Genomic DNA, 57,344 nt, shown 5'->3' on the forward strand with positions numbered 1-57,344 from the left:
TTCTTCACGTCGGTCACGCTCGCGCCCGCGCTGTCCGCGATGATGCTGAAGGCGCACGACTCCGCGCACGATGCGCCGGCGTCGACGTCGCGCACGGCCGCGCTGCTCGCGCCGCTCATGCGCGCGGTGCAGCGTTTCGCGGATGCCTTCAACCGCGTGTTCCAGCGCGTATCCGACGCCTACGGCGCGCTGGTCAGGAAGCTCGTGCGGATCGTTCCCGCGATGAGCGTGCTGTACGTCGTGCTGATCGCGGCGACCGGCTATCTGCTGGTATCGAGCCCGAAGGGCTTCATTCCCGCGCAGGATCGCGGCTACCTGGTGGTGCTGGTGCGCACGCCCGACGGCGCGACGCTCGAACGCACGAGCGCGGTCGCGCGCAAGATCGAGGACATCGCGCTGTCGGTGCCGGGCGTCGCGCGCGTGCCGGTGTTCTCCGGCGTCAACGCAGCCACCGGCACGAATTCGGCGAACAGCGCCGGCCTGTTCCCGGTGTTCAAGCCCTGGCCCGAACGCAAGGCGCAGGGCCTCACCATCGACACGATCGCGGCCGAGCTGCGCAAGCGCCTCGCGGGCATCACCGAAGCGTCGATCGTCGTCGCGATGCCGCCGCCGGTGCAGGGCCTCGGCAGCACGGGCGGCTTCGCGATGCGGCTCGAAGACCGCAACGGCCTCGGCACGGCCGCGCTCGCGAAGGCGACGCAGGATCTCGTCGACGCCGCGAACCGCACGCCCGGCATGGTCGGCGTCTACACGCCCTACTCGGCGACGAGTCCGCAGGTTCACGTCGAGCTCGATCGCGAGAAGGCGGAGATGCTCGGCGTGCCAAGCCAGGAGATCAATGACGCGGTCGAAACGTATTTCGGCTCGACCTACATCAACGACTTCAACATCGTCGGGCGCACCTATCGCGTCACCGCTCAGGCCGACCTGCCGTTCCGCGTGACGGCCTCCGACCTCGGGCGCCTGAAGGTGCGCAACCGCGACGGCGACATGGTGCCGATCGGCAGCGTCACGCGCATCGACGACACGCTCGGCGTCGATCGCGCACCGCGCTACAACCTGTATCCGGCCACCGAGATCAACGGCGATACCGCACCCGGCCTCGGTTCCGGTTTTGCGATCAAGACGATGGAGACGCTCGCGAAGCAGGTGCTGCCGCCGGGCATCTCGTTCGAATGGACCGACTTGTCGTACCAGCAGACCACGGCCGGCAACACGGGGCTGCTCGTGTTCCCGCTGTGCGTGCTGCTCGTCTATCTGGTGCTCGCCGCGCAGTACGGCAGCTGGAGCCTGCCGGTGTCGATCCTGCTGATCGTGCCGATGTGCCTGCTGGCCGCGTCGCTCGGCGTGCGCGCGCTCGGCCAGGACGTGAACATCCTCACGCAGATCGGCTTCATCGTGCTGGTCGGGCTCGCCGCGAAGAACGCGATCCTGATCGTCGAGGTCGCGCGGCAGCTCGAGGCCGACGGCAGGGAGCTGGTCGACGCGGTGGTCGACGCGTGCGTGCAGCGGCTGCGCCCGATCGTGATGACGTCGCTCGCGTTCATTCTCGGCGTGCTGCCGCTCGTGATCTCCGAAGGCGCCGGCGCGGAAATGCGCCAGGCGGTCGGCGCGGCCGTGTTCTTCGGGATGATCGGCGTGACGTTCTTCGGGCTGCTGTTCACGCCTGTGTTCTATGTGCTGGTCCGCCGGCTCGCGACGCGCAAATCCGGCGTCGCGGCGGCGGCCGCGGAGGTGGTGCAATGAAATTCATCCGACTCGTGGCCGCGCTGTCCGCGGCGGCCGTCCTGACCGCGTGCACGAGCGCGCCGGTCGCCACCGTCGCCCCGCCGCCGCTCGCCGCGACCTACGCGAACGCGGATCTCGTCGCCGCCGGCCCTGCCGCCGCGACCGACGCGTGGTGGCACGGCTTTCACGATCCGATTCTCGACCGGCTGGTCGATCGCGCGCTCGCCAACAACCTCGACCTGAAGGCGGCGGTCGCGCGCATCGACGCGGCGCGCGCGGTACGGATCGGCGCCGCGTCGCAGTGGTTCCCGTCGCTCGACCTGAATGCGGGCGCCGGCCGTCAGCGGCTGTCCGCGTCGCAGGCGTTCCCGACCGACACGCCGACGACCGGCAATGCATTCGACCTGAATGCGAGCGTCGCGTGGGAAATCGACATCTTCGGGCGCATCCGCCAGGGCGTGTCGGCCGCCGACGCCGACATCGCGTCCGCGCAGAACGACGCGGCGGCCGTGCGGATCGCGACGATCGACGAAACCGTGCGCACCTACGTGACGGTGCGCGGGCTCGAGCAGCGGCTCGCGCTGGTCGAGGCGAACGCAGAGAGTCAGCGCGGCACCGAGGCATCGACGCGGCGCCTGTTCGACGCGGGCGTCGTGCCGATCGCCGACGTCGACCGCGCCGCCGCGCAGGCGGAAACCACGCTCGCCGAGTTGCCCGCGCTGCAGTTGCAGCGGCAGGCCGCGATTCACCGCTTGTCGATCATCACCGCGGCGACGCCGCAGGACGTCTATGCGCAACTCGATCCGCCCGCGCCGGGGCCGGTGTGGACGGCAGCGGCGCCGGGCATCGGCACGCCGGCCGACCTGCTGCGCCGCCGGCCCGACGTGCGCGCCGCCGAAGCGCGGGTCGTCGCCGCGTATGCGCGCATCGGCGTGGCCGAAGCCGATCTCAAGCCGCACCTGCAGCTGATCGGCGTGATCGGCGCGGCCGTTGACGGCTTCTCCGGCGCGACGCTCGCGCGTTCGCTCGCCTGGATGGCCGGCGCCGGCGCGAGCGCGCCGCTGTTCGACGGCGGACGGCGCCGCAGCATCGTCGCGTTGCGACGCGCGCAGGCCGATCAGGCCGTCGCCACCTATCGTGCGACCGTGCTCGGCGCGGTCAGCGAGGTCGAAACGTCGCTGGCGGCAACCGCCCGCGATCACAGCCGGACCGAGCGCCTCGAACGAGCGGCGTCGAATGCGCGCGATGCTTATACGCAGATCAACCGGTCGTGGCGCAGTGGCGAATCGGCGTTCATCGACACGCTGGAGGTGCAGCGCTCGCTGCTCGCGGCCGAGGATTCGCTCGCGCAGGCGCGCACCGACGAGATGCTCGCGCAGGTCAGGCTGATGAGCGCGCTCGGGCAATAGTCGGCCCGCGCGATGCGAGTGGTGCGGTGCGTCGGTCGTATCGGTCGCGTCGGTCGCCATGAAAAAAGGGCGACGTGCCCGATATCGATCGAACACGTCGCCCTTCGCACGAGACGAGCGGCGGTTTGCGCGCCCCTTCAGTCGATATCGCCGCCTTCCTTCAGCTGTGCGCTCAAGTAGTCCAGAAAACTGACGATGCGCGACGACAGCGTCGCGTTGCGATAGTAGACCGCGTGAATCGGCTGGCGGAATTCGGTCGTGTCGTCGACCAGCACTTCGACGAGACTGCCGTCGCGGCGATGGGTGCCCGTCATGTAGTCGGCGAGGCACACGATGCCCGCGCCGTTAAGCGCGAGCGTCAGCAGCGTCTCGCCGCTCGACGCCTGCAGCGCGGGATGGATCCGGTATACGTCGCCGTCCGCGGTGCGCAGCGGCCAGTGGTTCAGCGTTTCGGGCTGCACGAAGCCGAGCAGCGTATGGTTCGCGAGATCGGCCACGCGCGTCGGCACGCCGGCCTTCTCCAGGTACGCGGGGCTCGCGAGAATGCGCAGCCGGCTGCTGCCGAGCTTGCGCGCGTGCAGCGTCGAATCGCGCAGCTCGCCGATCCGGATCGCGACGTCGGTGCGCTGTTCGAGCAAGTCGATGATTTCGTCGCTGGTATGCAGTTCGGCCGCGATCGCCGGAAACGCTTCGCGAAAGCCCGGCATCATCGGCGCGATCACGTGCTGCATGAACGGCATCGCCGCGTTGATGCGCAACCGCCCGGCCGGCTTCTCGCGCTGGCTGGCGAGCTGTTCCTCGGCGAATTCGACCGACGCGATGATCTCGCGCGCGTATTCGAGGAACAGCGTGCCCTCTTCCGTCACTTCGAGCCGGCGCGTCGTGCGGCGGATCAGCGTCGTGTCGAGCTTTTCCTCGAGACGCCGCAGGATCCGGCTCATCACCGACGTCGGCTGGTGGAGCTTGTCCGCCGCCCCCGTCAACGAGCCGGTATCGGCGATGGTCACGAATGCGAGCATCTCGTCGAGGGTGGTCTTCATGGTCGGGAATCGGTGACGGTTGCAGAATCGTCACGATAGTGCCGCAGCGCCCGTTTGATAAGCGGGAGCCGGCGCGAATCATAGTTGATTCAGATTCAAGAATGCGCGGCTAATATTGTCCGATCAATGCGATCGCTGGCCGGGGGGCGCACGCGCCCGGGTGGGTGCGTGCTGCGTGCTGCGTGCTGCGTGCTGCGTGCTGCGAAGCAATTCTGCGGCGTCAGGCCGCGATCGGCATGTCGTGGCGGATCCAGTCCTGCATCGCGCCATGCTGCGGCGCCCAGCCGAGTTCCTGCCGCGCGCGCACGGCTTTCACGCGGCTGTTCGACGCCAGCGAGAAATGCGCGCGCGAGTGGCCGAGCACCTGCTCGGCCTCGGCGATGTCCCACTCGACGACCGACGGCAAACCGAGACGCGCGGCGAGCGCCGCGCCGATGTCCGCGAACGACGCTTCGCCGTTCTCCGCGAAATACAGCGCGCCGGGCGCCGCGTGCCGCATCGCGCGCACGTAGAGATCGGCGACATCCTCGACATGCACGTTCGACCAGCGGTTCAACCCCTTGCCGATCACGCGGACCGCGCCGGCCTCGCGCGCGATCGCCGCGAGCAGCGGAAGCTGCGCGCTGTCGCGCCGGATGCCGAGCCCGTCGCCGTAGATCATGCTGTTGCAGATGACCGCCGAGCGGATGCCGAGCGTCGCCGCCGACATCACGAGCTGATCGATGGCACGGCGCTCGGGCTTGGCCGGCGCGACGACCGGCGTCGCTTCGTCGAACAGCGGCGCGTCACCGTGCGCGCCCTGTGCGTCGTCCGCGATCACGCTAGTGCCGCTCGTGTGCAGGAACGTCTTGCCCGAGCCGCTCAGCGCCGCGACGATCGTCTCGACCGATGCGCGGTGGTCGCTGCTCGCCGCGTTGATCACGCAGTCCGCGTCGCTCGCGAACGCATGCAGCAGCGCCGTGTCGTCGAGGGTGCCAATGACAGGCATGATGCCGGCTGCCGCGAGTGTCGCGGCCTTCTCGCCGTCGCGCGCCAGCCCGGTGACGACATGCCCTTCCGATACCAGCCGTGCGGCCACCGAGCCGCCGATGTAGCCGGCCGCGCCCGTCACGAATACCTTGATGCCCTTCATCCACCGCTCCGATGGCGAGGCCGCTGCGACTGCATGTGCCTCGCGGAAATGAGTCGGCCCGCGCGCACCGGTGTCGGATGGGCGCGGGCCGTCGATGCCGGCCGTGCGGCGTGTCGAACCGGCGCAACGCGGCCTGTGGCTTCAGTATCGATGCCGCGCGCGGGCAGCGAAAGAGGCCGATCGTGAAAAGAGTTTTGAACCGGGCGGGAAGATCGGCGGCACCGCCGCGTCAGTGCAGGATCCTCCAGGCTACGGCTTGCCGCCCAGCGACTCGAGCAACTGTCGGCGGCGCACGCTCGCCGACCCGTGGTCGCCGGCGCCACGCTTGGTCAGATACCGACTGATCACCCTGTTGCCCGCATCGTCGGCGACCGGCAGGAGATTGAACCGGTACGACATGGTTTCGTCGTCGCCCCACCACCAGCCGTCGCCGCTATACACGTAGGGCGCGCTACTCGGGCAGACGACCGTCCGCGTCCCGTTCCATTTCGTCAACATCAGACTGCCGTCCGCGTCCACGGCGAGCGTCGTGGTCACGCGTTGGCGTGGATCGCCAGTTTGAACTGGCGATCGTACTGTCGCGATAGGACGGCTTATCCAACGAGCGGCACCGATACCGAGATCGCCCCGGCGGCACTCGTTAATCCCGAAAAGTCAGCACCGCCCCCCTACTGCGCCAAAACCCGCTCCACCAACCTGACGAAATAACTCGCCCCCACCGGCAGCAACGCATCGTTGAAGTCATAACTGGCGTTGTGCAGCAGGCAAGGCCCGCCGCCATGCCCATGCACGCGATGATCGCCGACCCCATTCCCGAGGAACGCATAACAACCCGGCTTCTCGCGCAGCATGAACGAGAAATCCTCTGCCGCCATGGTCGGATCGACGGCCGCGTTCACATGTGCGTCGCCCACCAGCTCGCGCATCACCGTCACCGCCACCGCCGTCTGCTCGGCGTCGTTCACGGTAGCCGGATACTGGCGCTGGAAGTCCACCTCGCTCTCGCAATCGAAGGCCGCGGCTGTCGCGGCCACCACGGCGCGCATGCGCGTCTCGATCAGGTCGAGCGTCGCATCGGAGAAGGTCCGCACCGTGCCGCCGAGCCAAGCATCGGTCGGTACCACGTTCATCGCCTCGCCCGCATGCACCTGCGTGACCGACAGCACCGCGCCGTCGATCGGATTTCGGTTGCGCGTGACGATCGCCTGCAAGGCGCTCAGCACCTGTCCCGCCGCGAACACCGGATCCCGGCCCAGGTGCGGCATGGCGGCGTGGCAGCCGGCACCGCGCAGGTTGATCCGGAACAGGCTGGTCGAGGCCATCAGCGCCCCGGGCCGCACCGCGAAATCGCCGGCCGCGATGCCGGGCCAGTTGTGCAGCCCGAACACAGCATCCACCGGGAAACGCTCGAACAGGCCGTCCTCGATCATCGCGCGCGCGCCGCCGCCCGCCTCCTCGGCCGGCTGGAAGAACAACTGCACGGTGCCGTCGAACGCGGCATGCCGCGCCAGATGGCGCGCGGCCCCGAGCAGCATGGTGGTGTGCCCGTCGTGGCCGCAGGCATGCATCGCGCCGGGCACCGTCGAACGATGCGCGAAGGTGTTGGCCTCCTGCACGGGCAGCGCATCCATATCGGCGCGCAGGCCGATCGCGCGCGCACTGCTGCCGCGCTTCAAGGTGCCGACCACGCCGGTGCGGCCGACGCCGCGCGTGACGGCATAACCCCATTGCTCGAGCCGCTCGGCGACGAGTTCGGCGGTGCGGAACACGTCGTAGCCCACCTCGGGATGGGCATGGATATCGCGGCGTATCGCCGTCAGTTCGTCGGCGTGCGCGACGATAGAATCGATCAGTTTCATGCGGAGGGGAACGCTTTTGTCGGTCGTCGCGGCGCGACGGCTAGTCGGTCCATGCTGCCCGCCGCCGCGCCGCGAGGCATCAGATATGGAACAGCTGCGCCACCAGGGTCGCGCCGATGAAGGTGCCGGCATTGGCCACGAAGGACACCAGCACGATGCGCCAGCCGAGCCGGCGGAAGGCCGGGATGTCCTTGGCGATCGACAGCCCCGCGAACACCAGCATCGGCGTGGTCACTCCGAGGAAATCGTTGTGCGAGCTGAGCGCGGCGATCTGCGAAGCCCACGGGGACCACGGCGAGGTCAGGAACATCGCCACCACCGATACCCAGCAGACCGCCGGAATCCGCCGCCCCGTCACACGCGCCAGCGCATCGCCGACGATCGTCGCGCACACCATGATCGCGATTCCCGGCAGTCCCACCAGCGGTGTGGTGCCGTGGGCAATCCAGTCGCACACCAGCGCCATCGCGGCCGTCACGATCCAGGCGAGCAGCTTGCCGCCGTAGCCGAGCGCGGGCGCCTCGGTCCGCACTTCGCCCAGCGACGGGCTGGCTGCCTCCGGCTGCGCCGATGCCTTGGTGGTGCGGCCGATCAATGGCTCCAGCACGCGATAGCCCCAGACCGCGAGCGGCAGCGAGATGAACAGCGTGAAGTAGGTACCGATGGTGGTGGTGATCAGGTTGCTGGCCGCGGCGAACGCGAGCACGGATTTCGCCGTCTCCGGGTCCTGCTGCGCGGCAATCGCGCCCGAGGCGGCCGCCATCATGCTGCCCGAGCCGACGCCCGAGCCCATCGCCAGCGCGAGCGGATCGAAGATGCCGAGGCTGCTCACGAAACCCGCAAACACGGCGATGAACACTGCACCGAACACAGTGCCGGTCAGGTACTCGGCCAGCACGCCGCGGCCCTCGGCCGAATCCATCCCGTACTTCTCGCCGATGATCGCCAGGCTCGGCTCGCGGCCCACCGAGAAGGTCGCGCCGATCGCCTCGCGCTTGATGCCGAGCAGCAACGCGAGCGGCAGGCCGAGCAGGATGGTGCCAACGAAGTGGCCGAATTCCTGGAAGGCCAGCGCCCAGCCCGCCGAAGCCAGCTTGGGCAGCGCGCTGCCCACCATTAACCCGAGCTTGGAGACGAACAGCAGCAGCGCCGGCTGCAGGATCGCAGCCGCGAAGAACTGGTCGGGCACGCTCAGGCGCGCGCTGCTGTTCCAGCGCGCGCTGGCCAGCCCCACCGCGGCGCCGAGCAGCAGTGCCCAGATCATCGGCAGCAGCACGACCTTGCCCGGTCCAAGCTTGAACGTAAACGAGCCGATCCATTCGGCGACCAGCAGGATGCCGGCCGCGTAAAGCAGGACCTTGGCGGTGGCCGCTCCACCAAGCTCGCGGCGCTTGATACCCAGTGCGTGTTCCATGACGAATCTCCCCTTGAAGCCCGGCTGCCGTCGCATGCGGTCCGGTGATTACAGATAACCGAACGCGGTGGGCGGCGCTTCGGCCGTCTCGACCCACACGCTCTTGGTCTGCGTGTATTCGTACAGCGCCTCGACCCCGCTCGAGCGGCCGTAGCCGCTCATGCCGTAGCCGCCGAACGGGGAGGCCACGTTGATGGTCTTGTAGCCGTTGACCCAGAAGGTACCGGCATTCACCTGCGCGGCCACGCGATGCGCGCGCGCCACGTCGGTGGTCCAGGCCGCGCCGGCCAGGCCGAAGTCGGTGTCGTTGGCGATCGCGATCGCCTCCTCCTCGGTGTCGAACGGGATGGCGGCCACCACCGGCCCGAAGATCTCGGTGCGCGCCACCTCCATCGCGTTCGACACGCCGGCCAGCACGGTGGGCGTCACGAAGTAGCCGCCGCGGCCCTCCCCGACGGCCTCGGCCGAGCCGCAGGCGAGCGTGGCGCCCGCCGCCACGCCGCACGCAATCATCGACATCACGTGGTCGTACTGCTTGCGATTGTTGATCGGGCCCACCTCGGTCGCATCGTCGAGCGGCGCGCCGACACGGATCTTCTTCGCCCCGGCAGCCACCATCGCGACGAATTCGTCGTAGACGGCGCGCTGCACCAGCAGGCGCGAGCCGGCCACGCAGCTCTGGCCCGCGCCGGCGAAGATCGCCGCCTGGGCGGTCAGCGCAGCGCGCTTGAGGTCGGCATCGGCGAACACGATATTGGCGGACTTACCGCCCAGCTCCAGCACGCAGGGAAGCACGCGGCGCGCGGCAGCCTCGGCGATGCGCGCGCCGGTGGCCGGCGAGCCGACGAACACCACCTTGCTCACCACGCGATGCGCGATTGCGGCCTGCCCGGCAGTGTGACCGAAGCCGGCCAGCACGTTGACCAGACCGCGCGGCAGCCCGGCCCGCTCGCCGAGCCTGGCGACCGCCAGCGAGGTAAACGGCGTCAGCTCCGAGGGCTTGAGCAGCACGCCGTTGCCCATCGCCACCGCGGGCGCCACCTGCCAGGCGCAGGTGAACACCGGCGCGTTCCACGGCGTGATCTGCAACACCACGCCGGCCGGCTCGCGGCGCGTGTAGTTGAGGTGCGAGGTCGGCACCGGGATCACGCTGCCGTAGAACTTGTCGGTCCAGCCCGCGTAGTACTCGAACATCTCGGCGACCTTGGCCACCTCGCCGCGGCAGTCGCGGATCGGCTTGCCCGAGCCCAGCGCCTCCAGCCGCGCGATCGCCTCGGCCTCGGCGCGGATCGCGCGCGCCACCTCCTGCATCACGCGGCCGCGCGCGGCATGCGTGAGCGCCCACCATTCGCGCTGCGCGCGGCGCGCGCTTTCGGCGGCATGGTCGACAACGGCTGCGCCGGCGTCGCGATAGGCGAGTGTGGCTTCGCCCGTCGCCGCATCGTAAAGCTGGATCGTGTCGCCCTGGCCGGCGACGAGCTCGCCGTCGATATACGAGCCGATCGTGACGGCACCGGGGAAGAAATGCGCGAAGGCGGCGAGCAACTGGTCTGCGTGCTGGGTCATGTCAGGTTTCCGTCTATGGGGGTCAAGCGGGATCGTGGTGCGGGCTGCCTGGCCTCAGGCCGGATCGAGGAAGTCGACGATGCGGTTGAAGTCCTCGGCGTCGGCGACGGATACCTCGCTGGCAGCCCACACGCGCGCCGCCTCGCGTGCCACCGGCGCGACGCTGTCGAACTGGTCGAGCAGGCCCAGCGCGAGCCGCACGTCCTTGCGCATCAGCTTCATGGTGAAACCGGAATCGAACTTGCCGTTGAAGATCCAGGTCGGGTAGTTGGTCAGCGTCGCGCTGTTACGGCCGGAGCCGCCGTTGAGCGCTTCGACCAGCTTTTCCGGATCGACGCCGGCCGCGCGCGCGGTGCGCACCGCCTCGCTGGCGACCAGCAGGTGCACGCCGGTCAGCAGGTTGTTGAGCAGCTTGGTAACGTGGCCGGCGCCCACCGGGCCCACATGCACGCGCTTGGCGCTGATCACCGCGAGGATCGGCTCGATGGCCGCGATATCGCTGTCCGAACCGCCCAGCACCATCGTCATGGTGGCGGTGGCCGCGCCCTTCGGGCCACCGCTCACCGGGCCGTCGACGAAGCCGATGCCGCGCTCAGCCAGGGCCGCCGCCACGCGCCGCGTGCTGTCCGGATCGGCCGTGGTGGTATCGATCACGATGCTGCCCGGCCTCGCGTTCTCGAGCACGCCGCCCGCGCCCAGCACCACCGCCTCGACCACCGCCGAGGTCGGCAGCGACAGCAGCAGCACGTCGGCATCGCGCGCGATCTCGGCTACCGAATCGCGCGCCGACAACACCGCTTGCCCGGCCAGCTCGAGCGCCACGCCGGGCGCCGCGTCGTAACCGAGCACCGTGTAGTCGCCGCGCCGCAGCGAACCGGCCATGCCGCGCCCCATGTTGCCCAGACCGATCACGCCCACCGTTTTCATCCGAAGACTCCTGATAGCTGTTGGTTTGAGGCCGGCGCGCCAGCGTGCGCCCGCCTTGCATGGCCACGATGTTCGGTCCATGGACCCGTATAATCAATCAACGCCAATATTGATATTGTTCTCTTTTTTAGAACACCAGGATCATGAGCGAGACCCTTACCGACAGCCGGATCGTCTATTTCTACGAGGCCGTGCGCTGCGGCACGATCCGTGCCGCGGCCGATTGGCTCGACGTGGCGCCCTCGGCCGTGAGCCGCCAGATCGGGCTGCTGGAGAAGGAGTTGGACGCCACCCTGATGGAGCGCCACGCGCGCGGCGTGACGCCCACCGAGGCGGGACGCTGCGTGATCGAATATTTTCGCGAGCAGCTCGCGCACCGCGACGACCTGATCTCGCGCCTGCAGGAGTTGCGCGGGCTCAAGACCGGCCAGGTCAGCCTGGTGCTCGGCGAGGGTTTCGTCTCGGACCTGCTGGCCGGGCCGATGCAGCAGTTCTGCCGGCAGTTCCCCGGGATCCGCGTCAACCTCGACGTGGGTAGCACCAACGACGTGATCCGCAAGATCTCGAACGACGAGGGCGAGATCGGCCTGGTCTACAACCCTCCCGCCGAGCCCAAGCTGGTGTCGCGCGCGTCGAAGCGGCAGCCGATGATGGCGATCGTCGGCCCCGACTTCCCGCGCCGCAGCCACAAGGTGCTGACGGTGCAGCAGCTCGCCACCTACCCGTTGGCGGCCACCCACCCGTCCTACGGCACGCGGCAGATGATGGAGGCCGTGGAATACGCCGAGCGCGTTCGGCTCGGGCCGATCGTCACCACCAATTCATTCGCGATCCTGAAGGAGTTCGTGAAATCGGGGCTCGGCATCTCGGTGATGCCGGCCTTCGCGGTTGCGGCCGAGCTGCAGGCCAGGGAACTGTTCGCGATCGAGATCGCGCATCCGATCCTCGAGAACGCCGAGGCGCACATGGTCACGCGCGTGGGCCGCAAGCTCTCGGTAGCCGCCAACAAGATGCTGCAGATGATGACGGGGCAGATGCGGGCGTTCCGCTAGCGGGTCCTGCCCCGGCGCGTGCCCTGCGCAGCTCGAGCTTGTCCAGACACGGCTTGCACACACTCGCCAGGATGATCGTCAGTACGACGCAGCCAACGTCAGCATCGACGTTCGTGTAGGTAAAACCCGCGCCTAAATTCGAAAGCATTCTGAAATAATTTCGTTTCCCCTTGCCAGATCGCTCGCGTGCGAACTTTCACTTAAGACTCTTGATTATTTTCCCCGCAGTAATAGGTTCTCGCGCTCGCTCCTGAACCTCCGACGCATCCAGCAAAAAGACGCACACAACCCTTTTATATCAATCATTTACGTTGCATTTTTCACATACAGAAATGTGAGGTGTGGACTTTTTTGTACGTTTCCCTCCCATACTCCCAAGTGCGGTCTTTTTTGTCTGTCGACAGCTGCGACCGTGGCCGCGGCTGTCGATCACGATCGCACGGTAGCCGGCCGTGAGCAGCGCCGGCATCTGATTGCCCGAGTTGCCGCCGTGGCCGAGGCCGCCGTGCAGCAGCACGACCGGCGGGCCATGGCCGAACGACGCGTGCCAGATGCGCGCGCCGTCGTGGTCCAGCCATCCTTCGGCGTCGGCCGCCGGCAGCGGCGTGCCGCCTTGCGCGTCGAAGCGGACGAGGTCGTCGTCGGCGAATTCCGCGTTCATCGTTCTGCCGTCCTTGCGAGGGAGACGAGCTTGCGATTGTAATGCGCGCGACAGCGTGCCGCGACGCGTCCGCGCGCTGCGGTGCGCGACGGCGCGGCGCCGTGCCGTGCCGTGCCTTCAGGCCTGCGTCGGCACCAGCGCGCCGGACGTCGAGCCGCCCGACTTCTGGATCGCCTGCGCAAGCTGCGCGATCGCCGTCGACAACGCGGCGGAGATCGTGCTGGCTTCCGCGCCCAGCGTCTGCTGCTCGAGTGCCGCGGCCGGATCCTGCTTCGCGCGCCGCGCGGCCGCCGCCATCTGCTGCTGCAGTTGCGCAAGCTGTTTCTGCAAGCGCTCGATGAGTTGCTTCAACTGCTTTACCGCGGGATCCTCGGCCGAGGATCCCGACGCGCCCAGTGTCTGCCCTGCACCGTCCGACTGCGCGGCACCACTCGCCTGCGACGACGCGGCGGACGTCGCCGTCGACGCGGCACCGGTGCCGGACGGATCGGCGGTCGCTTACGGTATTCGTCGGATGAAACTTGAGCCCCGCCTTTCCAGCTGCCCTGAGATGCCCAGAGATGCCCGCGCCGTGCGCGTACCGCCGATCGTCGCGAAGGGGCCAGATTGGCCGGCCGTCGACGCTGGTAAAATCGCCGGCTGGCCTGCTGCCGCAGCACACCGGCTGCTTCCGGCAAGGCCTCGCGGGCTGCCCCGCGTCGGCGCCCGCCCGGTCGGGCCCGACACGCGATGCCGTCCGGCGCCGTCGCAACGCGAGCCTCGCGCCCGCATCGACATGGCGACGCGCCGACGTCGGCACGCCCCCCCCTTCATCACGCATTTCGAGGAATTCACGATGGCCCGCATCGGCGCCTTCTGCCTGACCACGTGGCTCGCGGCCGCGATTCTCTATTTCGGCCAGCATTCGGTCGCGATGATTGCGCTCAGCGGCGTGGTCGTGTTCGGCGGATTCGACTTGCTACGTCCGTAACGACGGCGGCGCGCGCGGCAGCGGCGGACGCGATTCGCCGCCGCACTGAAAAACGCCGCCGGCGGGCCGTGACGCAGCGTAAGATGCTGGTCGGAATCGTCATTCTCGCGCAGCACGAACAGGGCCCCCCCACGCAGGCCGTCCGATCATGAAACAAGGCATTTTCGTCGCCACGCCCGCCTACGGCGGCATGTGTTACCTGCCCTACGTGAACGGGCTGCTGGAGCTTCTGCATGCGTGCCTGAGCGCCGGCCTCGCGTTCGAATACTTCTACCTGAGCGGCACCGCACTGTTGCATCAGCAACGAAACGTCGCGGTCGAGCGCTTCCTGCACAGCGGCCTGTCGCACATGATGTTCATCGATGCGGACATCGGCTTTCGCGGCAGCGACGTGTCCGGATGTTCGAACAGCAGCACGACGTGATGCTCGGGCTGTATCCGTCCAAGAGCATCAACTGGGCGGCGGTCGCCGAGGCCGCGCGCTCGGATCCGTCGGCGCCGCCCGAGCGGCTCGCGTTGTTCAGCGCCGATTACAGCCAGACCGCGTATGCGGTGGACGGTGCACAGTCCCGGATCGAGCTCGATTCGGTTTCCGAAATCCACTCGGGCGGCGCCGGCCTGATGATGATCGCGCGCCCCGTGTTCGATACGATGGCGCAGGCCTATCCCGAGACGCGGGTCGAGTTTCCGCCGAGCTATCGGAACCTGTCACCGAATTCGACCTCCATGTACGAGCATTTCGAATTCCTGAGGGAACCCGACGGGCGCTCGCTGTCGGAGGATCTGTCTTTCTGCAAGAAATGGCGGATGTGCGGCGGCAAGCTGTATGCGTGTTCGTGGTTCCAGACCGTCCACGCGGGCGTTCATCTCGATGAGGGCAACCTGCCGGCGTTGCTCGGTCAATGAGCCGCGGGTGCGAACGGCTGGCGCTGCGCGACGCGTAGCGGCGCGAGCAGTTCGGCTTGCGGATGGCGGATAGCGGATGGCGGCTGACCGTCGCCGTCCTCGCGACTTCGGGCTGCGTGCGCAGCCTGGCATCCCGGACCGGCGCGACGCACGCGTCGGCCAGCCCGTCGAACGCTTCAACCCATCACCGCGGCAACGTCCGCAACGACGACGGCCCGCCCGTGAGCGCGATGCGCTTGCCCGTATCGCGCAGCTTGCCGCCCTCCACCGCATACAGCGCGAGCTGCCGCTCGACGTTGAACTGCACGATCACGTGCCGGCTGTCGGCGGTAAACACGATGCCCTGAGCGGCTTCGCCGCCCGGCACTTCACTCGTCTGCACCGCACGGCCGTTGCGGATCTCGAACAGCACCACCTTGCCGAGCTTGTGGCGGCCCGGGTTGTCGGGCGTCAGGTTCGAGCCGTCCATCGCCTGCACGGCGATCCACTTTCCGTCCGGCGAGATCGCGACGCCCTCCGGCAGTGACGGCACCGTCAGGTACTGGACCGTGCGGAACGGCGTGCGCGACACGTCGATCAGCGCGACCGAATCGGCATCGCCCGCGAGCGTGCCCGTATAGCCCGGCAACCCCGCGAGCCCGACGTTGCTGACGACGGCCCAGCGATTGTCGCTCGACACGTCGATCGTGTAGGGCGCGACGCCCGTGCTCAGCCGCGTGCCGCTGTCGGTCACCTTGCCGTCGTCGACGTTCAGCACCGCGATGCCCTGCTCGTCGCGCAGCGACACGAGCGCATGCTTGCCGTCGTGCGTGAAGCTGATCCCGGCGAGCCGCCTCTTGCCGATCTTCAGGTTGCCGTCGAGCGTCACCTGCGTTCCGTCGATCCGCAGGATCGACACGCTGCCGTCGACGTTCGCCGCCAGCGCGAGCCGGCCCGACCGGTCGATCGCGATCCCCTGCGGGTGCGTGCCGAGCTCGAGGCGCGTGATCGCCGGCGGCGACGCATCGAGGTTCACGACCTGCACAAACGTGTCGAACACGAGTTGCCTGGCCCCCTGGTCGTAGCGCGTCGGCGCGCCGACCAGCGCGAGCTTCGCGTCGGGTGCGATCGCGACGGCCTGCGGCGGCCCCTGGATGCCGTTCTCGACGTCGACCTGCAGCGCGACCTTCGGCGGAAACACGCTCGCGTCGAGCAGCGTCAGCGTGTCGGCGGGCGGCGACGCGAGATAGGTGTCGCGCCCTTCGACGCGCTGATACTTGCCGTCGTTGCCGGACACGATCCAGTCGGCCGTGTGCGCGGTGACGGCGGTGGTAGCGAGCGTCAGCGCGGCGAGCAGGCGGGCGCGACGAAGGCGAAAGCGAAAGCGATTCGAATGCATGGCGGTCGGTTCTCCGGATCGGTTGCGGATGCAAGGACTGGCACGACCCTGCTGCTCGACGGGTCGATGCCACCGCATGATGCACGAAAGCGCGCGAAACCGGCGTCTCGTGCCCGCCGCTCAGGTCGTGCGCACGCCCGCGCTGTCCCACCGGCCGACGTCGTCGAGCGGATACACGGGTCGCGCGAGCCGCTCGTAGCGGAACAGCCCGTAGTCCGATCCGGTCACGCCGCGGCTGTCGCACTCGACGAGCGCGGCCGCGATCGGCACGAATACCGGCCGGCAGTACATCCGCGACTTCAGCAGCAGGAATCGCGCGCGGCGCGGATCGATGCCGACGCTCTCGAACACGCCGAGATCCCACGGCTCCTGCGTGCGCTCGGTGACGACCAGCGTCGCGTCGCCGATATCGAGCACCGCCGCGCGGCCCATGTATGCGCGCTGGCCCGTATACGTCGGCCCGGCAATCACGTATTCGCCGTCGGTGATCGCGCGCACGATGCCCGTCGCCCGAAACGGCGCGCGCCGCGCGCCGCCGTGCGACGGCATCCGGTTGCCGACCGGCACGGTCACGGTCGCGCCGACGCCCGCGCCGATCAGCGCCGCGACTGCATCCGGGTCGCACAGCGGCCCGCTGACGATCCCGTCGAGCCCCTGCGCGAGCGCTTCCTCCAGCAGGTCCATCGTGTCGCACGGGCCGCCCGACATGCAGTTGTCGCCGTGATCGAGCATCAGCACCGGACGGTCAGCACCGCGCGCCAGCGCCGCGGCCTGCGCGACCGATTCCGCGAGCGGCGCGCTGCGGTAGACGAACGCGTCGCGTGCGTCCCAGATCTGCCGGGCGATGCGCTCGGCCACCGCGTCGGCCGCCGCGTGGTCGCCATCGGCGACCACGACGATGCTGATGCACGGCGCGGGAATGTCCGCGAGCGAGAAGCCGGGCAGCACCGATACCGCCAGCATCCCGTCGGCTTCGGCCGCGCGCGCGGCCTCCACCGCGCGCCGCATCGCGCCTTCGGCGCTCGCGCTGCGCAGCGTCGACGTCATCAGCGGCGGCTGCCGCCACGCGAGCACGGGCCGAGCGCGGCCGTGCAGCCGGTCGAGCAGCACACGCGCCGCGTGCTCGCCCGTCTCGTACATGTCGACGTGCGGATAGGTCTTGAAACTGACGATCACGTCCGCATGGTCGATCATCTTCTGCGTGACGTTCGCGTGCAGGTCGAGCGCGACCGCGATCGGCGCATCGGGCAGCGCGGCGCGCACGCGCGCGAGCAGGTCGCCCTCGCCGTCCGCGCTCTGCTCGGCGACCATCGCGCCGTGCAGGTCGAGCATCACCGCGTCGCAGCCGGGCGCGGCCGCGACGATCGCGTCGCAGATCGCCGCATACGCGTCGGCGGCGACCGGCCCGCTCGGGTTCGCGGCCGCCGACACCGGCGTGACGATCTCCGCGCCTGCGCGAGCCGCCGCATCGATGAACGCGGCCATCGCGGTACGCATCCCACGATTCGCGCGATACGCGTCGTCGCCCCAGTCGGGGCCGTTGCGGCCGAACGCGGCGAGCGGCGTCGGCACCGGCGAGAACGTATTGGTTTCGTGGTTCATCCGGGCGATCAGGATCTTCATCGCGTGGCGCCCTCCGCCACGCCCGCCGCGCCGAGCATCGCATGCAGCAGCACGTTGCAGCCCGCTTCGAGGTGGGCGGGATCGGCGTCCTCGATTTCGTTGTGGCTGATCCCGTCCTTGCACGGCACGAAGATCATCGCGGTGGGCGCGACGCGTGCGAGATACACCGCGTCGTGACCCGCGCCGCTGATCACGTTCATCGACGACAGCCCGAGCGCACCGGCGCCCGCGCGCACCCGCTCGACGAGTGCCGCGTCGAACGGCTGGGGAGCGAAATACACGACCTGCTCGACGTCGATCCGCATGTCGGCCACCGCACCCAGATCGGCGCAGGCCGTGCGCAGTTCCGCATCCATCGCCGCCAGCGTCGCATCGTCGGCCGCGCGCAAGTCGACGGTCAGCGTCACGCGGCCCGGAATCACGTTGCGCGAATTCGGATGGACGTCGACCCAGCCGACCGTGCCGCGCCCGTGCGGCGGGTGCGCACGCGCGATGCCGTTCACCGTGCGCACGAGATCGGCCGCGACCAGCAGCGCGTCGCGCCGCAGTTCCATCGGCGTGGGTCCCGCATGCGCCTCCATCCCGTGTACGGTCACGTCGTACCAGCGCTGCCCGAGCGCGCCCTCGACCACGCCGATCGTCGTGTCGTGCGCCTCCAGCACCGGCCCCTGCTCGATATGCGCTTCGAAATACGCGCCGACCGGATGCACACCGTTCGCGTCGCCCGCATAGCCGATCGCGGCCAGCGCATCGCCCACCGATGTGCCGTCGCGATCGCGTTGCGCGAGCGCGTGGTCGAGCGTGAACGCACCCGCGAACACGCCGGAGCCCATCATCACGGGCACGAAGCGCGAGCCTTCCTCGTTGGTCCACACGGCTACCTCGAGCGGCGCACGCGTACGCACGCCCGCGTCGTCGAGCGTGCGCAGCACTTCGAGGCCGGCGAGCACGCCGTAGTTGCCGTCGAACTTGCCGCCGGTCGGCTGCGTGTCGATATGGCTGCCCGTCGTCACGGGCGGCAGGTCGTCGCGTTCGCCCGCACGTCGCGCGAAAATGTTGCCGATCGCATCGATGCGTACCGTGCAGCCGATTTCCTTCGCCCACGCGACGAACAGGTCGCGCGCCTCGCGATCGAGTTCGGTGAGCGCGAGGCGGCACACGCCTCCCTTATCGGTCGCGCCGATTTGCGCGAGACGCATCAGGCTGTCCCACAGCCGCGCGCCGTCGACGCGCAGGCCGGACGCCGTGGCGCCCTGTGTCGAATCCAGAACTTGCATCGATGGAATTCCTCGCAATGAACGGGCCCGGCGCTTACGCGACGCCGACACCCAGGTAACGGTCCTTCACCTCGTGATCGGCCGCGAACGCCGCGTTGCTGCCTTCGTAGACGATCACGCCCTGTTCGATCACGAAGTGGCGGTCCGCAAGCTGCGTGCACACTTCGAGGTTCTGTTCGACGAGCAGGATCGCGACGCCGGCCGCCTTGATCTGCTTCAGCTGCGCGACGATCTCCTCGACGATCACCGGTGCGAGCCCTTCGACCGGCTCGTCGAGCATCAGGAGCCGCGGGTGGTTCATCAGCGCGCGGCCGATCGCGAGCATCTGCTGCTCGCCGCCCGACAACTGCGCGCCGCCGTTGCGGCGGCGCTCCTTCAGGCGCGGGAAGATCCGGTAGATATCGTCGAGTTGCCACGGCGAATCGCGGCGCGCGCCGAGCCGCAAGTTTTCCTCGACCGACAGCAGCCGGAAGATGCCGCGATGCTCGGGCACGAAGCACAGGCCGCATGCGGCGATCCGGTGCGCGGGCTGCCCGGACACCGGCCGGCCGGCGAACGTCACCGTCCCGCCGGTCGGCGCGACGACACCCGCGATCGCCTTGAGCGTGGTCGATTTGCCCGCGCCGTTGCGGCCGAGCAGCGTCACCGTCTCGCCTTCGTTCACGTTCAGCGAAATGCCCTGCAGCACGTGGCTCTTGCCGTAGCAGGCGTGAACCTCCTTCACGTCGAGCATCATGCGCGGCCTCCGGTGATCATGTTGCCGAGATACGCGCTGCGTACGCGCGCGTCGCCGCGAATCGCATCGGGCTTGCCTTCGACCAGCACGCGCCCCTGCTGCATCACCGTGATCGTGTCCGAGATGTCCATCACGATTCCCATGTTGTGTTCGATCAGCACGACCGTGTAGTCGTCGCGCAAGCCGCGGATCAGCGCCTTCATGTCGTCGAGGTCGTCGATGCCCATGCCCGACGTCGGCTCGTCGAGGAAGATCGCGCGCGGCCGCGCCGCAAGCGCCATCCCGACCTCGAGCCGGCGCTGCTGGCCGTGCGACAGCACGCCCGCCGCCGTGTCGGCGAAGCGCTGCAGGCCGAGCCGCTCGAGCACCTCGTCGACGACGCCGTCATGCGCGAGTGCGCCGCGCGGCGGTGCCCACGGATTCAACGCGCGCCGCGATTCGACGCCCTGCGCGGCGACGCGCAGGTTCTCGCGCACGCTCAGGTTCGGAAACAGGCTCGTCACCTGGAACGAGCGTGCGATGCCGCGCCGCACGCGCTTGTGATCGGGTTCGCGCGACACGTCGTGACCATCGAACAGGATCGAGCCCGACGTGATCGGCAGCGTGCCGGTCAGCGTATGGAACAGCGTCGTCTTGCCGGCACCGTTCGGGCCGATCACCGAATGCACGGTGCGCGGCATGATCCGCAGATCGACGCCGCCCAGCGCCGTGAACTTGCCGTAGCGCTTGACGATGCCGCGCGCTTCGAGAATCGCTTCGCTCATTGCCGCTCCCTGGCCGTAGCCGCAGTGCGATCGGCGCGCCGCAGCGATGCCGCGACGCGTTCGCCGAGTCCCCACAACCCGCGCTGCATGAACAGGCTGACCGCGATCAGCACGAGGCCGAGCAACAGCAGCCAGCGCGGCCACAGCGTCGACAGCCAATCCGCGAACAGCACGTAGAATGCCGCGCCGAGCACCGACGCGAACAGGTTGCCCGTGCCGCCGATCACCGTCATCACGAGGATCATCTCGCTCGTGTGATAGTCGATGTTCGACAGCGGCGCGATGCCCGTCATCAGCGCGTGCAGCGCCCCCGCGAGGCCCGTGACCGCGCCCGAGATCACGAACGCCGCGAGCTTGAAGCGCTGCACGTCGTAGCCGGCCGCCGCCGCGCGCGCCTCGTTGTCGCGAATCGCGAGCAGCGTGCGGCCGAACACCGAGCGCGATACGCGCAGCAGCAGCCAGAACACCGCGACGAACAGCACCGCGACGAAGCCGTAGTAGCGCCACGGCGAATCGAGCGGGACGAGCGGATGCCCGAATGCGGCGAGCGCGGGGCGCGGGATGTCGAGCAGCCCGTTGTCGCCGCCCGTCAGATCCGGCGTCGTATACGCGAGGAAGTAGAACAACTGCCCGAACGCGAGCGTCAGCATCACGAAGTAAGTGCCGCGCTGCCGGATCGAGAACCAGCCGACGAGCGCGGCCGCGGCGGCGCCGAGCACGGCGGCCGCGACGAGCGCAACCGTCACCGACCCGACGCCGTGCGTCAGGACCAGCCCCGCCGCATAACTGCCGAGCCCGAAGAAGATGCCCTGCCCGAACGAGAGCAGCCCCGTATAGCCGAGCAGCAGGTTGCAACCGAGCGCGGCGAGCGCGAACACCAGCACTTCGGTCGCGAGCGAGCCCGAGCTCAGCGCCAGCGGCAGCACGCACGCGACGGCCACCGCGAGCCAGCCCTCCGGCCGCCGCAGCGCACCGCACCACGGCCGCGAACGCTGCGAGGCTGCCGCCGCGGGCGGCAGCGGTTTCGACGATTCGATCATGCGGCCCTCCCCAGCAATCCGTTCGGACGCAACAGCAGCACGGCCGCCATCGCGACGTAGATCATCAGGCGCGCGCCTTCCGGCCACAGCGTGCTCATCAGGCTCTGCACGATGCCGACCAGCAGCCCGCCGACGAGCGCCCCGAGAAAATTCCCCATCCCGCCGACGACGACCACCACGAACGCGACGCCGAGCGCCTCGATGCCCATGAACGGATCGACGCCGCGGATCGGTGCCGCGAGCACGCCGGCGAGCGCGGCGGTGGCCGCGCCGAGCGCGAACACGAGGCTGAACACGCGCGTCACGTTGATACCGAGCAGCGACACCATCTCCGTCGATTCGCTGCCCGCGCGCACCGTACTGCCGAGCCGCGTGCCTTCGAGCACCCACCACAGCAGTCCGGCGAGCACGGCCGTGAACGCGATCACGAACAGCCGGTATTTCGGGTAGACGAAGCCGCCCCAGATCACGACGCCGTTCAGCGCGTCGGGCGGCGGCACGTTGTCGCCGAGCGGGCCCCACGCGAGGATCGCGCACTCCTGCAACACGAGCGCGAGCCCGACGGTCGCGAGGATGTGGAATTCATGCTGTTGCGCATACACGTGACGCAGCACGAGCTTCTCGACGATCCACGCGAACGCGCCGACCACGAGCGGCACGACCGCGAGCGCAACCCAGAAGTTTGCCGACCATTGCAGCGCCTGGTAGCAGAGGTACGCACCGAGCAGATAGAACGCGCCGTGAGCGAAGTTCACGAAGCGCAGCAGGCCGAACACGATCGACAGGCCGACGGCGAGCAGGAAATACAGCATGCCCACGCCGATGCCGTTGACGATCTGCAGCAGATAGACGTTCATGGCTTCCGTATCGGAAAGGAGTGAAACGGACGTCCGCGGCGCGCGACGGCCGCGAACGCGCCCATCGCGTTACGCGAGCTTGCACCCCGTCTTGTCGACGGACAGGAACGATTGCCCCGAGCTGACGATATCCGCGTAGTCGTCCGCGTTTTTCATCCGGCTCTTCGGCTTGCCCTTCAGCAGGTAGTAGTTCTTCAGCACCTGGTGGTCGCCCTTGCGGATTTCTTCCGGGCCCGTGAGACCGTCGTACTTCATGCCTTCCATCGCCGCGACGACCTTCTTCGGATCGGCGCTGCCGGCCTTCACCATCGCGTCGAGCAGGATCTTCGAGCAGATGTACGAACCCGCGAGGCTGTAGTTCGGGTTCGCCTTGAACGCGGCGTTCGCCCGCTTCACGAAGTCGCGATTCAGCGGCGAATCGATGCCGTGCCAGTACTGCGCGCCGAAATACACGCCGTCGCAGATGTCGGGGCCGAGCGCCTCGAACTGCTCGAGGCCCGACGCCCACGCAAGCAGGATCGTGCAGTTGCGCTTCATCCCGAAGCTGACGGCCTGGCGCAGCGTGTCCGACGATTGCGAGCCGAAGTTCAGGATCAGCAGCACGTCCGGTTGCGCGGCCGCCGCGTTCGTCAGGTAGCCGCTGAACTCCTTCTCGGCGAGCGAGTGGTAGCTGTTGCCGACATGCTCGATGCCTTTCTCCTTGAAGATCGCCTTCGCGGCGGACAGCAGGCCCTCGCCGAACACGTATTGCGGCGTGATCGTGTACCAGCGCTTCGCTTTCGGCAGCATCTGGAGCAACGGCCGCACCGTCTGCTCGATCGCGCCGAAGGTCGGCACCGACCAGCGAAACGTCGCATCGTTGCAGTCCTTGCCGGTCAGTTCGTCCGCGCCCGCCGTCGTGATGAACACGCCGCCCGCCTTCTGGACTTCCTTGCCCATCGCCAGCGATTCGGACGACAGGATGCCGCCCGCGAAAAAGCGGGCCCCCTTCTGCTGCGCGATCTCCTGCACGCGCCGCACGGCGGTCGCGGGCTTGCCCTCGGTGTCGAGTGCCGTATACGCGAGCGGCGCACCGAGCACCTTGCCGTATTGCCGGACGGCGAGCTGCATGCCGAGATCGGCGTACTTGCCATTGGCGGCGAACGGCCCCGACATCGGCACCGGGCAGGCAAGCTGGATGGTCGAACCCTGCGCGAATGCGGCACGGGACGACATGCTGCCGAGCGCGCCCGGCACGGCCGACAGCGCGGCCAGTTTCAACAGTTCTCGGCGATTCAAGTTGACGCTCCTGATAAAGGGGGACACACGATGCGACCGACTGCCAAACCCAAACCGTATCCACGCCCTGCAGGATGCGCGTTGCCGGTTGATCCTATTTATCATGATAAATAGAATGAACCTGATGCTAGAGTTGATCAAAATTGGTGTCAATCAGGCAAAATTCCGTACCCCGCGCCCGAACGGATCGTCGACGACGATGTGGCGCGCAGTCAGACAAAGGAGTCTTGAAGATGGTCATGGACCGAGCCAGGGCGGGCCTCGCGGTCGAAATCAAGCAGCCGAAGCGGGCGGATCTCGTCGCCGAGGAGATCAAGCGGCTGATCACCGAGAAGGATCTGAAACCGGGCGACCGCCTGCCGCGCGAGGCGGAACTGCAGCAGCTGTACGCGGTGAGCAAGAGCACGATCCGCGAGGCGCTGAAGTCGCTCGAGGTGCAGGGGCTCATCAAGGTTACGACGGGGCCGTCGGGCGGCGGGATGGTCGTCGAGGTGCCGCTCGACCGCACGCTGCAACTTCTGCAGAACTACCTGTTCTTCAAGGACGTGACGATCGACGACATCTACACGGTGCGCAAGCTCCTCGAACCCGAGCTGGCGGCGGGCGCCGTGCCGCACCTGACCGAGCGCGACTTCGCGGCGCTGGAGGCGAACATCGCGTGCTGCGACGGCGCGTCGGGCGTGCACGACCGCGGCCACATGCTGCGCCAGCGGCAGGAGGACACGACGTTCCACGACATCCTCGCGGCCGCGAACCCGAACCCCTTCCTGCGCTTCAGCTGCGAGCTGATCAACGAGATGATCCGGCAGCTGATCGAGTTCAGGAACGATACGCCGCTCGCGGAGCACAAGCGCTTCGGCGAAGCGAACGTGTCGATCCACAAGGAAATCCTGCTGGCCGCGCGAGCGCGCGATGCCGAGCGCGTACGTGCGCTGATGGTCGAGCACATGACCGAGGCGCCCAAGCACGTGAAACGGATGAAAGGGAAGCTGCGCGGGCGCTTGATCCTCGACTCCGAAATCCGCAGGCGGGCCGCCGCGCCCGTTTCGGGCGCCGACGCGGCCGCGGCGGATGGCGAGGACAACTGACTGTCGGCACACGCGAAGCCGGCTCGCGGCAAAAGCCGACCGTCCGGCGGCGGTCGGCCAGCGCCGCTCACGCGTACCCCGTCGTGCCTTTCGTCTCCAGATATTCGACGAGGCCGAACTCCGCATACTCGCGTCCGTTGCCCGAACGCTTGTAGCCGCCGAACGGCGCGGCCGGGTTCCACGCCGGATAGTTGATGTGCACGTTGCCCACGCGCAAGCGCGCCGCGATGCGGCGGGCACGCTCGAGATCCTTCGTCTGCACGTAAGCCGCGAGCCCGTAGGCCGAATCGTTCGCGAGCGCCACGGCTTCATCCTCGGTCCGGTAGGTCAGGATCGACAGCACCGGCCCGAAGATCTCCTCGCGCGCGATCGTCATGTCCGGCGTGACGTTCGAGAACACCGTCGGCTTCACGTAGAAGCCGTCGCCGAGCCCGTCCGGACGGCCGGGCCCGCCCGCGACGAGCGTCGCGCCCTCGTCGATGCCGCTCCGGATCAGCTGCTGGATGCGGTCGAACTGCGTGCGGCTGACGACCGGCCCGATGCCCGTTTCCGGCGAACGCGGATCGCCGACGACGGTGCGCGCAGCCTCATCGCGCGCCGCCGCCTCGGCCGCGGCCAGCTGATCGACGTGCACGAACATCCGCGTCGGCGCGTTGCACGACTGCCCGCTGTTGCTGAAGCAGCTGCGCGCGCCGCGCGTGACGGCATCCTCGATGTCGGCATCGGGCAGGATCAGGTTCGGACTCTTGCTGCCGAGTTCCTGGTGCACGCGCTTCACGGTATCGGCCGCGGCCTTCGCGACTTCGACACCGGCGCGCGTCGAGCCCGTAAACGACACCATGTCGACGTCCGGATGCCGCGACAGCGCATCGCCGACCTCATGCCCGTAGCCGTGCACGAGGTTGAACACGCCCGGCGGCACGCCCGCTTCGTGCAGGATCTCCGCGAACAGGATCGCGCTGAACGGCGCGATCTCGCTCGGCTTGAGCACCATCGTGCAGCCCGCCGCGAGCGCCGGCGCGACCTTGCAGACGATCTGGTTGATCGGCCAGTTCCAAGGCGTGATCAGCGCGCACACACCGATCGGCTCGTGCGACACCAGCAGCGAATCGGTCTGCGTGCTGAACCGGAACGACTGCAGCGCGCGGATCGTCTGTTCGAGATGCGCGGTGCCGACCGCGGCCTGCATCGCGCGCGCGAACGCGATCGGCGCGCCCATCTCCTGGCTGATCGTGCGCGCGACTTCGTCGTAGCGGCGCCGGTAGATCTCGAGCACGCGCTGCAGCAGCGCGACGCGCGCGTCGACCGTCCAGCGCGAATACGCGTCGAATGCCCGCTTCGCCGCGCCGACCGCGCGGTCGACGTCGGCCGGCCCGCCGATCGCGAGCCGCGCATACGGCTTCGCGGTCGCCGGATCGATCACGTCGATCGCGCGCGCATCGGCCGGATCGCACCACTGTCCGACGATATAGCTCTGTTGTGAGGTTCGCATCGAAGGCTCCTGGAATGACGAACGGTGCTGCCGCGCTCAGCGCGTCGCCCGCGCGTAAGTGTCGGCGAGAATGTCGCGGATCTTCGCGACGAACCACACGATCTCGTCGCGCGACATCACGAGCGGCGGCGAGAACTGCACGATCGGCGTGCCTTCGTGGTCGACGCCCGCGCGGCACAACAGCCCGGCTTCGAAGATCGCGGGCGCGAGCAGCGTCGACACGAACGTCTGCGCGCTGATGCCGGCCGCCCAGCGGCGCGCGGCCTTGTCGGTCACGAGTTCGAGCGAGTAGTGGTAGCCGTCGCCGCGCACGTCGCCGACACACGGCAGCTCGAGCAGGCCGTCGAGCGTCTCGCGGAACACCGCCTCGTTGGCGCGGACGTTCGCGAGCACGCCTTCGCGCTCCATGATCGCGAGGTTCGCGAGCGCGGCCGTGCACGCGACCGGATGGCCGCCGTAGGTCGCGCCGTGCAGGAACATCTGCTGCGGGCCGGCGAGCACGGTGTCGACCACCGTGTCGCTCGCGATCACGCCGCCGAGCGGCACGTAGCCCGACGCGATCCCCTTCGCGAACGTGATGAGGTCCGGCTTCAGCCCGTAACGCGTCGACCCGAAATATTCGCCGAGCCGGCCGAACCCGCAGATCACTTCGTCGGCCACGAGCAGCACGCCGTGCCGGTCGCACAGCGCGCGCAGCCCCTGCGCATAACCGGCCGGCGGCGTCAGGCTGCCGCCCGCGTTCTGCAGCGGCTCGACGACGAGCGCGGCGACGGTGTCCGGCCCTTCCTGGACGATCAGCGCTTCGATCTCGTCGAGCAGATGGCGCGTGAACTGCGCCTCCGTCTCGCCTTCCGGCCGCCCGTAGCGCTTCGTATTGCTCACGTGCCGCACGCCCGCCATCAGCGGCTCGAAATGCTTGCGGAAGTTGGTCATCCCGTTCAGCGCGAGCGCGCCGAACGACGTGCCGTGATACGCGACGCGCCGCGCGATGAACTTGCGCCGCTGCGGCTCGCCGCGCGCCTGGTGATACTGGCGCACCAGCTTGATTGCCGATTCGTTCGACTCCGAGCCGCTAGACGTGAAGAACACGCGGTTCAGGCCGTCCGGTGCGAGCGCCGCGAGCTTGTGCGCGAGGCGGATCGCCGGTTCGTGGCCGTAGCCCCAGTTGGTCGCGAACGGCAGCCGCACCATCTGCTCGCGGATCGCGTCGCCGATCTCCGCGCCGTGGCTGTAGCCGACCTGCACGCAGTACAGCCCGGCGAGCCCGTCGAAATAGCGCTTGCCGTTGCGATCGACGAGCCAGCAGCCTTCGCCGCGGTCGAACACCGTCAGCGCGTGGTCGCGATACGCATCGGCATGCGTGAAGTGCATCAGCAGATGGCGCTTGCCGAGCGCCTGCAGGTCCGCATCGAGATTGACGTCAATACCGTTCATGGGTCATTCCTCCTTCAGGGATTCGAAACCGGCGGCCCGCAGCCGGAAGCCGCCGGCCGGTCGTTCAGTTCATCGACAGCGTGGGCGCCGGGCGCGTGAAGCCGCGCGTGAGCCACAGCAGCTGGCACAGCCCGATCACGAGCCAGCCGATGCCGACGTAGAAGGTCTGGCGCGACAGGCCCGACCACAGCCAGACGTTCATCGCGAAGCCGAGCGCCGGCACCGCGCCGAACCTGATCCAGCCCGCGAAGCGGCGATGTTCCGGGCGGCCGAGATAGCTGCGCATCACGCACAGGTTCACGACCGCGAACGCGACAAGCGCGCCGAAGCTGATCATCGTCGACGCGAGATCGAGCGAGATGAACAGCGCGGACAGCGACACGACACCGACCGCGAGCGTCGCGCGCACCGGCGTGCGCAACCGTGCATGCAGGTGGCCGAACACGCGCTCGGGCAGCACGCGGTCGCGGCCCATCGCGAACAGCACGCGCGTGACGCTCGCCTGGCCGGCCATCGCGCTCGCGAAACAGCCGGCCACGTAGACCGCGACGAACAGCGCCGACAGCGTGCCGCCGCCGATGCGCCGCATCAGTTCGAGGCTGGCCGAATCGAGATCCTTGAACGCATGCCAGTCCGGGAACACCACCTGTCCCGCATACGCGATCAGCATGAACAGCAGGCCGCTCGCGAGCGTGCAGAGCAGGATCGCGCGCGGCACCGTGCGGCGCGGCTCGCGCGTTTCCTCCGACAGCGTCGACACCGCATCGAAACCGAGGAACGACAGGCACAGGATCGCGGACCCGGCGAAGATCGCCCGTGCGTCGTCCGACGACGGCAGCGCGAGCGTCGGCGCCAGCCCCTCGCCGCTCGCGACATGCGCGGCCGCCGCGACGAAGACCGCGATGAACACGAGCTGGCTCGCGATCAGGATCAGGTTCACGCGGTTGACGAGCCGGATGCCGACGATGTTCAGCCCGGTGACCAGCGCGATGCTCGCGACGATCCACACGCTGGCCGGCACGGCCGGGAACAGCTGTTTCATGTAGATGCCGATCGCGAGGTAGCTGATCATCGGAATGAACAGGTAGTCCATCAGCAGCGCCCAGCCGACCATGAAGCCGGCCGAGGTGCCGAAGTTGCGGCTCGCGAACGTATAGGCGGAACCGGCGCTCGGCATCAGCCGCGCCATGTGGCCGTAGCTGCGCGCGGTCAGCAGCATCGCGACCAGCGTGACCGCATACGCGATCGTCAGGTGTCCGTTGGTTTCGCGCGTGACGATCCCGTAGGTCGTGAACACCGTCATCGGCAGCATGTATGCGAGGCCGAAGATCACCAGCGTGAACAACCCGAGCGAATGCGCGGCGCGTGACCCTGCGTCGGCGTGCCCGTCCGTGCGTGCCCGCACGTCGTCTGTCGCGGCGCTGGGCGTGCGCTGCTCCGGCCTGGTGTCTTTCATGCTGTCCTCACGTGGCGTGGTCCATGACATCAACACTCGTCTCGTCGGCAATGCGGGCAGTGCAGGCACTGCAGGCACTGCAGGCATTGCGCGATCCGGAAACGAGTGTGGTGCGCCAAAAAATCGACGACGAATGAGAAAAGCGGACGTAATCGGGGGATATTTCCGGACGCGTGGCAGCCGGCCGCCCCCCGCTGATGCGGGCCCTCTGGCGTTTCGCGGACATTCCGGCTATGTTCTACGCGAACCCGTTGCCGCCCCTCGCCATGGACAGCAAGTCCCATCGACCTCAAAGCCGCGCCGAACGCAGCCTGCGTTCGGCGCTCGGCCTCGCGCGTCCGGCCGGACGCCAGGAAGACATTCCCGCCACCGTGCACGCGATCGCGGTCGCGCTCGACGAATGCCGCGTCCGGCACATCGACGGCGCCGCGCTGCTCGAGGGCACCGGCCTCGGCGCGGCCGAAGTCGCGTCGCCGAACCTGCACGTGAATCGCGGCCAGGAGCAGCGTTGCTTCCGCAACCTGCTGCGCTGCAGCGGCGTACCGTCGATCGGCCTGTCGATCGGCGCGCGGCTCCATGTGTCGACGCTCGGCCTCGCCGGTTACGCGATGCTGATCAGCGGCTCCGTGATGCAGGCGTTCCGGTGCATGAGCCAGTTTCCGCTGTTCATGGGGCTGTATTTCGACGTGCGCGTGCACGCGCACGCGGACGGGATGAGCGTGACGATCGGCCGCTACAACGGCGAACCCGACCTCGAGGTGTTCCAGACCGACATGTGCCTGTCGAGCCTGCGGCTGATCGTGTCCGATCTGGTCGGCAAGCCGGTATGGCCCGCGCAGCTGCATCTCGCCCGCCGCACGCCGCGCAACGGCGCGGACTACGCACGCCACTTCGACTGCCCGGTCACGTTCAATGCGGGCGAGAACCGGCTCGTGTTCACGAGCGTGAACGGCACGGAAGCCCCGCGGCTCGCGAACGAAGTCAGCTTCAATGCGCTGCATGGGCAATGCGAAGCGCTCGAACGGCAGTGGGCCGCGTCGGTCGGCACGCGTTTCGCCGATCGCGCGAAGGAGTTGATGGCGCGCGACCTCGCGCGCTTCAAGTCGATGACGTCGCTCGCGAACGCGCTGCACCTGACCGAGCGCACCTTGCGACGCCGGCTCGACAAGGACGGCATCACGTTTCAGTCGCTGCTCGACGACGTGCGTCGCCAGGAGGCGGTGCGGCTGCTCGAAGAACCGGCGCTGAGCGTCGCCGCGATCGCGGAGCGGCTCGGCTACAGCGAGCCGCGCAGCTTCCGCCATGCGTACCGGCGCTGGACCGGCAAGACGCCGCGCGCGGGCGCGAACGACTGAAATCGCGCGGCGCGCGAACGTCAGCCACTCCGCGCCGTACCGGCACTTCCCGGCCTCGTCATGGGCAACGCGCGCCCGCGCAAAGGCAAGGCGAAAAACGCCCGCCCTTGAACTTCACTTAAAGGTTACGGTTTGCCTCGGCAAGCGTATCGAGGCCATGGGTATGTGTCCTGCCATCCGACAAAATGGCGGCGCGTCGATTCCTGTCGACCCGGACGCGTGCGCCACGCGCTCAAAGCACCTCGAAACGCAACCCGGCATGACGCACGAGGCGCTCGACGAAGCGCTCGTCGAACATCGTCGCGGGCGTCCAGAAGCCCCCGCCGCGCCCGGTCTTCTCGCCGTCGAGGCTGCAATCCAGCGCGAGGCTGAGCGCGGCCTGGCCCAGCATCTTCCCGGTCGAACCGTAGCCCGGATCGCGATCGCCGGTGACTTTCACGCGCAGCGTCCGCCCGTCGTCGGCGCGCCCGAAGAAGCGCAGATCGAAACGGCCGGCCAGCTGCGCGGCGACGCTCGGCCCCTCGCCGGGCTTCGGCAGCAGGAAGCGCTCCATCAGGCTGCGCGCCGGCTTGACGAGAACGCCCGCCATGAACGCGCCGAGGCCGGCCATCATCGCGAGCGCGGCGAGGCGGCCCTTGAAACCCGTGCCCGTGATGACCGCTTCGTCATACGCGAACCGGCTGCCGTACGCGTCGTCCGCGAGCGCGTTCGAGCGATGCACGACGCGCTCGTTGATGGCCGCCATCACGAACGGCGCAATCCACGTGCCGCCGTCGCGATCGAATTCGGCCGACCGGACCGCGTGCTGCCGCACCGTAAAGCGATGATCCTTCGGACACAGCGCATACGGATCGAGCAGTTCGCGGCGCAACGCGGGATCGGCCGCGGCTTCGCGCACGACGTTGATCACGCTCGCGACCGTTCCGCCCGACGCGCCGCCCTTCAGCGTCTTCACGCGCATCTTCACCTGCGTGGCCGGCCGGCCCCACTGCCGCCGCGCGTGCTGCTGCAGGAACAGGACGCCGATGTCCGACGGCACCGAATCGAAACCGCAGCAATGCACGATGCGCGCGCCCGATTGCCTGGCCGCCGGTTCGTACCGTTCGATCATCCGCTTGATCCACTGCGTCTCGCCGGTGAGATCGCAGTAGTCCGTGCCGGTCTGCGCGCAGATCCGCACCAGCGGCTCGCCATACAGTGCGTACGGCCCGACGGTCGACACGACGACGCGCGTGCGCTCGCACAACGCACGCAACCGCGCTTCGTCGGCGGCATCGGCCACGATGATCGGCTGCGCCTGCCATGCGGCGCCCAGCGCATCCCTGACCTGCCGGAGCTTCGCCTCGGAGCGGCCGGCGATCGCCCAGCGCAGCGATTCTCCGCTGGCCGACAGGTATTCGGACAGGTAGCGCGTCAGGATCTGACCGACGAAGCTGGTGGCACCGAATACGACGAGATCCAGATCACGGGTCGGCTGGGTCATCGATGTTTCCTCCGAAACGGGTTGGTTACGAGCAGCCGGATTCATCGAACGGGTTCATCGAACGCTCCCCAATGGCGTCGGCTGATTCAGCACCAGCTGGGCATCCTTGACCACGTCGAACCGCACGATGGTGGATACACCGAGCCCGTCGAGCAGCTGACTCAGCGGCCCGCCGTGCCGCACCAGCTCGATGCCGCGCGGCAACACGCGCTGTGCGAACGATAGCGTGTTGGTCTGCACCGAACTCTGGTGCCACACGCCGTCGACGAGATTGACCATGGTATTCGTGCCCATCCGCGACTGCGACGGCACGTCGATCAGCGCGGGCGACGGTGCGTTCAGCGTCAGGTCCGGCCGGCCGTCCATCCCGGCGATCCGCGCGCTCACGCGTGCGCCGATGTTCATGTCGATATCGGCGAGCCATTTGGGCAGCTGGTAGCCGTGCACGCCGCGCACCCGTGCGATTTCCGTGGTGACGGGCAGCGCCAGCACATGCGCGAAGAAGCTCCGGCGCCGCATCGCGTCGAGCAGCTCGAGCGCATGCGAGCCGCGCGCACCCGGCCGGCGAATCACGACCGCGACGGACACCTCGTCATACGGATCGTTGTCGCAGACCGAATACGAAAAGAACGTCAGCGCGACCAGCCCGTAACCGGGAAATGCGCGCAGCGGTTCGAGCGGCACCGGCAGCGTGGTACGCAGGCGCTCGAGTGGCGCGAGAAACAGCAACTGGATGCTGCTGGAGCGATAGTAGAAATTTGGCGCCCAGGTCGGACCGACGCGCGACGCGACCTGACGCTTCGGAATCCGACGGAAAAAATCGATGTTCCCGGCGGCGGGATCGCACGCGACCGCGTCGAGATCCGGATTCATCCGGAACCGGTCGTAGTACCCGCCTTCGGGCACATCGACCTTGTGGGGCCCGAATTCGACCTGTGTAAAGCGCCTGTCCATCTGCGTTGCCTCTCGTCGAAGATTGATCGTCGCAGGCAACGTGCGGGCCCGCCGATTCACTGCCGTCAGCAGGCACTCTAAGATTCAACTCGACTTCAAGGTCAAGGCCTCGACTAGAGGAAGCGGTCGGAACGCGCGGCCGCGATGTGATCGGCCGCGACATAGCCGAACGTCATCGCCGGCCCGATCGTCGAGCCGGGGCCCGGGTAGGTCTTGCCCATCACGGCCGCCGACGTGTTGCCGAGCGCATAGAGGCCGTCGATCACCGAACCGTCGGAACGCAGCACGCGCGCATGCGCATCGGTACGCAAGCCGCCCTTCGTGCCGATCTCGCCCGGGTCGACCCGCAGCGCATAGAACGGCGCACGCTCGATCGGCCCGAGGCATGGATTCGGCTTCGACGACGCATCGCCGTAGTAGCGATCGAACAGGTTGCCGCCCTTGCCGAATTCGGTATCGATGCCGGTGAGCGCGTAACCGTTCATCCGCTCGACCGTCTGCGCGAGCCCCCGCGCATCCACGCCGATCTTCGCGGCCAGCTCGGCCAGCGTGCCCGCGCGATAGATGACCGAGTCGAGCCAGCCGGGCGGGATTCTGCTGTCCGGCTGCACGCTGCCCGGCAGCAGCACGCCGCACGGATAACGCTTGCGATATTCGGCATCGAAGATCAGCCACGCGGGCACGTTGGCCCGCGTGTTCGCATGGTCCGCATACATCGCGTGGATCACGTCCGGATACGGCGCCGATTCGTTGACGAAGCGCCGCCCGAGCCGGTTGACCATCACGCAGCGCGGCGCCGAGCGCTCGACGAACAGCCCGCGCTGCTTCTCCTCGCCCGGCACGCGCACCGTCGGCACGCCCCAGACGAAGCCCATCAGCGCGACGTCGGCCCCGAGCGCGAGCCCCGCGCGGATGCCGTCGCCGGTGTTGATCGGCGGCGCCGCGCTCCACTCGGCGCGCGTCGGCTTCGGCAGAAATTGGTCGCGCATCGCCTGGTTCGCCTCGAATCCGCCGCACGCGAGCACGACGCCATGCGTCGCACGGATGCCGAACGGCCGGCCGTCGCGCTCGACGACCACACCGTTCACGCGTGCGCCGTCGGTGTGCAGCGAGCGCATCGGCGTTGCGAGCCACAGCGCGATGCCGCGCTGCTCGAGCGCCGCGCGCAGGCTCGCGACGAGCGCATTGCCGAGCGTCAGGCGCCGGTCGCGCGGCGTGCGGCGCCGCCATTTGAAATCGGTGGCATAGCGCAGCATCAGGCGCGCGGCGAGCCGCAGCCAGCCGCGCTCCTTCGTGAGGATCGTGTGCGCCTCGATCTGCGTCATCGCGATGCGCCCGCCGATCAGCGTCGCCGGCGAAGGCGCGCGCAACGTGTCGAAATGCGCGCCGAGACGCGCGGCATCGAACGCCGCCGGCTCCATCGTCCGGTAGCCGGGCTTGCCGCCCTTGCGGTCCGGGTAGTAGTCGGGATAACGCGGCACCGCATTGAACCGCGTGTGCGCGTGCTTCGCGAGATACGCGACCATCTTCGGGCCGTTGTCGAGATACGCATCGATGCGCTGCGCGTCGAAATCCTCGCCGACCACGTCGCGCAAATACATGATTGCTTCGTCGTACGAATCGCTGCCGCCGAGCGCGGCGATCTGGTCGTTGCACGGAATCCAGATGCCGCCGCCGGACACCGCCGTGGTGCCGCCATAGACGGTGCTCTTCTCGACCACCAGTACCGACAGCCCCTGGTCATGCGCACGCAGCGCCGCCGTCATCGCGCCCGCGCCGGAACCGACCACCACCACGTCGTACGTGGCGTCGCCGAACGAATCGTGTCGATCGTCGTACATGATCGCCTCCGCTCAGATCGTGGCAAGGCAGCTTGCCGCATCGGCCGGCACGTCGGCGAGCTGGCGCCAGGCGCCGTGCTCGCCGCGGTATTCGTGCACCTCGACGCTCGCGTGCCGCGCGGGCAGCTCGCCCACGTCCGTGTAGAACTGCTGGTACCACTGGCGCAGCCGATAGATCGGGCCGTCGCCATCGCACAGCAGCGGATTGTCGACGCGCGTCTTGTGGTCCCAGATCGCGACGTCCTCGCGAAATGCCGACTGCGCGGCCAGCACGTAGCCGTCGACCATCGCGCGATTCTGCTCGTCCGTCAGCGCCGGATTCTTCTCGACCATCACGCCGAAGCGCAGCTCGAAGCTGTTCGTATCGATCGGCACGTGGCTGTTGAGCAGGATCGACCTGAGCGGCTGCCCGTGCGCTTCGCCCGTCATCAGCGTGACGTGGTATGCCGGGCCGAAGTAGGCCGAGTCGGCCGTCAACCCGCCGCTGCCGGCCAGCCGCGTGCTGCCGCCGCGCAGCTTCTGGTAGGCAACCGGGCCCGCGAACGTGTTGCAGAAGTAGTCGATCGGCGCGCCATGCACGGGGCCGAAGTGCGCCATGTCGGACTGGTTGTCGATCAGCTCGCGGCAGTTCGTGTCGATCACCCACTTGACGATCGCCCAGTCGCTCCACGCATCGGAGAAGCACGCGTCGATGCGCGGAATCTCGACCGCCGGATCGGGCCCATTGCCCTCCGGATCGTTCCACACGAACAGCAGGCGGTTCTGCTCCATCACCGGCCACGACTTGATGCGCGCCTTCGGCGGGATGCGCTGCGAATACGGAATCGCAGTGCAGGTGCCGTCGCCGGCCCACGACCAGCCGTGAAACGGACACACGAGCGCGTTGCCGTCGACGTGGCCGCGCCCGAGGTCGGCGCCCATGTGCGGGCAGTAGCCGTCGAGGATTCGCAACTGCCCGTCCTCGCTCTGGAACACCGCCACGCGCGTGCCGAAGATCGACAGGCCGTGCGCGCGGCCGTCGCGGTAGTCGTCGGCGAGCCCGAGGCAATGCCAGCCGCGCGCGTAGCGCGCGTCGATGGGTGCGGCATGAATCCGGTGAACGGGATGCCGGCTGGCCGGCGCGGATGATTCGGTCATGGATCGTCTCCTTCCAGTCGAAAGGCGCAGCCCTGCACCTGCGTGGCGGACCTTGCCGGGAATATGCCGGGCGGGTCGATGCACCCGGCGCTATGTCACAAAACATTTATTTTGTGACGCATAATGGCACAAATTCCATTTTTGTGACAACGTATGCGAAAATTCCGAACCGACGCATTCGGTCGGCTCATCGGCACACGCCGCGCAACGCACGGCAACGAGGAAAGGTATGGATCGGCAACTGCGCTGGGGCGACGCCAGCAGGATGGACAGCGTCAACGACGGGCGAAGCGCGATCCTGCGCGCCACGCTCGACGCGATGATCGAGCACGGGATCGACCGTTTGTCGATCGACGACGTCGCACGCCGCGCGAACATTTCGCGGCGCACGCTGTACCGCTACTTCGGCACGAAAAAGGAGCTGATCCAGGGCGTGATCGGCATCCAGAACGCCGAGTTCTTCGACGAGATGCAGCGCGCGCTCACCGCCTTCGAGCACGACTTCGAGGCCTACTGCGAAGAGAGCGTGTGCTTCGCGGTGCGCTATCGCGATCGTCATCACGGCGGCTTTCACCACAACTATCTGGCCACGAGCCTGTCCACCGACGTGTTCGGCTACATCGTCGAGAACATCGCGCCGATGTGGCAGCGCGTGCTCGAAAAGCCGTACCGTGAATACGTCGCCGTGCACGGCGCGCGGGTGCCCGCGCTCGACGACATCATCGCGCTGATCAGCCGTATCGGGCTCGCGTACTGCCTGGTTCCGGCTGACGAGCAGGCGATGCGCGCGCAGATGCGCATCCTGTGGACGTTCCAGCGCGAGCCGGCCGGCAAGCCGGTCGCGGCCCGGATGAAGGCCGCGCGCTGAGCGGCGGCGCCCGCGCGATGTCGCGCAGCCCGGCCGATACCATCCGATACCGGCCTCGAACATTTCAACTCACACCGGACTACCCCATGACGACCTGCGGAGTTTCCGTCTCCGGCCGAACGCTCGATCGCGCCGACCTGCTGCTTCTCGTCGAAGGCTCGCCTGCGCCGCTTCGTCTCGAAGACTGCGATCTCGAAGGTGCGGACCTGTCGCGGCTCGATTTGCGCGGCGTGCGATTCGAGCGCTGCGCGCTCGCGGAAGCGTCGTTCGTCGGCGCGACGCTCGCGCAGACCGCGTGGATTCGCTGCCGCGCGCGCCAGACGAGCTTCGCGTCGGCCGACCTCGAGGACGCGCAGTTTCAGTCCTGCGATCTCAACAACACGAACTGGCGCCGCAGCAAGCTCGGCTCGGCGCGCTTCGACGAATGCAGGCTGACCGGCGCCGACTTCGAGGAATGCAAGTCGCTCGGCATCGAATTCGCGAACACGTTGCTGGTCGGCGCGAGCCTGCGCCGCTTCTCGTTCCGGAAAACGCGGCTCGTGGCGCTCGACTTCTCGGATGCCGATCTCGCCGGCACGGACTTTCGCGACGCCGTGTTCGAAGGCGGCAGCCTGCGCAACGCGCATCTGAACGACGCCCGGTTCGACGGGGCCGACCTGCGCGACGTGGAGCTCGGCGGCACGCCGAAGCTGCTCGCGTCGGGCGTGCTGCGCGGCGCGACCATCTCGTATGACCAGGCCGCGATGCTGATCGAGAATCTGGGGATCCGGGTCGCCTGACGACCGCACGCGCGTTGCTTCGCCCCGCGGCCGACATGCGCGACGCCGGCCGCGAACCGCGCATGTCGCGTGAGCTGCCAGCAATCTGTCGAATATTCTCATCACTTCGACCGCATCCCGAACGGCACACGTCACGCACGCCCTTGCGCTCACGCTCGACGACCCGATCCGTCGACGCGCGAATCACTAGGGAAAATCCGGAGACATCCTTACAGCGATTTACCTGATGATTCACAGGAACGCGATGTTTCGGCGATTTCGCTTTGCATCATGCTTTCGTTTTGCTTGACGGTCCCGCTGCCGCCGCGCGGCAAATGCGGCGATCGACATGTGAAACGGCCAGCGTCCGCGAGTCGCCGGGTGTTCAATACTTTCAACAACCCGGTCGAGAGCAATCGTGAGAATCCGTGGCCCGCTGGTGCGGTGGAGACGAGGCGATGCGCGCAACGTGCGTGCATCGATCTCGTCCACCGGCGACAGTGACCGCCGGCAAAGTCCTCGCCTGCATCTGTCGATCTACACCATCCTGTCCCGCCGTTCCGTCCGCCGTCACAACGCCGTCGCCGCGCGCGCATACGTCGCGATCCACACCGACGACGTGGCGTCGCTGCTGCCTTAGCGCGCCCCCTCCGTTCCGTTCGACCTGCGCATCGTGTCGCGTGACTCGCGACAGGGTCGGCTCGCGTTGCGTGCCCTCACGATTCGCTTCGCAGGCCGAGCCGACTCCTGATCATCATGCACCGCCGGCGTTCGTTTCGAGCGCCGGCCGGTTGCACACGTCCATCCCTTGAACCGTGGCGCGGCGAGCAGCCAACCGCCGAGCCTCCCGATACGAACGACAAGCCATGCAACTCCGCACCCTTCGCCGCACCATCGCAACCGCCGCCATGATGTCCGTCGCGGGCATCGCCTCCTTCGTCACTACGCACGCCCAGGCCGCCGGCGAGCTGAACATCTACAACTGGTCCGACTACATCGCGCCGGACACGATTCCGAATTTCCAGAAGCAGACCGGCCTGCACGTGCGCTACGACAACTACGACAGCGACGACACGCTGCAGGCGAAACTGCTGTCGGGCAACTCCGGCTACGACATCGTCGTGCCGACGTCGAACTACATGGCCAAGCAGATCCAGGCAAACGTCTACCAGCCGCTGGACAAGACGAAGCTGCCGAACCTGTCGAACCTCGACCCGCTGCTGATGAAGATGGTCGCCGATGCCGATCCGGGCAACCAGTACGGCGTGCCGTGGGCGTATGGCACCGACGGCATCGGCTACAACGTGCAGGCGGTGAAGAAGGCGCTCGGCGACAAGGCGCCGGTCGACAGCTGGGCGCTGGTATTCGACCCGGCCAACATGGCGAAGCTGAAGAGCTGCGGCGTATCGTTCCTCGACCAGGCCGTCGACGTGTTCGCCGCGACGCTGCAGTACATGGGCAAGGATCCGAACAGCACGAATCCGGCCGATTACCGCGCCGCATACGAGGTGCTCAAGAAGGTGCGCCCGTACATCACGCAGTTCAACTCGTCGGGTTACATCAACGATCTCGCGAACAACGACCTGTGCGTGTCGTTCGGCTATTCCGGCGACGTCGGCATCGCGCATCGCCGTGCGGCGGAAGCGAAGCGTCCGTACGAGGTCCGCTTCGCGAATCCGCGGGAAGGCGGGCTGCTGTGGTTCGACATGATGGTGATCCCGAAGGATGCGCCGAACCGCGATGCCGCGCTGAAGTGGATCAACTACCTGCAGGACCCGAAGGTCAACGCGGGGATCACCAACGCGGTGTTCTATCCGACCGCGAACAAGGCCGCGCGCCAGTTCGTGAAGCCCGCGATCGCGCGCGATCCGTCGGTCTATCCGGCCGACGAGGTGCTGAGCAAGATGACGCTGCTCAAGCCGATGCCGCCCGAGATTCGCCGGCTCCAGAACCGGTTGTGGGCGCAACTGAAGACGGGGCGCTGACCAGCACGGGGCGGCTCAGTCGGGCCGCCCCGACAGATCGCCGGCACGCACCGACGCGTTCCCGCGACGATCATCCGCTGTTCGGGAAACGGCCGCGGATGCACGACCGCCGATCCGAACGGGCCGTGCTCGACCGGCTGCACGACCAGCCGCCGTCGGCACTCGCACCCGGCGACTGATGCCCGGCCTCGCCGCACTATCGCTGCGCCGGCTCCGCATGCGGCAACGCCGCCGCGAACGCTGCGTCGATGAAGCGAATCACGTCGTCGAGCGACGACGTGCACGTCGCGCCCGCGGCGAGCTCGCGAAACGCGCCGTCGGGCCCGAGGCAGATGAGCGGCTTGCGCCAGCGCTGCGCCAGCGCGATCTCCTCGGCGGTCCCGTGCCCGCCGGGCAGCGCGACGATCAGGTCGCTGCTCAGCACGTTCACGTAGTTCCGGTTGATGGTGTGCGGATCGGCGCCCGGTTCGCGGCGCGGCAGCGGCGTGAGGATCGGGATCTCGACGAACGGATGCGGGTAGCCGTCGAGCGGCACGAAGCCCGCGTGCGGATCGGCCTGCGTCGGCAGGATGCCGATCGACCGGCCGGCCCGCCCCGGCACGCCGGCGAACGCGCGCGCGACCGCCAGCATCACGCCTTGGCCGCCGCCCGTCAGCAGGTTGAAGCCGGCCTGCGCGAGCCATGCGCCGAGCGGCTCGGAAAACGCGAGCCACGGTTCCTTGCCCGAGCCCATCACGCCGATCGTTCGGTGGTTGCGTTGCATCATGTATTCCGGTGATGTGATGAATCGTTGAATTGAACCGCGGCGCGGCACCTGGCTGCGAAACCCGGCCACGCATCGCGCATCGTCATTCGAGGTCGACGCCCTTGAGCTCGGGGATCAGGAACAGCGTCGCGACCATGTCGAGCACGTAGAGGCCGGCGAGCAGCGCGATCGCCGTCTGGAACGAGTAGCGCGCGGCCAGCGCGCCGACCGCCACCGGCCCGAAGCCGCCGACCGCACGGCCGATATTCCACAGCACGTTCTGCGCGGTCGCGCGCGCGGCGGTCGGATAGCCCTCGGACATCAGCGTGCCGTAGCCGCCGACCATCCCGTTGACGAACATCCCCATCAGCGCGCCGGCCCACAGCATCGCCGTCGGGTCCGACAGGCGCGCGTAGGCGATGACCGTCACGACCGAGCCGAGCTGGTACAGCAGGAACGTCGGCTTGCGGCCGATACGATCGGCGAGCTGCCCGAAGGTCCAGACGCCGATCATCATCCCGACGACGGTCACCGCGGTCCACAGCCCCGACTTCGTCAGCGAGAAGCCCATCTGCTTCGACAGGAAGGTCGGCAGCCAGATCATGATCCCGTAGTAGCCGAAGTTCTGGACCGAGCACAGGATCACGATGCCGAGGCTCGTGCGCGCGGTGCGCGCGTCGGCGACGAGCATCCGGAACGCGTTGGCCCGCGGCCGCGTCGCGCGCCGCACGAAGACTTCCGGCTCGTGCAGCCGGTTGCGCAGCACCCATGCGAGCAGCGCGGGCAACACGCCGACCACGAACATCCCGCGCCAGCCGATATGGAGCAGCAACAGCGGCGTCAGCAGCGCGGCCAGCAGCACGCCGGCCTGCCAGCCGAGCGCGACGTAGCACGACACGCGCGCCCGCTTGCTCGCCGGCCACGCTTCGGCCGCGAGCGCCATGCCGATGCCGAATTCGCCGCCGAGGCCGATGCCCGCGATGGTGCGATACACGAGCAGGTCCCGGAAGCCCTGCGCGAACGCGCACAGGCCGGTGAAGACCGCGAACAGCATGATCGTCCAGGTCAGCACGCGCACACGGCCGTAGCGGTCGCTCAGGGCACCGAACAAAATGCCGCCCGCGACGGCGCCGATCAGCGTCCACGTGACGAGCGCGCCGCCCTGCCCGGGCGTCAGCTGCAAAGCCGCGGTGATCGCCGGCAGCATGAAGCCGAGGATCAGCAGGTCGAAGCCGTCCATCGCGTAGCCGATCGCCGAGCCGGCCAGCGCCTTCCACGCGTACGCCCCGACCTGCCCGCCGCGCGGCGCCGCCGGATCGTCGAGCGCCGAAGATTTCATGTTTGCTGCCATGGTGTCCCGCCGGAAATGTCCGGGCGACATTCTAAAGCCTGTTCCCGCGCATGACGGGCCCGTGCACGGGCGCACGCAGAACGCGCCGCGCTGCCCGCTTCCGGGAACGGAAGCGGGCAGCGGCGGTAATGAATTTGAAAGATGTTGAAGCCGGCGATCCCGCAGCAGGCTGGGACACCGAAAGAACGGGATGAAACGGGAGTGGTGAGGCCGGCGCGGTGCTGACTCAGCCCTGATCGTCCCCGGGCCACCAGGTTTTGGCCTCGCGGTCGACGAGCAGCGTATCGAGATCCCGGCCTTCGAGCCATTTGGGTCGCGGGCCGCGGCCCGACCACGAGCGGCCGGTCGTCGGATCGTAATACTTGGCAGGCGCCTTGCGTTTTCGCTGGACGATGTAGCCGAGGGCGCTCAGCACTTCCTGCTGCGAGATGCCCAACAGCTGGACCTGCTCCCTGAATGCCGCCAGTGCGGCTTGCTTCTCCTTCTGCTTGGCTTCCGACAGCTTGATGTTCAGGTCCCGAAGTTGTGCTTCGAGTTCCTGCAGAGCCTGGGTCATGTATTCATCCTCTTTGGGCATGTTTTTATTCAAAAAACCTCCGATGGCAGAACCTATCACGAAGTTCCGCCAATCTGTGTTGCGATGTGTGAATCGTTTGCCGGCATCTGTAAGGGTTTCGAAGTGTGCCGAACGCAACACCATCGTCGAAAACCGCATGACATCGGCACGCAACACCTGGCGCGCCGCGTTCGAACGCGCGGCGAGCCTTCGGCGGCGACCTCCTCGCCGCCTGGCGCCGCACCCTGGCACAGGCGCGGCATGGCGCGAATGATAGCAGTGCGCATCCGTCATGTTCGAGGACTTTTGCGGTCCGGCGCACACTCGCCGGCCTTGGCCCGCGAGCCTCGACGCCGGCGCGGCGTTTCACGTGCCGAAGCGGCACCCGTCCCGCGCGATCCGCGCATGCAGCTTCGCACCGCGCGCGGCGCTCAGCGCGCTTGCGTGGGCGACGCGTCCGGCCAGATGTCCGCGGAAATCCGGATGCGCGGCGCGATTCCGCGACGCCGGCCCGTGGCGGATGCAGTTGGTCAGGATCAGGCGGCAGCCGCCGCGACGCTTGTCGTCAGCGTCACGAGAAAACCACGACCGAAGTCGTCGAGCCAGCGATCGTCGATGGCCGTCATGCCCGTTGACCGCTTGACGTGCGTCAAGGCCGGGCGCACGGCCAAACCTAGACTGGACCCATGCCCTCTCACCGGATGTCGCAGTCACTCATCACAGGAATCCGCCATGCGCATCACCGTTCATCTCGACACGTTCGCGCATGCCGGCCCGTCGGCGTATGCGATCGTCTGGCTTGATTTCGACGAGCAAAAGTGGTCGTGTGAAGGCCACTACGCGATGGCAATGCCCTCATGGGGGACGCTTGCCCGGACCGGCGACGGCATCCGGCTTGCCGTGCCCGACGCCAGCCGTCCGCTCATCGTCCTTGACGGCTTCGCGTCCGGCAATGCCGAAGCGCCAAGTGTCGGCGCATCCGGCATGGCACGCTGGTACCCGCATGCCCATCACGCGCCGGATGCCGGTCGCTGGCGCGTGCAATGTCTCGATACCGAGCAGGCCGAACCCGAGCACCGGCTGTTTGCAGACGACGCATGCTGAGTGCGTCGCACACACGGAGCCGGAATCCTGGCTCGGTCGAGGGCCTCGGCCCAGACCCACGCGCGAACCGCTAATCTTCCGTTTCCGGAATCGCATTGACGATCATCGAGAACAGCTTGCCGAGATCGGCTTCGAGCTTGACCCCGTCGAATGGATCGCGATTGGCTCCGAAGGCGAGGTCAAGTTCCGCCCAGTCCTCGTTTGACAGCAAACGTCTCGCGGCCGGCAAAATCAGCGTCTCCTCGGTAAACCGGTGATCCGAATAGAACTCGGCATATTCATCCACCAGCGCCACCAGTGCCGCTAATGCGGGCGCCCCCTTCAACTCGTACCGGGTCAGCGCGTGTTCGAGATTGGTCAACATCCCGTCACCTCGCGCGTGCTGAGTCTCCAGTTCGTCGATCACGCCGTCGAATTCGGAAGCCACATCCCGCAATGGTGCAAACAGGTAGCGCTCCTCTTTCGGATGATGTATCTGCTCGGGGTACTCTCGAATGTAATAGAGCATCGCCCGGAACACCATGAGACCCGGAACGGGCTTGCCAGCCGCAAGCAGATGGACATAGCGCCGCATGCCCTCGACGACGGCAGACAGCCGCTCGTGCTCACGGAGGATGACGGTGATCGCGGCCCGCGGCCCCAACGACGACATACCAGACCTCACGGAAACAGGCGGAATGCACTGGCGATCGCTCGATCGACTCGCTTGCTCGGCGAGCCCGTCAGCCAGTGCCCACAATTTCCATCTTGGTCGGCTGCGGCTCGACATCAAAGTGTGCCGACGCGACGGCCTTGAGGGAGATCAAAGAGTGTGCCGGCCCGGCAACGCGCGAAGTCGGCATGCGTCGGCCGATTCGAACAGGTGCCCTGCCGACTGAATCGCTCGTGCTCGTCATCGATCCGGCACCTGGTTTTCGAGGTCCGGATGCGCTCCGCCGTCAGCGCGATCGTGTGAAAGACGGGCGACTGCGATGGACCGGCAAAGCACCCGCGGCGAGCGGCAAAATACACTCGTATTTGACTTCAATCAAGATATCCGTCTCCGGCGCTCTCACACTGTATTCAGTATCGCTACGCAAGCATGAGGCCGCCAGGGAAGACATCGATACCAACGCAAGCGACCGATACCGGCTGTTTGGCTGTACCGCGGTTCGACTGGAAGCAAAGAAAGATGAACAAGATGTTTTTCTTGCCAATGTCACTGCTACCGATCGTCATCGCGATCGGCGGCGTCCCGTCGCACGCACGCGCCGAGGACGGGGAGCAACTGGCTCGGCAGGTCTGTGCCACTTGCCACGGTGCACGGGGACACAGCGAATCACCCATGTTCCCGCGCCTAAGCGCCCAGACGCCGGAATATCTCACTGTGCAGCTCAAGGGCTTCCGCGAGCACACGCGGGGCGAGACGCATGCGCGCGAGTATATGTGGGGTATTGCGTCGCGGCTCGACGATGCGACGATTGCATCGCTTGCAGCCTATTACTCGCATCAGGAACCGGTGCATGGCAAGGCAGGCAACGCCGCGCTGATGGCCAGGGGGAAGGATATTTTCGAGCATGGCGTACCGGACCGGGGGACCCCGGCATGCGCGTCGTGCCATGGCCCGCAGGGCCAGGGTGCCGGCGCGTTCCCGCGGCTTGCCGGACAACACGTGAACTATCTGCTTCGGCAGATCGAGTTCTTCAAGAACGAGACACGTGCCAATTCCCCCGTCATGACAGCCGTTGCTCATACGCTGGATGCCGACGACGCCAATGCGGTCGCCACATGGCTCGAATCGCAGTAGGGTCGTAAGCGCGAAATCCTCAGCACGTCGCCGGCACTGCTGAATCGATCCACGATTGCGGATGCAACCCACAGTTGCGGACGCAATCACGATGACAGGTGACACGATCAACCCCGATTCAGCTGCGCTCGTCCCGAGCCACGGCGCATGGAACGTGTCGACATCGATATGGATGACGTAACGTTTCGCTTCGTCCGGCAACGCGGCCGGAAAGCAGTCGGTCGGGAACGGGCACGCACGAGGTCGCGCGCGCGATCGCATCCGATACGAAGACACGCCGCGATCGGCTCTCGCTTGCTCGCGTGATTTTTCGAATGCGCCAGGGTATCGGCGAACCGGACGGGCCGCCTTGCGGCCCGGACGCTTCCCCCAAACGGGAATGTTGCGCGGTGTAACGTCCAGCCGCGCCCCGGCGCCGACCGCTGCCACACGTTGCGGCATTGCGGCGCGCCGCGCTTACGGCAGCGGCGGTGCGTCGCGCAACACGGCTTGCAGCCCCGTCGCGAACGGTGTCACATGATCGATCCCGAGTGCGCGCACGCGCGATGCATCCAGATGGCAGTCGTACGGACGCGGCGTCGCATCGGCCGGCGTGTCGATCCGCGCGAGCGCGGCGTCGATGCCGAGCGCGGCCGCGATCCGTTGCGCGATGTCGTACTTCGTCATCGGTTCCTCACCCGACCAATGACGGATGCCCGTGACCGGCGAACCCGCGAGCTGGCGCAGCGTCAGGTCGCGGATCACGTCCGCCACGTCCGGCGTGTAGGTCGGATAGCGGATCGCCCACGCGTCCATGCCGACCGCATCCGCGCCCGCTCGCGCGGACGCGACGATCGCCGGCACGAGGCTCGTGACGGCCGACTCGCGCCAGTCGACGATCGGGCCGTAGAGCAACGGCAGGCGCAGCACGCAGGCAAGCGGCGACGCGGCGAGCAACGCGGCCTCGCCTTCCAGCTTGGTGCGGCCGTAGATGTTCAGCGGGTTCGGCACGGCATCTTCGCGGTACGGCGCGGCCTTGCCGTCGAACACGTAGTCGGTGGAGATGCCGAGCGTCCAGGCGCCGTAGCGCGCGGCGAGCGCGCCGATACGGGCCGGCGCGTCGACGTTGATCGCGCGCGCGGCCGCGGGGTCGCGTTCGCAGACGTCCGGGCGGCGCTCGGCCGCGCAGATGATCACGGCGGCCGGGCGGCGCGTGTCGAACAGACGTTCGAGTGCCGGCTGATCGAGCACGTCGAGTCGGACGATGTTTTCCGGCGGCAATGCGAGGCGCCGTGCGCCCGCGGCGTCCGGGTTCCGGATGGTTGCGACGAGCGTCAGCGACGCTGCGCGGGACAACGATGCGGCGACCGCACGGCCGAGCAGGCCGGACGCGCCGATGAGAAGGATGGTCGGGTGCGACACGGTAGCCAACGATGAGAGCGGATGAGGGGCCCCAATCTATACGAGAACCGGCAACCGATGTCGATTTCGCTCGCCCGTCGACGACGGGCGGATGATGAAACACGGGCCCGGTGCGCTTCCACGCACCGGGCCCGTCGTGCAGCACGAATTCTCGCGCCCGCTTACTTCCGGTCGAACGAATACCGCCCCGGCCCGCTCACCGCGAGCAACAGCAGCCCGCCGATGATGCTGATGTTCTTGTAGAAGTTGATCATCGCGAGGTACTGGTCCATGCCCTGCAGCGCCCAGTAGCGATGCCCGATCAACGCGGTCGCGAGCGTATAGACCGCGAACACCAGCGCGAGCGGACGCGTATAGAAGCCGACCGCGATCAGCGCGCCGCCGACCAGCTCGACCGCCACCGCGATCACCGCCGACAGCTCCGGCGACGGCGCACCCGTCGACGCCATGTACGCGACCGTGCCCGAGAAGCCGTTCAGCTTCTGCCAGCCGAACAGCACGAACAGGATCATCAGCAGCACGCGAGCCGCCAGCAGCAGCTCGTCCTTCTTCGACTCCAGCGAAACGTAACGCATAGCAATCACCTTGATTTGACGGTTTGACGCATTCGGTGCCGACGTCCGCCGCAACGGCGAACCCACGGATCGACAACGAACCCGCCTCGCACGATCGAACCGCGGGCCGGCCGGCCCGCTGCCGAAGAATCCGTCCGGTCGCACCGTCGTGGCGCGCTGCGGAGCGGTTCTGGCGAAGCACGGGTGCAGTCTACTGTCTCACCGGAAATCATCAATCCGTCACAACAAGATTGGCTGTCTCAATTTAGTGGACAATTGTCACGTAACAAACGCGTCATAGGCGGCCGGCGGGGCATCGCACACGAAAGGGCTATCGCGGCTTTCCCTTCCATGCAAAGGCCGCCGGCGATCGGCGGTGGGCCGGCCAGCGCAGCGTCGAGGCCCCCTCGGCCCGCGAATACGCCGGACGGCACCCGCCGGACATGCCGATGGCACCGGCCACGGCATGACCTCAGGTGACGATGGCCTGGCGGATCGAGACGCCCTGGGCCGCATTCGATACGGCCTCCCATTGCTCCCACTCGGCCAGTCGCGCCGCATAGGCCGCGCGCACGACGGGCATGCCCTCGGTGCCCAGGAACAAACGCAACGGCGGCTTGTCCGTATCGACGACCTGCAGCACGGCCTGCGCCGTGGCCTGCGGCTCGCCGAATTCCATGGCCGCACCCCGCGCGAACGCTTGCTGACGCAGCGCTGCGTAGGCCTCCAGCCCCTCGGCGATCTTCAGGGACGCGGGACTCGCGAAGTCGGTCGCGTAGGCACCGGGCTCGATCAGCGTCACTTTGATGCCGAAGTTGGCGACTTCCTGCGCCAGGCTGTCGTGCAGGGCTTCCAGCGCCCACTTGGAGGCGTTGTAGAAGCCGGAAATGGGACCGGCCACGATGCCCGCCACGCTGGAGACGCCCAGGATATGCCCGCTGCGCTGGCTGCGCAGGACAGGCAGCGCAGCCTGGATGACGCGCAGCGCACCGAAGAAGTTCGTCTCGAATTCGGCTTTCACGTCGTCGACCGTGGCTTCTTCGATGGCGGCGACCAACGCGTAGCCGGCGTTGTTCAGCACCACGTCGAGTCGCCCGAAATGCTGGTGCGCCTGCGTGACTGCGTCCGCAACCTGCTGCGCATCGGTCACGTCCAGGGCCAAGGGAAGTACGCGGTCGCCATAGCGCTCCGCAAGCACGTCCAGTGAGCCGGCGTTGCGGGCCGTTGCAGCCACCCTGTCGCCGCGCGCGAGTGCGGCTTCTGCCCAGATGCGCCCGAATCCGCGTGCGGCGCCCGTGATGAACCAGACTTTCGATGTCATATCGCATACCTCCATGTTGGGGAAAAAAGCCGTACGGTCTGTCAGCGCGTCTGACTGAGGATGATGCGGTCGAACATGCGGTCGCCTAGCCAGACGCGCATGCGGATCAGCATCTTGGCGAACTTGCCGGCCGCATAGCGCGTGCGCGGCTTGCGACTGGAGACGGCCTTGGAGACCACGTCCGCGATCACGCGCGGATCGCTACCGGTGCCGTGTCCGTATGTCTTCTTGATCGACTTGGCCACCATCTGCACCAGGCGGCCATACGGGCCGCTGGCCGAGCGCTTGACGATGCTGTCGGTGGCGGCATCACCGAAGCCCGTCTCGATCACGCCCGGTTCGACGATCACGACCTTGATGCCAAACTCGGCCACTTCGAGGCGCAGGCAGTCCGACCAGCCTTCCAGTGCGTGTTTGGTCGCGTGGTACCAGGCCCCCAGGATGCTGTACATCTTGCCGCCCATCGAGGTGATGTTGACGATGTATCCCGAGCGCCTGGCCCGCATGGCCGGCAGCAGGAGTTGCGTGAGCCGCGCGGCGCCGAACAGGTTGACCTCGAACTGGTAGCGCGCCTCGTCGATGCCGATTTCCTCGACCGGCCCATACAGGCCGAAGCCCGCGTTGTTGACCAGCACGTCCACCCCGCCCGTCCGGGACAGGATGAACTTGACGCCGTCGACGATCTCGTCGTCCCTGGAGAGGTCCATGCGCAGCGGCTCGGCGCCGAGTCGCGCCAGGTCGTCCATCTTGTCAACACTGCGTGCAGCGACATAGACCTGATAGCCGTCCTTGATCAGGCGCTGGGCAATGGCCTTGCCCATGCCTGACGATGCGCCGGTGACCAAAGCCGTTTTTCTCTTTCCTGTGGTGGACATGTCGCACCTCGTTTTGTTGAATTGCCGCTAGCTTTTCAGGAAAAGCAGGCCGCTTGCCTCGCGTCATGCGCCAAACGACTTGCGATCCGCGCCGCCGCACGGGGCGCGATGGTCATCGGCCGGCCTCCTGCACACGGCTGCGCAGTGCCTTGAGCGTCCCGTAGGGCGTGTCCACCACTGTCCGGTTGGCCAGCCAGTCGGGAATGGCGCCGCCGGGGGATGCATGCATCTGGTAGGTGACTTTCACACCCTCTGCGTCGGGCACCAGCTTCCACTGACCTTTGGCCTGCGGAATCCGCACCTTGCCCTCGCGCAACGGCAGGTAGTCGGGGACCGCCTCCACGCGCACGGTGACCGCGCCGTCGCCGGCCTTCGTGTAGGTGAAGTGGTAGATGCCGTCGCGGTTGGAAACCGGCCAGGGCGCCTTGTTGTCGAGGTAATGGAACTGCTCGGTGTCGGTGGCCTTGAGCAGTTGGGAAGCGGCCACGTCGGGCATCCATTGACGGTAGGCATCGGCGTCACGCAGCACCTTGACGACGTCATCGGGGGTAGCCCGGATCTGCACCTCGCCGCGGAATTCGCGCAGCGGCGATCCGTCGACGTTGCGCACGTAGACCCTGATGCCATCGGCCTGCCTGGCGAGCGACCAGCCGTCCTGCGCGAAGGTCGTCTGGCTGGCCAGCAGCCCAATCACCAGGGCGGCGGAAAGAAGATTGCGTCGGGCGATCATCGCGAAACCTCATGGAGTGAAGATGCCTTCACCATAGAGGGCCACGCTGCGCAGCGAACTCGCCACGCGCGCCAGAGGGATGGCGATCGGCGCCAGCCTGAACGTGGCTCAGGGCGATTTCGTTCGCGCCTGTGCAACCTGGGCTGCAAGGCCGTGGCGCTGCAAGACCGACCGGATGGCAGGCAATTGCGCGACGACAGCCTCGTAGCCCAGGCGCCGTGCCGTTTCCCGGCCCTCGGCATCATCCATGCCCGCGGGCGCGATCGGCGGAGCGATCAGCACGTCGGCCGACGCGGCCTCCGGACCCGAGAGCAAGCAGCTTTGTGCCTGCGACACACGCAACCACATCGACACCGCCGAACTGGAGGGGTATTGCGGTCCGTGGCAATAGATGTCCACTGCGATCACGACGTCGGCGCCCAGCGCACGCGCTGCCCGCACCGGCACCAGTGCGGCGACGCCGCCATCGACCAGCAGGTGGCCGCCGGCCTGCACCGGCAGTAACACGCCGGGAATCGCGGCCGACGCACGCAGCGCCTGGCCGGCGTCACCTCGCGTGATCACGTAGGGCCGGGACTGGTCGAGGTCCGTGGCGACGGCGGCGAAACGCACCGGGAAGCGCTCGATGGCTTGCCCGCCGACCAGGCCGTTGGCCCAGCTCGCCAGCGCCTCGCCCTTGACGAAGCCGGGACCGCCGAGGGCAACATCGACCAGCGCGCGCATCCGCATGCTGTTGGCCTGCTGCCCGAGTTGGCCGGGCGAGCGGCCCGACGCATAGGCCGCACCGATGATGGCGCCGACGGAGGTGCCCACGACCAGATCCGGGCGGATGCCGGCTTCTTCCAGCGCCTGCAACACGCCGACGTGCCCAAAGCCGCGCAGCCCCCCGCCACCCAGCACGAGGGCCAACCGGGGTCTGGCGGCAAACGGTGCGACAGGCGGCACGGCCGCTGGCGCCTGCAAGACGCCGTCGACCAGCCAGAGGCCCTCGAAGCCGGGCCGCGCCCGCTTCGGCGCGCCGGCACATGCGCTCAGCAGGCTGACCGCCAGCATCCAAGGCAAGCCTGCGCGCAGCCAACGCGTTCCCATCCCGCTCAATTCTGCGCGGCGCCGAGCCGGGCCAGTTCGGCAGAAGGCAGAATCACCACGCCCCGGGACGTGGGAACGGTTCGTACCAGCGCCTGGGCAACGGCCTCGGCGTGTACGGGCCTGTAGGCGCCGGGCAGGATCGGCGCGAGCAGTCTGGCGACGGGGATCGCGATGATCTCGCCGTACCGCGTGGCCTGGCCCAGGCCGTCCCGGTAGTCCAGCAGCAGCGAAGGTTGCGCGATGACCAGCGCCGTGAAGGGCATGGCCTTGAGCGCATCTTCCAGTTCGCCCTTGACGCGGGTATAGAACATGGACGACCGGGCATTCGCCCCTGCGGCGCTGACCAGCCCCACGCGCCGCGCGCCCGCCGCAAATGCGGCCTGCGCCACGGCCAGGTTGGCATCGAAGTCCACCGCGCGGAAGGCCGCCTTGCTGCCGGCCACCTTGATCGTGGTGCCCATGGACAGGTACACCTCGTCGACCTGCGCAAGCGCGGGCAAGCAGCCGAAATCCACCTGGTGGACCTGGAGCCTGGGGTCGCGCACAGCCAGCGGGCGGCGGCTCAGCGCATGGACCTCCGAGACCGTCCGGTCGGCCAGCAGGGCCTTCAGCATCAGGCCGCCCACGAGTCCGGTGGCACCTGCCAGCAGCACTTTGCGTTGTTTCTCTTGCAGGGTCATGAGTGTCGTTCTCAGTTCAGGCGCATGGCATTGCGCGCGGTATCCGGCGTCTGCCCGGTCCATTCCAGGAAGGCGCGGTAAAAGGAGTTGGGATCTTCGAAACCGAGCAGGAAGGCGATTTCGCCGGCAGTCATCGTCGTGCTCCCGAGGTAGTGGCGGGCAAGACTTTCCCGGGTGGTGTTCACCAGCGAGCGGAAATTCTCCCCTTCGTCTTCGAGGCGGCGCTGTAGCGTGCGCTTGCTGAGCCCCAGGCGCTCGGCGGCTTTCTCGATGGTGGCCGTGTTGCCGGGCAGCAGCTCCAGCAGCACCGCACGCACGCGCTCGGCCATCGTGGCTGTGGCGTCCAGTTCGCTGAGCCGACGGCGCAGTTCGGGCTCGAACACGCGCCACATGCCTTCGTTCACGGTCAGGAACGGGCGCAGGGCATCGGTGGCGCCAAAGGTAATGGCCGGACGCTCGCCACGTTGAACGGGCACGCCGAAGAAGCGCTGGTAGCGCGGCGCACAGCTGGCGGGCGGAAGCTGGGGCAGGGCCACCCGCAATGCCTGCACGGGCTCGCGTGTGGCCAGGCGAGCCAGCCGCAGGAAGAACGCGACCTCGGCCACCTGCAGCGAATAGGGCAACTCGGTCTGCACCGACAACCAGCGCGGCGACACCGTCAGCGATCCGGCCTCATCCACGTCGACCTCGAGCCTCATGGGCGCCACAAGTTGCTTGTATTTGGCCAGGCGCTGCACCGCCTGCATCAGGTTGGCACTGCACAGGGCGGCGAACAGCGGCGGATCGAATACCTCGGCCGAGACCATCTCGACGAGGCGCAACGGAAACATGGGGTCGTTCGCTTCCAGCTCCAGCGCGCGCCAGAAGCGGAAGTACTCGTCCGTGTCGAGCCCGCGATCTGCGCGATGAAACAGGTCTTCAGGCAGACGCGCCCTGCGCAGCACGTGGTCGGCCTGCACGCCGAAGTCCTTCAGCAGCGTGCGCCATGCGATATCCAGAGAGAAAGTGAGGTTGCGTGCCATGGGTGTGCACCAAAGGTCGATGATGGCCGGACGTGATCCGGTGTGCGGTAACAGCTTAGCTGTTGAACCGCGATCGGACACATGCAATGCGCGCCAAATCGATCGCAGGATGTGACATTCGAGGGGGGGCGGCAGTTGCACAGGAGATAGCGGGCGGGCGCAAGGCATGCGAAGAATCCAAACGATTCTTTACGGCGTGCTTACTGTCAACCGCCGCGTCGCGATGACCGTTCATACTCGGCAAGGCAGCTTTCTCCCGGCGGCCCGTTCATCGTGCGACGGTCCCGGTTCGAATCCATGCCGGTTCTTTTTCGGCAAGACCGCGCAACCATTATCGGAGCCATATGGCATTTCGTCCGTCCTTGCGAACAGCAGCCGCGCTCCCGGTTCTTTGCGTGGTGATGCTGGGCGCGTGCGCCGCCGTGGCGCAGCACCCTGCCGACGCGACCGTTTCATCTCGGTCGCCCACCGGCACGCAACTGAAGACCGTGCCCGGCGCCCGGATGGCCGGCGCGCCTTTTGTGCACCCCGGCCTGCTGCATACGGCGAGCGATTTCACGCGCATGCGCGAGAACGTCGCCGCGCGGCGGCAGCCCTGGTTCGACGGCTGGCAACGCCTGGTTGCCAATCGGCATGCTTCGCTCGACTGGAAGCCGAATCCGCAGCCGGCCATCTATCGCGGCCGAAACCCCGACCACCCGGAAAATTACGCGACCCTCTTCAATGATGCCGCCGCGGCCTACGCGCTTGCACTTCGGTGGAAGATCACCGGCGACGACGCCTACGCGCAACATGCGATAGGAGTCCTGAACGCGTGGTCACGCACGCTGACGATGATCGGCGGCAGTTCCGACAAGTTCCTGGCTTCCGGTATTTACGGCTACCAGTTGGCGAACGCGGGCGAAATCCTGCGCACGTCTCCCCTGTGGCGCGCCGACGACTTCCGGCGTTTCCAGTCGATGATGCTCGGCGTGTTCTATCCCATGAACCACGACTTCCTGGTTCGGCACAACGGCGCAAGGATCGACCACTACTGGGCCAACTGGGATCTCGCCAACATGGCGTCCATGCTGGCGATCGGGATCCTGACCGATCGCCACGACATCTACGCCGAAGCGGTCGACTATTTCAGGCACGGCGCCGGCAACGGCTCGATCGAACACGTGGTGTGGAAGTTGTATCCGGACGGGCTGGGTCAGCTGCAGGAAAGCGGGCGCGACCAGGGGCATGCCATGCTCGATATTGCGCTGCTCGGGGCGTTCTGCCAGATGGCCTGGAGCCAGGGAGACGATCTTTACGGATATGACGACAACCGGTTCCTGCGCGCAGCGGAATACGCCGCTCGATACAACCTCGGGAGGGACGTGCCTTACACGCAATACACGAACAGCGATGTCACGCAGCCCGTCATCTCGCCGAATTCGCGCGGTAACGAGCGCCCTGTATGGGCACTCGTCTATAACCACTACGTCGTGCTGAAAGGGCTCTCCGCGCCGGACGTGGAGGCCTTTGCCCGCAAGGTCGCGCCGGAAGGCGGCGGAGGCGACTATGGTCCCAACAGCGGCGGCTTCGATCAACTGGGATATGGCACGTTGACGTATACGCTCGAATGACGGGCAGCTGTCGGCGACCAGCGAATCGTGAACCCACGGTTCGCCGCCGAATTTGCCCCACCCCGAGACAGCAAAGGTAGATCTCTTCCGGTGCGGACATCTTGCCGGATGCCGCTCGCATCACGGCCGAGCTTGAAGACAGTCGCCAGGATGGCCGGCCGTCGATCGCGAAGAGCGTTGGCCCAAGACCAGGGCCTCGTCACGCACGGCGCATCCGCCCGCCGGATCACATCAAATCGATCGGCAGCGTCTTGTCGAGATTGTCGTGCCAGGCGCGAATGGTCTTCGGCACGGTCTTTTTCCACGCCGGCACGTTCGAGTAGTAGCGCATGCGCACCTTGTCATGGGCATCGAACACGAGCAGCCCGATCCACAACTCTGTGCCCCGGCGCATCACGATCGCGGCGTTCGTCGTCGCGATGCCGCGCACCCAGTACGACTTCACGTCGGCGTTCAGGCCGTCAAGATCCTGCTCGTCCGCGCTGGTGTTGATCGTATCGACGAGCGTCTGATAGTCGGCGCCGAGCAGCGTGTGCGCGATCGCGTTCTGGTGCGCGTCGGCCAGCACCTTCAGCGTCACGAGGTCAGCCGCCTGGCTCGCCTGCGCCTTCGACGCCGTCACGTACTCGCCCGAATACACGACGCCCGCACCGGCGCCGCAATCGGCATCGCCGCCCTGCTGCGCGACCTGCACGCGGCCGCCCTTGCGGCTGAAATCGAGCCGGCATCGATCCTGGCGAAACGTGCCGCGCTCGCCGCGCAGGTCGATATCGCCGTCGAGTCCACCGGTATTCGCGCCATTGTTGCCGCTCAGTTCGAAATGCAGACGCGGTGCCGTGCCGGTGAACGTCAGCACGCCGCCGAGCGACGGGTTGTCGCTGTCGCGATACCACGTCTGTTGCCAGCGGTCGGCCGCAAGCGGCGCGCCGTTCAGGCTCGCGAGCCGCTCGCGATAGCGATCGCCGAGGCACGATGCATCGTTACCGCAGCGATCGCGCTGCTTGAGCCATTTCAACTGCGTCGCCTTCAGCGCGGCGGTATCGCCGCCTTTCGCGAGCGTGTTCTTCCACACCGCCGCCAGCTGGCCGTCGAGCTTCGACAGCCCGGCGTCCGCGCAGATCGTCTTCTCGGTCGGCGAAGCGGCTTTCGCGCAGTCGAAGCCGGCCGCCTGCGCGGCCATCGGCGCGATCGTCAGTATTGCCAACATCATGGCGGCTCGCGGGCTCACGCTCCGCGCATGCCGGCCGCGAAGCGCGGCTTGCCCTCGCTCGCCGGCGCGAGCATTCGATCGGTTCTGGGTTGTCATGGCCTGGATCGTCGCTGGTTCGCGGGCCTGTAGAAACGCCATGCCCGCAACGTTCGAGGTAAAAATGCCCGGCGCGGCATGCGGCACTCGCCCCGCCCGCCGAAGCGTAACCCGAACCGGGCGCGCCATCCACACCGATCACGCGCACGATGCCTCGGCCTTGCATGTGCACGCCGTGATGGCGACACGCGCGAACGCCTGCAGCGCAAGCACGCGTCAGCCGTCAGCCGTCGAATGGCACCAGTTCGTAACTCGTGCTCCGGCCACCGGACGACGAGCGATGCAGCACACCGCGCGCGACGAGCTGCTCGATATCACGCAGCGCCGTGTCTTGCGAGCACTTCGCGAGGGCGGCCCACTTGCTGGTGGTCAGCTTCCCTTCGAAACCATCGAGCAGGCGATTCATCACCTTGACCTGACGTTCGTTCATCGCGAGGCCCGCACATCGCTGCCAGAAGCGCGCCTTGATCAGGACCGCATCGAGCGTCGTGTGCGCGTGATCGACGGCCCGGCCCAGCGCATCCAGAAACCACGCGAGCCATGCCGTGACGTCCAGCGAACCGCGCTGCGTGCGCTCCAGCACGTCGTAATACGCATTGCGCTCGCGCTGGATTTGCGCCGACAGGCTGTAGAAGCGCTGCGGGCTCCGATCAGCGCGCGCCAGAACCAGATCCCCAAGCGCTCGCGCGATACGGCCGTTGCCGTCGTCGAACGGGTGGAGCGTGACGAACCACAGGTGGGCCAGGCCGGCCCGGATCAGCAAGGGCTCGACCGGTGTCGCATTGAACCACCGCAGGAAGCGCTCGATCTCGTTCGGCAGGCGCGCGGCAGGCGGCGCTTCGAAATGCACGCGTTGCCGGCCGATCGGCCCGGACACCACCTGCATCGGCCCGCTCGCATCCGTACGCCACGCGCCGACGGTGATCCGCGACATCCCGGAATAGCCGGTCGGAAAAAGCGCCGCATGCCACCCGCGCAGTCGGGCTTCGGTCACCGCCTCCGCCGAACGGGCCGTCGCGTCCAGCACCATGTCGACCACGCCCTCGACATGGCGATCAACCGGCGCCAGCGCCCCAATATCGACGCCGAGCCGGCGCGCAATCGACGATCGGACCGATGCGACGTTCAGGTTGTCGCCCTCGATGGCGCTGGTCTTGACGACATCCTCCGTCAATGCGGCCAGGCTGGCCTCATCGCGCAGTGCGAGGCCGACATCCGCCAGTCTCCCGGCCAGCGCACCTTGCGCACGGCTGACATCGGCCAGTGACGTCGCGAGTGCCGGAAGGTCGAAGCGCCAGGCGGGCCAGTCGGACGACTGCCAGATGAAGGTGTAATCTCCGCTCATGATGCGGAGATTATCCCACCGATTCACCGCACGACTCAACAATCTCCGCAAATCCTGCGGAGATTACGCTTCGATTCACCGCACGCGCCGCACGCCCGCGCCTCTACCGCCGCCGGTCCGCGCCGCCGTTCGCCGCCGGCACGGCCTTCCCCAGCCGCTCGGCCAGAAACCCGATGAACGTCCGCAGCGTGACGAATCCTTCACGGTGCTGCGGAAACACCGCGTTCAGCGTGATCGGCGGCGGCGCGTATGCGTCGAGCACCGGCACGAGCGCGCCGCTGTCGAGCGCCGCGCCGACGATGAAATGCGGCAGCAGCGCGATGCCGAGCCCCGCGATCGCCGCGTCGCGCACGACTTCGCCGTTGTTCGCGACGAGCGGCCCCTGCACGTCGAAGGTG

51 protein-coding genes and 3 pseudogenes (2 of these 54 cut by a window edge) are annotated in these 57,344 nt (G+C 67.6%); 14 read left to right on the forward strand and 40 right to left on the reverse strand.

All coding sequences use genetic code 11. The features are described 5' to 3' along the window. Together DID98_RS19245 and DID98_RS19250 are read left to right on the forward strand one after the other, a co-directional pair. Window positions 1-1,746, forward strand: the 3' portion of a protein-coding gene (locus tag DID98_RS19245) for an efflux RND transporter permease subunit (RefSeq protein ID WP_124571223.1). It extends 1,446 nt beyond the left edge of the window; 1,746 of the gene's 3,192 nt are visible here — the last part of the coding sequence; its start codon lies beyond the left edge, outside the window; it ends in the stop codon at window positions 1,744-1,746. Further along, window positions 1,743-3,137, forward strand: coding sequence for an efflux transporter outer membrane subunit (locus tag DID98_RS19250; protein WP_124571224.1), 1,395 nt, complete (start codon window positions 1,743-1,745; stop codon window positions 3,135-3,137). Before DID98_RS19245 ends, DID98_RS19250 begins: the two co-directional genes overlap by 4 nt. Before the next feature lie 137 nt (window positions 3,138-3,274). Here the strand turns inward: DID98_RS19250 and DID98_RS19255 are convergent, their stop codons facing one another. The 7 genes from DID98_RS19255 to DID98_RS19285 form a co-directional block, all read right to left on the reverse strand. Further along, window positions 3,275-4,177: a LysR substrate-binding domain-containing protein gene (locus DID98_RS19255; protein WP_124488041.1), complete on the reverse strand. Its 903-nt coding sequence runs from the start codon at window positions 4,175-4,177 to the stop codon at window positions 3,275-3,277. 220 nt (window positions 4,178-4,397) lie between these two features. After that, window positions 4,398-5,309, reverse strand: a complete 912-nt coding sequence (locus DID98_RS19260) for an NAD-dependent epimerase/dehydratase family protein (RefSeq protein WP_124571225.1) — start codon at window positions 5,307-5,309, stop codon at window positions 4,398-4,400. Window positions 5,310-5,558: 249 nt separating this feature from the next. Next, a complete protein-coding gene (locus DID98_RS19265; RefSeq protein WP_124488043.1) occupies window positions 5,559-5,846 on the reverse strand; it encodes a hypothetical protein in 288 nt (95 codons plus the stop codon). Window positions 5,847-5,977: 131 nt separating this feature from the next. Then, window positions 5,978-7,168, reverse strand: a complete 1,191-nt coding sequence (locus DID98_RS19270; protein ID WP_124488044.1) for a M20 aminoacylase family protein — start codon at window positions 7,166-7,168, stop codon at window positions 5,978-5,980. 79 nt (window positions 7,169-7,247) lie between these two features. Continuing rightward, window positions 7,248-8,582 (reverse strand): DUF3100 domain-containing protein, encoded by a 1,335-nt coding sequence (locus tag DID98_RS19275; protein ID WP_124488045.1) that lies wholly within the window; start codon window positions 8,580-8,582, stop codon window positions 7,248-7,250. Window positions 8,583-8,630: 48 nt separating this feature from the next. Next, window positions 8,631-10,148: an aldehyde dehydrogenase gene (locus DID98_RS19280; protein ID WP_124488046.1), complete on the reverse strand. Its 1,518-nt coding sequence runs from the start codon at window positions 10,146-10,148 to the stop codon at window positions 8,631-8,633. 54 nt (window positions 10,149-10,202) lie between these two features. Then, on the reverse strand, window positions 10,203-11,156 hold the full coding sequence (locus DID98_RS19285; RefSeq protein WP_260427315.1) for an NAD(P)-dependent oxidoreductase: 954 nt from the start codon (window positions 11,154-11,156) through the stop codon (window positions 10,203-10,205). Between the two features lie 62 nt (window positions 11,157-11,218). On the opposite strand from DID98_RS19285, the gene DID98_RS19290 reads away from it, so the two are divergent. Next, complete coding sequence (locus DID98_RS19290) at window positions 11,219-12,127, forward strand: LysR family transcriptional regulator (protein ID WP_124488048.1); 909 nt, start codon at window positions 11,219-11,221, stop codon at window positions 12,125-12,127. 388 nt (window positions 12,128-12,515) lie between these two features. Here DID98_RS19290 and DID98_RS19295 read toward each other — a convergent pair. Together DID98_RS19295 and DID98_RS19300 are read right to left on the reverse strand one after the other, a co-directional pair. Next, window positions 12,516-12,788: pseudogene (locus DID98_RS19295) on the reverse strand (alpha/beta fold hydrolase); the annotation flags it as partial. 117 nt (window positions 12,789-12,905) lie between these two features. Further along, window positions 12,906-13,286, reverse strand: a pseudogene (locus tag DID98_RS19300) (hypothetical protein); the annotation flags it as partial. Between the two features lie 620 nt (window positions 13,287-13,906). On the opposite strand from DID98_RS19300, the gene DID98_RS19310 reads away from it, so the two are divergent. Next, complete coding sequence (locus tag DID98_RS19310; RefSeq protein ID WP_124488049.1) at window positions 13,907-14,182, forward strand: hypothetical protein; 276 nt, start codon at window positions 13,907-13,909, stop codon at window positions 14,180-14,182. Continuing rightward, entirely contained in the window at window positions 14,158-14,664 is a 507-nt protein-coding gene (locus DID98_RS19315) for a hypothetical protein (protein WP_124488050.1), read from the forward strand. The genes DID98_RS19310 and DID98_RS19315 overlap by 25 nt, the downstream gene beginning before the upstream one ends. A gap of 184 nt (window positions 14,665-14,848) precedes the next feature. Here the strand turns inward: DID98_RS19315 and DID98_RS19320 are convergent, their stop codons facing one another. The 8 genes from DID98_RS19320 to DID98_RS19355 form a co-directional block, all read right to left on the reverse strand. Continuing rightward, on the reverse strand, window positions 14,849-16,042 hold the full coding sequence (locus DID98_RS19320) for a YncE family protein (RefSeq protein WP_124571226.1): 1,194 nt from the start codon (window positions 16,040-16,042) through the stop codon (window positions 14,849-14,851). A 120-nt stretch (window positions 16,043-16,162) separates the two neighbouring features. Continuing rightward, window positions 16,163-17,665, reverse strand: a complete 1,503-nt coding sequence (locus DID98_RS19325; protein ID WP_124571227.1) for a M81 family metallopeptidase — start codon at window positions 17,663-17,665, stop codon at window positions 16,163-16,165. Further along, window positions 17,662-18,942, reverse strand: a complete 1,281-nt coding sequence (locus DID98_RS19330; protein WP_124571228.1) for a Zn-dependent hydrolase — start codon at window positions 18,940-18,942, stop codon at window positions 17,662-17,664. Before DID98_RS19330 ends, DID98_RS19325 begins: the two co-directional genes overlap by 4 nt. Before the next feature lie 34 nt (window positions 18,943-18,976). After that, entirely contained in the window at window positions 18,977-19,678 is a 702-nt protein-coding gene (locus DID98_RS19335; RefSeq protein ID WP_044847066.1) for an ABC transporter ATP-binding protein, read from the reverse strand. Beyond that, a complete protein-coding gene (locus DID98_RS19340; protein WP_124571229.1) occupies window positions 19,675-20,442 on the reverse strand; it encodes an ABC transporter ATP-binding protein in 768 nt (255 codons plus the stop codon). Before DID98_RS19340 ends, DID98_RS19335 begins: the two co-directional genes overlap by 4 nt. Next, the gene (locus tag DID98_RS19345) at window positions 20,439-21,482 is read right to left on the reverse strand and encodes a branched-chain amino acid ABC transporter permease (RefSeq protein ID WP_124571230.1); all 1,044 of its coding nucleotides are present in this window, start codon (window positions 21,480-21,482) and stop codon (window positions 20,439-20,441) included. Before DID98_RS19345 ends, DID98_RS19340 begins: the two co-directional genes overlap by 4 nt. Further along, the gene (locus tag DID98_RS19350) at window positions 21,479-22,339 is read right to left on the reverse strand and encodes a branched-chain amino acid ABC transporter permease (RefSeq protein WP_124521209.1); all 861 of its coding nucleotides are present in this window, start codon (window positions 22,337-22,339) and stop codon (window positions 21,479-21,481) included. The genes DID98_RS19345 and DID98_RS19350 overlap by 4 nt, the downstream gene beginning before the upstream one ends. 69 nt (window positions 22,340-22,408) lie before the next feature. Further along, complete coding sequence (locus DID98_RS19355) at window positions 22,409-23,617, reverse strand: ABC transporter substrate-binding protein (protein ID WP_124488055.1); 1,209 nt, start codon at window positions 23,615-23,617, stop codon at window positions 22,409-22,411. Window positions 23,618-23,850: 233 nt separating this feature from the next. Here DID98_RS19355 and DID98_RS19360 point away from each other — a divergent pair, with 233 nt between their 5' ends. After that, window positions 23,851-24,705 carry a FadR/GntR family transcriptional regulator gene (locus DID98_RS19360; protein WP_124571231.1) on the forward strand — a complete coding sequence of 285 codons (855 nt, stop codon included), beginning with the start codon at window positions 23,851-23,853 and terminating at the stop codon, window positions 24,703-24,705. Between the two features lie 67 nt (window positions 24,706-24,772). Here the strand turns inward: DID98_RS19360 and DID98_RS19365 are convergent, their stop codons facing one another. From DID98_RS19365 to DID98_RS19375, 3 genes are all read right to left on the reverse strand, one after another. Next, entirely contained in the window at window positions 24,773-26,197 is a 1,425-nt protein-coding gene (locus DID98_RS19365; protein WP_124571232.1) for an aldehyde dehydrogenase family protein, read from the reverse strand. 36 nt (window positions 26,198-26,233) lie between these two features. Beyond that, window positions 26,234-27,631, reverse strand: coding sequence for an aspartate aminotransferase family protein (locus DID98_RS19370; RefSeq protein WP_124488058.1), 1,398 nt, complete (start codon window positions 27,629-27,631; stop codon window positions 26,234-26,236). Window positions 27,632-27,695: 64 nt separating this feature from the next. Next, on the reverse strand, window positions 27,696-29,087 hold the full coding sequence (locus DID98_RS19375) for an APC family permease (protein WP_124571233.1): 1,392 nt from the start codon (window positions 29,085-29,087) through the stop codon (window positions 27,696-27,698). A gap of 266 nt (window positions 29,088-29,353) precedes the next feature. Between DID98_RS19375 and DID98_RS19380 the strand changes: the two genes are divergently transcribed. After that, window positions 29,354-30,442 (forward strand): AraC family transcriptional regulator, encoded by a 1,089-nt coding sequence (locus DID98_RS19380; protein ID WP_124571234.1) that lies wholly within the window; start codon window positions 29,354-29,356, stop codon window positions 30,440-30,442. Between the two features lie 232 nt (window positions 30,443-30,674). Here DID98_RS19380 and DID98_RS19385 read toward each other — a convergent pair whose 3' ends face one another. The 4 genes from DID98_RS19385 to DID98_RS19400 form a co-directional block, all read right to left on the reverse strand. After that, window positions 30,675-31,925: a trans-acting enoyl reductase family protein gene (locus DID98_RS19385; protein ID WP_124571235.1), complete on the reverse strand. Its 1,251-nt coding sequence runs from the start codon at window positions 31,923-31,925 to the stop codon at window positions 30,675-30,677. Between the two features lie 54 nt (window positions 31,926-31,979). Further along, window positions 31,980-32,879 (reverse strand): acetoacetate decarboxylase family protein, encoded by a 900-nt coding sequence (locus DID98_RS19390; protein WP_124571236.1) that lies wholly within the window; start codon window positions 32,877-32,879, stop codon window positions 31,980-31,982. Window positions 32,880-32,992: 113 nt separating this feature from the next. Next, on the reverse strand, window positions 32,993-34,720 hold the full coding sequence (locus tag DID98_RS19395; RefSeq protein ID WP_124571237.1) for an FAD-dependent oxidoreductase: 1,728 nt from the start codon (window positions 34,718-34,720) through the stop codon (window positions 32,993-32,995). 12 nt (window positions 34,721-34,732) lie between these two features. After that, window positions 34,733-35,857: a Rieske 2Fe-2S domain-containing protein gene (locus DID98_RS19400; RefSeq protein ID WP_124571238.1), complete on the reverse strand. Its 1,125-nt coding sequence runs from the start codon at window positions 35,855-35,857 to the stop codon at window positions 34,733-34,735. A gap of 229 nt (window positions 35,858-36,086) precedes the next feature. On the opposite strand from DID98_RS19400, the gene DID98_RS19405 reads away from it, so the two are divergent. The 4 genes from DID98_RS19405 to DID98_RS19420 all read left to right on the forward strand — a co-directional run bounded on the left by DID98_RS19405 (window position 36,087) and on the right by DID98_RS19420 (window position 39,468). Then, window positions 36,087-36,725 carry a TetR/AcrR family transcriptional regulator gene (locus tag DID98_RS19405; RefSeq protein ID WP_124488064.1) on the forward strand — a complete coding sequence of 213 codons (639 nt, stop codon included), beginning with the start codon at window positions 36,087-36,089 and terminating at the stop codon, window positions 36,723-36,725. A gap of 86 nt (window positions 36,726-36,811) precedes the next feature. Further along, window positions 36,812-37,504, forward strand: a complete 693-nt coding sequence (locus tag DID98_RS19410) for a pentapeptide repeat-containing protein (protein WP_124488065.1) — start codon at window positions 36,812-36,814, stop codon at window positions 37,502-37,504. Window positions 37,505-37,952: 448 nt separating this feature from the next. Further along, window positions 37,953-38,123, forward strand: coding sequence for a hypothetical protein (locus DID98_RS19415; RefSeq protein ID WP_221622533.1), 171 nt, complete (start codon window positions 37,953-37,955; stop codon window positions 38,121-38,123). A 268-nt stretch (window positions 38,124-38,391) separates the two neighbouring features. Further along, the gene (locus tag DID98_RS19420) at window positions 38,392-39,468 is read left to right on the forward strand and encodes a polyamine ABC transporter substrate-binding protein (protein WP_409362230.1); all 1,077 of its coding nucleotides are present in this window, start codon (window positions 38,392-38,394) and stop codon (window positions 39,466-39,468) included. A gap of 196 nt (window positions 39,469-39,664) precedes the next feature. On the opposite strand, the gene DID98_RS19425 is transcribed toward DID98_RS19420, so the two are convergent. The 4 genes and pseudogenes from DID98_RS19425 to DID98_RS36325 all read right to left on the reverse strand — a co-directional run. Beyond that, the gene (locus DID98_RS19425) at window positions 39,665-40,231 is read right to left on the reverse strand and encodes a DNA-binding protein (RefSeq protein ID WP_044847683.1); all 567 of its coding nucleotides are present in this window, start codon (window positions 40,229-40,231) and stop codon (window positions 39,665-39,667) included. Window positions 40,232-40,316: 85 nt separating this feature from the next. Next, entirely contained in the window at window positions 40,317-41,564 is a 1,248-nt protein-coding gene (locus tag DID98_RS19430) for an MFS transporter (protein WP_124571239.1), read from the reverse strand. 226 nt (window positions 41,565-41,790) lie between these two features. Continuing rightward, on the reverse strand, window positions 41,791-42,120 hold the full coding sequence (locus tag DID98_RS19435) for an H-NS family nucleoid-associated regulatory protein (protein ID WP_044847685.1): 330 nt from the start codon (window positions 42,118-42,120) through the stop codon (window positions 41,791-41,793). Window positions 42,121-42,486: 366 nt separating this feature from the next. Then, window positions 42,487-42,663: pseudogene (locus DID98_RS36325) on the reverse strand (RNA-directed DNA polymerase); the annotation flags it as partial. 189 nt (window positions 42,664-42,852) lie between these two features. Here DID98_RS36325 and DID98_RS19445 point away from each other — a divergent pair. Further along, window positions 42,853-43,224 carry a DUF3564 family protein gene (locus DID98_RS19445; protein ID WP_124571240.1) on the forward strand — a complete coding sequence of 124 codons (372 nt, stop codon included), beginning with the start codon at window positions 42,853-42,855 and terminating at the stop codon, window positions 43,222-43,224. Window positions 43,225-43,294: 70 nt separating this feature from the next. Here the strand turns inward: DID98_RS19445 and DID98_RS19450 are convergent, their stop codons facing one another. Then, window positions 43,295-43,876 (reverse strand): hemerythrin domain-containing protein, encoded by a 582-nt coding sequence (locus tag DID98_RS19450; protein WP_124521235.1) that lies wholly within the window; start codon window positions 43,874-43,876, stop codon window positions 43,295-43,297. Window positions 43,877-44,395: 519 nt separating this feature from the next. On the opposite strand from DID98_RS19450, the gene DID98_RS19455 reads away from it, so the two are divergent. Further along, window positions 44,396-45,010 carry a cytochrome c gene (locus DID98_RS19455; RefSeq protein ID WP_124571241.1) on the forward strand — a complete coding sequence of 205 codons (615 nt, stop codon included), beginning with the start codon at window positions 44,396-44,398 and terminating at the stop codon, window positions 45,008-45,010. Window positions 45,011-45,466: 456 nt separating this feature from the next. On the opposite strand, the gene DID98_RS19460 is transcribed toward DID98_RS19455, so the two are convergent. From DID98_RS19460 to DID98_RS19495, 8 genes are all read right to left on the reverse strand, one after another. Next, window positions 45,467-46,411, reverse strand: coding sequence for an SDR family oxidoreductase (locus DID98_RS19460; protein ID WP_124571242.1), 945 nt, complete (start codon window positions 46,409-46,411; stop codon window positions 45,467-45,469). A 161-nt stretch (window positions 46,412-46,572) separates the two neighbouring features. Then, on the reverse strand, window positions 46,573-46,986 hold the full coding sequence (locus DID98_RS19465; RefSeq protein WP_044847690.1) for a DoxX family protein: 414 nt from the start codon (window positions 46,984-46,986) through the stop codon (window positions 46,573-46,575). A 451-nt stretch (window positions 46,987-47,437) separates the two neighbouring features. Continuing rightward, window positions 47,438-48,286 (reverse strand): SDR family NAD(P)-dependent oxidoreductase, encoded by an 849-nt coding sequence (locus tag DID98_RS19470; RefSeq protein ID WP_124571243.1) that lies wholly within the window; start codon window positions 48,284-48,286, stop codon window positions 47,438-47,440. A gap of 41 nt (window positions 48,287-48,327) precedes the next feature. Further along, window positions 48,328-49,161, reverse strand: a complete 834-nt coding sequence (locus DID98_RS19475; protein ID WP_124571244.1) for an oxidoreductase — start codon at window positions 49,159-49,161, stop codon at window positions 48,328-48,330. A 112-nt stretch (window positions 49,162-49,273) separates the two neighbouring features. After that, complete coding sequence (locus DID98_RS19480) at window positions 49,274-49,891, reverse strand: START domain-containing protein (protein ID WP_124571245.1); 618 nt, start codon at window positions 49,889-49,891, stop codon at window positions 49,274-49,276. Between the two features lie 108 nt (window positions 49,892-49,999). After that, window positions 50,000-50,944 carry a patatin-like phospholipase family protein gene (locus tag DID98_RS19485; protein WP_260428095.1) on the reverse strand — a complete coding sequence of 315 codons (945 nt, stop codon included), beginning with the start codon at window positions 50,942-50,944 and terminating at the stop codon, window positions 50,000-50,002. 41 nt (window positions 50,945-50,985) lie between these two features. After that, the gene (locus DID98_RS19490) at window positions 50,986-51,660 is read right to left on the reverse strand and encodes an NAD(P)H-binding protein (protein ID WP_124488077.1); all 675 of its coding nucleotides are present in this window, start codon (window positions 51,658-51,660) and stop codon (window positions 50,986-50,988) included. Window positions 51,661-51,671: 11 nt separating this feature from the next. Next, complete coding sequence (locus DID98_RS19495) at window positions 51,672-52,682, reverse strand: AraC family transcriptional regulator (protein WP_124571247.1); 1,011 nt, start codon at window positions 52,680-52,682, stop codon at window positions 51,672-51,674. A 344-nt stretch (window positions 52,683-53,026) separates the two neighbouring features. Between DID98_RS19495 and DID98_RS19500 the strand changes: the two genes are divergently transcribed. Then, entirely contained in the window at window positions 53,027-54,295 is a 1,269-nt protein-coding gene (locus DID98_RS19500; RefSeq protein ID WP_260428096.1) for an alginate lyase family protein, read from the forward strand. A gap of 226 nt (window positions 54,296-54,521) precedes the next feature. Here the strand turns inward: DID98_RS19500 and DID98_RS19505 are convergent, their stop codons facing one another. From DID98_RS19505 to DID98_RS19515, 3 genes are all read right to left on the reverse strand, one after another. Then, window positions 54,522-55,505: a lysozyme inhibitor LprI family protein gene (locus tag DID98_RS19505; protein WP_260428097.1), complete on the reverse strand. Its 984-nt coding sequence runs from the start codon at window positions 55,503-55,505 to the stop codon at window positions 54,522-54,524. Window positions 55,506-55,824: 319 nt separating this feature from the next. After that, on the reverse strand, window positions 55,825-56,946 hold the full coding sequence (locus DID98_RS19510; RefSeq protein WP_221622529.1) for a Fic family protein: 1,122 nt from the start codon (window positions 56,944-56,946) through the stop codon (window positions 55,825-55,827). A gap of 103 nt (window positions 56,947-57,049) precedes the next feature. Then, window positions 57,050-57,344 carry the final stretch of a LysR family transcriptional regulator gene (locus tag DID98_RS19515; protein WP_124488080.1) on the reverse strand. Its footprint extends 623 nt past the window's final position, so only the last 295 of its 918 coding nucleotides appear in the window; its start codon lies off the right edge, out of view; it ends in the stop codon at window positions 57,050-57,052.

It is taken from the genome of Burkholderia sp. Bp8984 (assembly GCF_003853755.1).
Taxonomy (GTDB): Bacteria; Pseudomonadota; Gammaproteobacteria; order Burkholderiales; family Burkholderiaceae; genus Burkholderia.

Coding starts and splice junctions, on each gene's coding strand:
- DID98_RS19290 (WP_124488048.1), top strand. CDS start 11,219: ATGAGCGAGACCCTTACCGACAGCCGGATCGTCTATTTCTACGAGGCC.
- DID98_RS19505 (WP_260428097.1), bottom strand. CDS start 55,505: ATGATGTTGGCAATACTGACGATCGCGCCGATGGCCGCGCAGGCGGCC.
- DID98_RS19335 (WP_044847066.1), bottom strand. CDS start 19,678: ATGATGCTCGACGTGAAGGAGGTTCACGCCTGCTACGGCAAGAGCCAC.
- DID98_RS19315 (WP_124488050.1), top strand. CDS start 14,158: ATGTTCGAACAGCAGCACGACGTGATGCTCGGGCTGTATCCGTCCAAG.
- DID98_RS19255 (WP_124488041.1), bottom strand. CDS start 4,177: ATGAAGACCACCCTCGACGAGATGCTCGCATTCGTGACCATCGCCGAT.
- DID98_RS19435 (WP_044847685.1), bottom strand. CDS start 42,120: ATGACCCAGGCTCTGCAGGAACTCGAAGCACAACTTCGGGACCTGAAC.
- DID98_RS19340 (WP_124571229.1), bottom strand. CDS start 20,442: ATGAGCGAAGCGATTCTCGAAGCGCGCGGCATCGTCAAGCGCTACGGC.
- DID98_RS19405 (WP_124488064.1), top strand. CDS start 36,087: ATGGATCGGCAACTGCGCTGGGGCGACGCCAGCAGGATGGACAGCGTC.
- DID98_RS19360 (WP_124571231.1), top strand. CDS start 23,851: ATGGTCATGGACCGAGCCAGGGCGGGCCTCGCGGTCGAAATCAAGCAG.
- DID98_RS19425 (WP_044847683.1), bottom strand. CDS start 40,231: ATGCAACGCAACCACCGAACGATCGGCGTGATGGGCTCGGGCAAGGAA.
- DID98_RS19395 (WP_124571237.1), bottom strand. CDS start 34,720: ATGTACGACGATCGACACGATTCGTTCGGCGACGCCACGTACGACGTG.
- DID98_RS19385 (WP_124571235.1), bottom strand. CDS start 31,925: ATGACCCAGCCGACCCGTGATCTGGATCTCGTCGTATTCGGTGCCACC.
- DID98_RS19320 (WP_124571226.1), bottom strand. CDS start 16,042: ATGCATTCGAATCGCTTTCGCTTTCGCCTTCGTCGCGCCCGCCTGCTC.
- DID98_RS19285 (WP_260427315.1), bottom strand. CDS start 11,156: ATGGACCGAACATCGTGGCCATGCAAGGCGGGCGCACGCTGGCGCGCC.
- DID98_RS19485 (WP_260428095.1), bottom strand. CDS start 50,944: ATGCTGGCGGTCAGCCTGCTGAGCGCATGTGCCGGCGCGCCGAAGCGG.
- DID98_RS19390 (WP_124571236.1), bottom strand. CDS start 32,879: ATGGACAGGCGCTTTACACAGGTCGAATTCGGGCCCCACAAGGTCGAT.
- DID98_RS19400 (WP_124571238.1), bottom strand. CDS start 35,857: ATGACCGAATCATCCGCGCCGGCCAGCCGGCATCCCGTTCACCGGATT.
- DID98_RS19250 (WP_124571224.1), top strand. CDS start 1,743: ATGAAATTCATCCGACTCGTGGCCGCGCTGTCCGCGGCGGCCGTCCTG.
- DID98_RS19310 (WP_124488049.1), top strand. CDS start 13,907: ATGAAACAAGGCATTTTCGTCGCCACGCCCGCCTACGGCGGCATGTGT.
- DID98_RS19270 (WP_124488044.1), bottom strand. CDS start 7,168: ATGAAACTGATCGATTCTATCGTCGCGCACGCCGACGAACTGACGGCG.
- DID98_RS19260 (WP_124571225.1), bottom strand. CDS start 5,309: ATGAAGGGCATCAAGGTATTCGTGACGGGCGCGGCCGGCTACATCGGC.
- DID98_RS19495 (WP_124571247.1), bottom strand. CDS start 52,682: ATGGCACGCAACCTCACTTTCTCTCTGGATATCGCATGGCGCACGCTG.
- DID98_RS19370 (WP_124488058.1), bottom strand. CDS start 27,631: ATGAACGGTATTGACGTCAATCTCGATGCGGACCTGCAGGCGCTCGGC.
- DID98_RS19455 (WP_124571241.1), top strand. CDS start 44,396: ATGAACAAGATGTTTTTCTTGCCAATGTCACTGCTACCGATCGTCATC.
- DID98_RS19410 (WP_124488065.1), top strand. CDS start 36,812: ATGACGACCTGCGGAGTTTCCGTCTCCGGCCGAACGCTCGATCGCGCC.
- DID98_RS19465 (WP_044847690.1), bottom strand. CDS start 46,986: ATGCGTTACGTTTCGCTGGAGTCGAAGAAGGACGAGCTGCTGCTGGCG.
- DID98_RS19280 (WP_124488046.1), bottom strand. CDS start 10,148: ATGACCCAGCACGCAGACCAGTTGCTCGCCGCCTTCGCGCATTTCTTC.
- DID98_RS19450 (WP_124521235.1), bottom strand. CDS start 43,876: ATGTCGTCGTTGGGGCCGCGGGCCGCGATCACCGTCATCCTCCGTGAG.
- DID98_RS19470 (WP_124571243.1), bottom strand. CDS start 48,286: ATGACATCGAAAGTCTGGTTCATCACGGGCGCCGCACGCGGATTCGGG.
- DID98_RS19330 (WP_124571228.1), bottom strand. CDS start 18,942: ATGCAAGTTCTGGATTCGACACAGGGCGCCACGGCGTCCGGCCTGCGC.
- DID98_RS19365 (WP_124571232.1), bottom strand. CDS start 26,197: ATGCGAACCTCACAACAGAGCTATATCGTCGGACAGTGGTGCGATCCG.
- DID98_RS19475 (WP_124571244.1), bottom strand. CDS start 49,161: ATGTCCACCACAGGAAAGAGAAAAACGGCTTTGGTCACCGGCGCATCG.
- DID98_RS19350 (WP_124521209.1), bottom strand. CDS start 22,339: ATGAACGTCTATCTGCTGCAGATCGTCAACGGCATCGGCGTGGGCATG.
- DID98_RS19430 (WP_124571239.1), bottom strand. CDS start 41,564: ATGGCAGCAAACATGAAATCTTCGGCGCTCGACGATCCGGCGGCGCCG.
- DID98_RS19325 (WP_124571227.1), bottom strand. CDS start 17,665: ATGAAGATCCTGATCGCCCGGATGAACCACGAAACCAATACGTTCTCG.
- DID98_RS19480 (WP_124571245.1), bottom strand. CDS start 49,891: ATGATCGCCCGACGCAATCTTCTTTCCGCCGCCCTGGTGATTGGGCTG.
- DID98_RS19420 (WP_409362230.1), top strand. CDS start 38,392: ATGATGTCCGTCGCGGGCATCGCCTCCTTCGTCACTACGCACGCCCAG.
- DID98_RS19345 (WP_124571230.1), bottom strand. CDS start 21,482: ATGATCGAATCGTCGAAACCGCTGCCGCCCGCGGCGGCAGCCTCGCAG.
- DID98_RS19500 (WP_260428096.1), top strand. CDS start 53,027: ATGGCATTTCGTCCGTCCTTGCGAACAGCAGCCGCGCTCCCGGTTCTT.
- DID98_RS19380 (WP_124571234.1), top strand. CDS start 29,354: ATGGACAGCAAGTCCCATCGACCTCAAAGCCGCGCCGAACGCAGCCTG.
- DID98_RS19445 (WP_124571240.1), top strand. CDS start 42,853: ATGCGCATCACCGTTCATCTCGACACGTTCGCGCATGCCGGCCCGTCG.
- DID98_RS19490 (WP_124488077.1), bottom strand. CDS start 51,660: ATGACCCTGCAAGAGAAACAACGCAAAGTGCTGCTGGCAGGTGCCACC.
- DID98_RS19510 (WP_221622529.1), bottom strand. CDS start 56,946: ATGAGCGGAGATTACACCTTCATCTGGCAGTCGTCCGACTGGCCCGCC.
- DID98_RS19375 (WP_124571233.1), bottom strand. CDS start 29,087: ATGAAAGACACCAGGCCGGAGCAGCGCACGCCCAGCGCCGCGACAGAC.
- DID98_RS19275 (WP_124488045.1), bottom strand. CDS start 8,582: ATGGAACACGCACTGGGTATCAAGCGCCGCGAGCTTGGTGGAGCGGCC.